47 protein-coding genes and 1 CRISPR repeat array (2 of these 48 cut by a window edge) are annotated in these 57,671 nt (G+C 38.1%); of the genes, 24 read left to right on the top strand and 23 right to left on the bottom strand.

Translation table 11 applies throughout. The features are described from left to right. Positions 1 to 1,927, bottom strand: partial view of a PAS domain-containing protein gene (locus tag HH219_RS10995; protein ID WP_169327465.1) — the beginning only. 2,831 nt of this gene lie to the left of the window's left edge; 1,927 of the gene's 4,758 nt are visible here — the first part of the coding sequence; the start codon lies at positions 1,925 to 1,927; its stop codon lies beyond the left edge, outside the window. Positions 1,928 to 2,353: 426 nt separating this feature from the next. Here HH219_RS10995 and HH219_RS10990 point away from each other — a divergent pair, with 426 nt between their 5' ends. The 3 genes from HH219_RS10990 (at position 2,354) to bfr (HH219_RS10980) (ending at position 3,759) form a co-directional block, all read left to right on the top strand. Beyond that, positions 2,354 to 2,626: a hypothetical protein gene (locus tag HH219_RS10990; RefSeq protein WP_169327464.1), complete on the top strand. Its 273-nt coding sequence runs from the start codon at positions 2,354 to 2,356 to the stop codon at positions 2,624 to 2,626. Positions 2,627 to 2,810: 184 nt separating this feature from the next. Next, complete coding sequence (bfr, locus tag HH219_RS10985) at positions 2,811 to 3,284, top strand: bacterioferritin (protein ID WP_054205002.1); 474 nt, start codon at positions 2,811 to 2,813, stop codon at positions 3,282 to 3,284. A gap of 10 nt (positions 3,285 to 3,294) precedes the next feature. After that, positions 3,295 to 3,759, top strand: coding sequence for a bacterioferritin (gene bfr / locus HH219_RS10980; protein WP_054205003.1), 465 nt, complete (start codon positions 3,295 to 3,297; stop codon positions 3,757 to 3,759). A 66-nt stretch (positions 3,760 to 3,825) separates the two neighbouring features. On the opposite strand, the gene HH219_RS10975 is transcribed toward bfr (HH219_RS10980), so the two are convergent. The 4 genes from HH219_RS10975 to HH219_RS10960 form a co-directional block, all read right to left on the bottom strand. Continuing rightward, on the bottom strand, positions 3,826 to 4,020 hold the full coding sequence (locus tag HH219_RS10975; RefSeq protein WP_054205004.1) for a (2Fe-2S)-binding protein: 195 nt from the start codon (positions 4,018 to 4,020) through the stop codon (positions 3,826 to 3,828). A 471-nt stretch (positions 4,021 to 4,491) separates the two neighbouring features. After that, positions 4,492 to 5,007: a DUF6436 domain-containing protein gene (locus tag HH219_RS10970; RefSeq protein ID WP_169327463.1), complete on the bottom strand. Its 516-nt coding sequence runs from the start codon at positions 5,005 to 5,007 to the stop codon at positions 4,492 to 4,494. After that, positions 4,991 to 6,457 (bottom strand): methyl-accepting chemotaxis protein, encoded by a 1,467-nt coding sequence (locus HH219_RS10965; RefSeq protein ID WP_169327462.1) that lies wholly within the window; start codon positions 6,455 to 6,457, stop codon positions 4,991 to 4,993. The genes HH219_RS10970 and HH219_RS10965 overlap by 17 nt, the downstream gene beginning before the upstream one ends. 97 nt (positions 6,458 to 6,554) lie before the next feature. Beyond that, positions 6,555 to 7,109, bottom strand: a complete 555-nt coding sequence (locus tag HH219_RS10960) for an isochorismatase family protein (RefSeq protein ID WP_169327461.1) — start codon at positions 7,107 to 7,109, stop codon at positions 6,555 to 6,557. A 147-nt stretch (positions 7,110 to 7,256) separates the two neighbouring features. Here HH219_RS10960 and HH219_RS10955 point away from each other — a divergent pair, with 147 nt between their 5' ends. Then, positions 7,257 to 11,798 carry an EAL domain-containing protein gene (locus tag HH219_RS10955; RefSeq protein WP_169327460.1) on the top strand — a complete coding sequence of 1,514 codons (4,542 nt, stop codon included), beginning with the start codon at positions 7,257 to 7,259 and terminating at the stop codon, positions 11,796 to 11,798. Between the two features lie 302 nt (positions 11,799 to 12,100). On the opposite strand, the gene HH219_RS10950 is transcribed toward HH219_RS10955, so the two are convergent. Together HH219_RS10950 and HH219_RS10945 are read right to left on the bottom strand one after the other, a co-directional pair. After that, complete coding sequence (locus HH219_RS10950) at positions 12,101 to 14,518, bottom strand: ATP-binding protein (RefSeq protein ID WP_349251616.1); 2,418 nt, start codon at positions 14,516 to 14,518, stop codon at positions 12,101 to 12,103. A gap of 442 nt (positions 14,519 to 14,960) precedes the next feature. Beyond that, positions 14,961 to 15,848, bottom strand: a complete 888-nt coding sequence (locus HH219_RS10945) for a cation diffusion facilitator family transporter (protein ID WP_054205008.1) — start codon at positions 15,846 to 15,848, stop codon at positions 14,961 to 14,963. Between the two features lie 240 nt (positions 15,849 to 16,088). Here HH219_RS10945 and HH219_RS10940 point away from each other — a divergent pair, with 240 nt between their 5' ends. Next, positions 16,089 to 17,504, top strand: a complete 1,416-nt coding sequence (locus HH219_RS10940; RefSeq protein ID WP_349251615.1) for a diguanylate cyclase — start codon at positions 16,089 to 16,091, stop codon at positions 17,502 to 17,504. 866 nt (positions 17,505 to 18,370) lie between these two features. Further along, a CRISPR array of direct repeats spans positions 18,371 to 18,818; the repeat unit is 28 nt; unit sequence TTTCTAAGCTGCCTGTGCGGCAGTGAAC. Between the two features lie 309 nt (positions 18,819 to 19,127). Here HH219_RS10940 and HH219_RS10935 read toward each other — a convergent pair. After that, positions 19,128 to 20,333 (bottom strand): hypothetical protein, encoded by a 1,206-nt coding sequence (locus tag HH219_RS10935; RefSeq protein ID WP_169327458.1) that lies wholly within the window; start codon positions 20,331 to 20,333, stop codon positions 19,128 to 19,130. A gap of 74 nt (positions 20,334 to 20,407) precedes the next feature. Here HH219_RS10935 and HH219_RS10930 point away from each other — a divergent pair, with 74 nt between their 5' ends. From HH219_RS10930 to HH219_RS10895, 8 genes are all read left to right on the top strand, one after another. Beyond that, the gene (locus HH219_RS10930; RefSeq protein ID WP_169327457.1) at positions 20,408 to 21,361 is read left to right on the top strand and encodes a slipin family protein; all 954 of its coding nucleotides are present in this window, start codon (positions 20,408 to 20,410) and stop codon (positions 21,359 to 21,361) included. Between the two features lie 18 nt (positions 21,362 to 21,379). Further along, positions 21,380 to 21,832: an NfeD family protein gene (locus HH219_RS10925; protein WP_169327456.1), complete on the top strand. Its 453-nt coding sequence runs from the start codon at positions 21,380 to 21,382 to the stop codon at positions 21,830 to 21,832. 314 nt (positions 21,833 to 22,146) lie between these two features. Next, positions 22,147 to 22,821 (top strand): ABC transporter ATP-binding protein, encoded by a 675-nt coding sequence (locus HH219_RS10920; protein WP_169327455.1) that lies wholly within the window; start codon positions 22,147 to 22,149, stop codon positions 22,819 to 22,821. Beyond that, a complete protein-coding gene (locus tag HH219_RS10915; protein ID WP_169327454.1) occupies positions 22,815 to 23,786 on the top strand; it encodes an HlyD family efflux transporter periplasmic adaptor subunit in 972 nt (323 codons plus the stop codon). The genes HH219_RS10920 and HH219_RS10915 overlap by 7 nt, the downstream gene beginning before the upstream one ends. Beyond that, the gene (locus HH219_RS10910) at positions 23,776 to 24,945 is read left to right on the top strand and encodes an HlyD family efflux transporter periplasmic adaptor subunit (protein WP_054205023.1); all 1,170 of its coding nucleotides are present in this window, start codon (positions 23,776 to 23,778) and stop codon (positions 24,943 to 24,945) included. Before HH219_RS10915 ends, HH219_RS10910 begins: the two co-directional genes overlap by 11 nt. Then, the gene (locus HH219_RS10905) at positions 24,942 to 26,141 is read left to right on the top strand and encodes an efflux RND transporter periplasmic adaptor subunit (RefSeq protein WP_054205024.1); all 1,200 of its coding nucleotides are present in this window, start codon (positions 24,942 to 24,944) and stop codon (positions 26,139 to 26,141) included. Before HH219_RS10910 ends, HH219_RS10905 begins: the two co-directional genes overlap by 4 nt. Beyond that, positions 26,138 to 27,373, top strand: a complete 1,236-nt coding sequence (locus HH219_RS10900; RefSeq protein ID WP_169327453.1) for an ABC transporter permease — start codon at positions 26,138 to 26,140, stop codon at positions 27,371 to 27,373. Before HH219_RS10905 ends, HH219_RS10900 begins: the two co-directional genes overlap by 4 nt. An 84-nt stretch (positions 27,374 to 27,457) precedes the next feature. Beyond that, entirely contained in the window at positions 27,458 to 28,303 is an 846-nt protein-coding gene (locus HH219_RS10895; protein WP_054205026.1) for a patatin family protein, read from the top strand. A gap of 137 nt (positions 28,304 to 28,440) precedes the next feature. On the opposite strand, the gene HH219_RS10890 is transcribed toward HH219_RS10895, so the two are convergent. After that, positions 28,441 to 30,066 (bottom strand): methyl-accepting chemotaxis protein, encoded by a 1,626-nt coding sequence (locus tag HH219_RS10890; RefSeq protein WP_169327452.1) that lies wholly within the window; start codon positions 30,064 to 30,066, stop codon positions 28,441 to 28,443. Between the two features lie 466 nt (positions 30,067 to 30,532). Here HH219_RS10890 and HH219_RS10885 point away from each other — a divergent pair, with 466 nt between their 5' ends. Together HH219_RS10885 and HH219_RS10880 are read left to right on the top strand one after the other, a co-directional pair. Continuing rightward, a complete protein-coding gene (locus HH219_RS10885) occupies positions 30,533 to 31,339 on the top strand; it encodes a transporter substrate-binding domain-containing protein (protein ID WP_169327451.1) in 807 nt (268 codons plus the stop codon). An 11-nt stretch (positions 31,340 to 31,350) separates the two neighbouring features. Continuing rightward, complete coding sequence (locus HH219_RS10880) at positions 31,351 to 31,821, top strand: DM13 domain-containing protein (RefSeq protein ID WP_054205029.1); 471 nt, start codon at positions 31,351 to 31,353, stop codon at positions 31,819 to 31,821. Between the two features lie 11 nt (positions 31,822 to 31,832). Here the strand turns inward: HH219_RS10880 and HH219_RS10875 are convergent, their stop codons facing one another. From HH219_RS10875 to ahpC, 3 genes are all read right to left on the bottom strand, one after another. Next, complete coding sequence (locus tag HH219_RS10875) at positions 31,833 to 32,237, bottom strand: GFA family protein (protein WP_054453980.1); 405 nt, start codon at positions 32,235 to 32,237, stop codon at positions 31,833 to 31,835. 129 nt (positions 32,238 to 32,366) lie between these two features. Beyond that, positions 32,367 to 33,938 (bottom strand): alkyl hydroperoxide reductase subunit F, encoded by a 1,572-nt coding sequence (ahpF, locus tag HH219_RS10870; RefSeq protein ID WP_169327450.1) that lies wholly within the window; start codon positions 33,936 to 33,938, stop codon positions 32,367 to 32,369. Between the two features lie 109 nt (positions 33,939 to 34,047). After that, positions 34,048 to 34,617: an alkyl hydroperoxide reductase subunit C gene (gene ahpC, locus HH219_RS10865; protein WP_054205032.1), complete on the bottom strand. Its 570-nt coding sequence runs from the start codon at positions 34,615 to 34,617 to the stop codon at positions 34,048 to 34,050. Positions 34,618 to 34,868: 251 nt separating this feature from the next. Here ahpC and HH219_RS10860 point away from each other — a divergent pair, with 251 nt between their 5' ends. The 7 genes from HH219_RS10860 to HH219_RS10830 all read left to right on the top strand — a co-directional run bounded on the left by HH219_RS10860 (position 34,869) and on the right by HH219_RS10830 (position 40,012). Beyond that, entirely contained in the window at positions 34,869 to 35,288 is a 420-nt protein-coding gene (locus HH219_RS10860; protein ID WP_054205033.1) for a DUF3429 domain-containing protein, read from the top strand. A gap of 56 nt (positions 35,289 to 35,344) precedes the next feature. Further along, positions 35,345 to 35,695, top strand: coding sequence for a hypothetical protein (locus tag HH219_RS10855; RefSeq protein WP_054205034.1), 351 nt, complete (start codon positions 35,345 to 35,347; stop codon positions 35,693 to 35,695). Between the two features lie 77 nt (positions 35,696 to 35,772). Then, positions 35,773 to 36,621 carry a GGDEF domain-containing protein gene (locus HH219_RS10850; RefSeq protein ID WP_169327449.1) on the top strand — a complete coding sequence of 283 codons (849 nt, stop codon included), beginning with the start codon at positions 35,773 to 35,775 and terminating at the stop codon, positions 36,619 to 36,621. Positions 36,622 to 36,664: 43 nt separating this feature from the next. After that, positions 36,665 to 37,474 (top strand): class I SAM-dependent methyltransferase, encoded by an 810-nt coding sequence (locus HH219_RS10845; protein WP_054453976.1) that lies wholly within the window; start codon positions 36,665 to 36,667, stop codon positions 37,472 to 37,474. Beyond that, entirely contained in the window at positions 37,471 to 38,466 is a 996-nt protein-coding gene (locus HH219_RS10840) for a Gfo/Idh/MocA family oxidoreductase (protein ID WP_169327448.1), read from the top strand. Before HH219_RS10845 ends, HH219_RS10840 begins: the two co-directional genes overlap by 4 nt. Before the next feature lie 196 nt (positions 38,467 to 38,662). Next, the gene (locus HH219_RS10835; protein WP_054205070.1) at positions 38,663 to 39,541 is read left to right on the top strand and encodes a DMT family transporter; all 879 of its coding nucleotides are present in this window, start codon (positions 38,663 to 38,665) and stop codon (positions 39,539 to 39,541) included. Positions 39,542 to 39,631: 90 nt separating this feature from the next. After that, positions 39,632 to 40,012 (top strand): hypothetical protein, encoded by a 381-nt coding sequence (locus HH219_RS10830; RefSeq protein ID WP_169327447.1) that lies wholly within the window; start codon positions 39,632 to 39,634, stop codon positions 40,010 to 40,012. 213 nt (positions 40,013 to 40,225) lie between these two features. Here HH219_RS10830 and HH219_RS10825 read toward each other — a convergent pair whose 3' ends face one another. Further along, a complete protein-coding gene (locus HH219_RS10825) occupies positions 40,226 to 41,092 on the bottom strand; it encodes a sensor domain-containing diguanylate cyclase (protein ID WP_054205039.1) in 867 nt (288 codons plus the stop codon). 524 nt (positions 41,093 to 41,616) lie between these two features. Beyond that, the gene (locus tag HH219_RS10820; protein WP_249118504.1) at positions 41,617 to 43,863 is read right to left on the bottom strand and encodes a DUF5916 domain-containing protein; all 2,247 of its coding nucleotides are present in this window, start codon (positions 43,861 to 43,863) and stop codon (positions 41,617 to 41,619) included. A gap of 155 nt (positions 43,864 to 44,018) precedes the next feature. On the opposite strand from HH219_RS10820, the gene HH219_RS10815 reads away from it, so the two are divergent. After that, positions 44,019 to 46,070, top strand: coding sequence for a winged helix-turn-helix domain-containing protein (locus HH219_RS10815; protein WP_169327446.1), 2,052 nt, complete (start codon positions 44,019 to 44,021; stop codon positions 46,068 to 46,070). Positions 46,071 to 46,092: 22 nt separating this feature from the next. On the opposite strand, the gene HH219_RS10810 is transcribed toward HH219_RS10815, so the two are convergent. The 5 genes from HH219_RS10810 to HH219_RS10790 all read right to left on the bottom strand — a co-directional run bounded on the left by HH219_RS10810 (position 46,093) and on the right by HH219_RS10790 (position 52,044). Then, complete coding sequence (locus HH219_RS10810) at positions 46,093 to 47,397, bottom strand: AarF/ABC1/UbiB kinase family protein (protein ID WP_169327445.1); 1,305 nt, start codon at positions 47,395 to 47,397, stop codon at positions 46,093 to 46,095. 101 nt (positions 47,398 to 47,498) lie between these two features. After that, a complete protein-coding gene (locus HH219_RS10805; RefSeq protein WP_054453966.1) occupies positions 47,499 to 47,918 on the bottom strand; it encodes a hypothetical protein in 420 nt (139 codons plus the stop codon). Between the two features lie 15 nt (positions 47,919 to 47,933). After that, the gene (locus HH219_RS10800; protein WP_169327444.1) at positions 47,934 to 49,004 is read right to left on the bottom strand and encodes a lipocalin-like domain-containing protein; all 1,071 of its coding nucleotides are present in this window, start codon (positions 49,002 to 49,004) and stop codon (positions 47,934 to 47,936) included. A 3-nt stretch (positions 49,005 to 49,007) separates the two neighbouring features. Then, positions 49,008 to 51,407: an FtsX-like permease family protein gene (locus HH219_RS10795; RefSeq protein ID WP_169327443.1), complete on the bottom strand. Its 2,400-nt coding sequence runs from the start codon at positions 51,405 to 51,407 to the stop codon at positions 49,008 to 49,010. Then, the gene (locus HH219_RS10790) at positions 51,391 to 52,044 is read right to left on the bottom strand and encodes an ABC transporter ATP-binding protein (protein WP_054453960.1); all 654 of its coding nucleotides are present in this window, start codon (positions 52,042 to 52,044) and stop codon (positions 51,391 to 51,393) included. Before HH219_RS10790 ends, HH219_RS10795 begins: the two co-directional genes overlap by 17 nt. 520 nt (positions 52,045 to 52,564) lie before the next feature. Between HH219_RS10790 and HH219_RS10785 the strand changes: the two genes are divergently transcribed. Further along, the gene (locus HH219_RS10785; protein WP_169327442.1) at positions 52,565 to 53,518 is read left to right on the top strand and encodes a hypothetical protein; all 954 of its coding nucleotides are present in this window, start codon (positions 52,565 to 52,567) and stop codon (positions 53,516 to 53,518) included. 277 nt (positions 53,519 to 53,795) lie between these two features. On the opposite strand, the gene HH219_RS10780 is transcribed toward HH219_RS10785, so the two are convergent. The 4 genes from HH219_RS10780 to HH219_RS10765 all read right to left on the bottom strand — a co-directional run. Further along, complete coding sequence (locus HH219_RS10780; RefSeq protein ID WP_054205048.1) at positions 53,796 to 54,803, bottom strand: RDD family protein; 1,008 nt, start codon at positions 54,801 to 54,803, stop codon at positions 53,796 to 53,798. A 243-nt stretch (positions 54,804 to 55,046) separates the two neighbouring features. Then, complete coding sequence (locus HH219_RS10775) at positions 55,047 to 55,823, bottom strand: SDR family oxidoreductase (RefSeq protein ID WP_169327441.1); 777 nt, start codon at positions 55,821 to 55,823, stop codon at positions 55,047 to 55,049. Positions 55,824 to 55,891: 68 nt separating this feature from the next. Then, positions 55,892 to 56,263, bottom strand: a complete 372-nt coding sequence (locus tag HH219_RS10770; RefSeq protein ID WP_054205050.1) for a MerR family transcriptional regulator — start codon at positions 56,261 to 56,263, stop codon at positions 55,892 to 55,894. A 161-nt stretch (positions 56,264 to 56,424) separates the two neighbouring features. Next, a protein-coding gene (locus HH219_RS10765) for an ATP-binding protein (RefSeq protein WP_169327440.1) crosses the window boundary here: on the bottom strand, positions 56,425 to 57,671 show its 3' portion. 778 nt of this gene lie beyond the right edge of the window; only the last 1,247 of its 2,025 coding nucleotides appear in the window; its start codon lies off the right edge, out of view; its stop codon occupies positions 56,425 to 56,427.

Below are 57,671 nucleotides of genomic sequence, written 5' to 3'. Positions count from 1 at the left end.
GTTTACATCGATAAACAATGCCTGGAATATTGCCCACCAAAGACGCAAATCTATCGCGACTTTGCTGAAGTTGATATTCAGTTTCCTTGTGCGCCGTAATATCTAAGTGAGTGCCAATCATACGTTTTGGTGTGCCGTCGCTATTCCATTCAACAACACGGCCTGTATCTAAAATCCAAACCCATTGACCATTTTTGTGCTTCATACGTGATTCGGCAACATAGTTGTCAGATTGACCACAAAAGTGCTCAGTTAGTTTTTTCTCTGATACGATAGCATCATCTGGGTGAACATTATCTAGCCAAGTATTAATCGTCGTTGGTTCAAGCTCTTTTAAATCATAACCAATTATTTCAGCCCAACGATTGTTAAAGTAAACCTTACTTGTATCAATGTACCAATCCCATACACCCACTGCGGTACTATCAAGGACTAACTCTAGTTGTGTTTTATGCTGCTCTAACTCCATTTCTTGAAGTTTTAAGCTTGTGATATCAGTACGAATAGCGATATAACTTTGCGGTTTGCCTTGTTCATTTAAAAATGGCGCTATTGTTGTATCTAACCAATATAACGCGCCACTTTTATTACGGTTACAGATCTGCGCATGCCAAACATTACCCTTTTCCAACGTGTTGTACATATTTTCAAAGAAACTTCTTGAGTGAGTTCCTGAATTCAATATTCGATGATTTTGGCCCAGTAATTCAGCTTCTTCATAGCCACTTATTTCGCAAAACTTTTTATTAACAAAAGAAATAGTCCCTTTTATATCTGTCACGGCCACAATCGCATGCTCATCTAATGCACTTTTTTGTTCCGCTAATTCTTTTAAGGCAAGCTGTAATGCAGAACTTTGCTCTTGTAATCGTGTTTGATGCTGCGCCTTTACCGTTATCAGTTGCTCTAAATCAATGGATAATTGGTTTAATTCACTAGAGTCATTGAGGATCGGAATATTTTCTCTAAGTCCCTGCGTAACTTGCGTTGTTGCATTCGCCAGTACTATTAATGGGTTTGATAGGCGTCGACCAAACCACCATGAAAGCATCAAAATAACCAGTAATGCAAAACCATTTAACCATACTGCAAGCTTTTTATATTCAGTAGCACCTTCAAGCATCACTGCAGCGGGTTTTTCTACCACGAGTTGCCAACCTGTGGCGTTTAAAAAGTCTAAATCACTTAAAATGGCGTAATATTTTGCACCATCCGTTTTGGTATAACTAAACACCTCGTCTAATGGTTGCTCATCAGTCAAATTTTCAGTAAAGCTCAGCCCGCCATCAGTATCAGTGTTTTGAACCAATTCATCATTTTTAATAATATAAAATGTAAGCTTTTCGTTTATATCATGTATATGCGCTAAGTTTTTAAGTAGGCCTTGGAAGTTAACGTCAACAAGAACAATCGATTTTAAACGTTGATCCCCTTCACCCATTGGCAAAGCAATAAAGTGATTATGGGCTTTTTCACCTAACACAGACACAAACACACTCGGTTTACCTTGTTCAATTTGAGCCAACATAGGAATGAGTTGATCTTGATGCAAATGAGAAAATAAACCATCTGTGACAGGGATTGGGGTATTAATAGGGTTTGCGAGTATATGAATTTGATTTACAAAATCATAGCGCCCTACAAATTCGTTAACTAATAATTGTTTATGAAGTGGGCTGTGACGTAATTGTTCGTTTAATAAATATAAATCTTTTATATGATCTGCAAACCAAATATCTGCAAATTGTTTACCAATACTACTTAGCTCTCTGAGCTCTATGCGAGCACTTTTATCCAGAGAATTAGTAACGTGTATAAAGCTGAACCACGAAAGCAAACATAAAGGTGCTAAAGAGATTATAATAAAAGTAACAATCAACTTACTTCGGATTGACTGCACTTTACTATCTAACACACTTTTTTTCATTGCTTTCCCTATCCCAACCTTCGGTTTTAACTCAACTTTTATTGTTAATATATTAAGGCATTAAATACTACAAGACGCAAGCTTATACGTGTCATGAATAGGCTTAATATACAAAAACTCATTAATTATTTTTACTTTAGCTGGGCGATACAGGCAAAATACTTACAAGCTATGATTGCTATAAAGAGCAAGCTAACAACGCAGGGGTATGTAACTTTAAGTATAAATTTAACATTGGTGGCTTGGGTATACGAACACTGTGGTCGTTAATGGCATTAACGCCTGTATTTTTTACTATCAACGATCTTTACTTTTTGGCACAAAAGGTACACTAAGCACTTTTGATGGACTAAATACCCCGCAAACTTTATTTTTCCGATAATCGCTTTTACACTTATTAATCAACAAGTGTAAAAGGACTGCACGATGAAGTTTGTATTGTCTATTTTAATAATAAACCACCTCTGTTTTTTGGGCTTTGAATACGCAATAACTTCAATGCTAAATGATCAAATAAGCTCATCAAGCGCATCGAGCTACGCTAAACTTTATGTCATTTTAGTTTTTCCTGTTCAATTATTACTAGAACTTACATTTTTTATCGCCATGCTCTATCAAGCCTTCATTGTTTTTAAGTGGCGAGCAAATGGCACATTATGGATTGGGTTTATAGCGACTTTTTTAATGGCCATCTTTTAGCGTGTCACTGTTGGCCTCACTTAAAAGAGAAATGCAAATACAAAACTGTTCATAAACCAACCATTAACGCAAATTTAAACGAGAATCAAACTCAATATTAACCATATGATTTAAAAGGAAAATACTTGCATTTATGTCGATATAGACTAAACTTGTCACAATTATGATTTAAAGGTACGCCATTATGAAAGGTAATCAAAAAGTTATCGACAGCTTCAATAGGTTGTTAGCAAATGAACTTGCTGCAATCGATCAGTATTTTATCCACTCTCGTATGTATGATGATTGGGGCCTAGATAAACTTTATGTACGCCTGAATCACGAAATGGAAGAAGAGAAAGACCACGCTGATTGGCTAATCAAACGTATTTTGTTCCTAGAGGGTGTACCAAATATGACTAAACGTCGTGATCTTATTATTGGTCATGATGTAAAATCTATGATGCAAAATGATCTAACACTTGAACTCGAAGTAGTTGCCTGTGTTAAAGATGTTATTGCAACATGTGAAGAAGAAAAAGATTACCAATCACGTGAAATACTTGAAAAGCTATTGTTTGATACTGAAGAAGATCACGTTTACTGGCTTGAACAACAACTTGGTTTGATTGATAAAATTGGTAGCCAAAACTATCACCAATCACAAATGGGCGAATAGGAGCTAAAATATGAAAGGTGATAAAGACGTTCTTATTGCATTAAATAAGATACTAGCCAATGAGCTTGTGGCAATAAATCAGTATTTTTTACATGCACGTATGTTTAAAGATTTTGGTTTTAGTGTGCTGGACAAAGCAGACTACAAAACTTCAATTCAAAAAATGAAAAATGCAGACCGTTTAATTGAGCGTATCTTATTTTTAGAAGGCTTACCAAATCTACAGGATTTAGGTCGTTTACGTATTGGTGAAAATAGCGAAGAAATGATTGCAGCCAATATGAGTTTTGAACTTGATTCACTTGTTGATTTAAAAGAAGCGATTAAACTTGCTGAAAGTAAAAAAGATTATATTAGCCGCGAAGCGCTAGATAATATTTTAACTGAACAAGAAGAGCAAATTGACTGGTTAGAAACACAACAGCTGCTGATTAAGAGCGCAGGCATTGAAAACTACTTACAGTCGCAGATGTAACATTATCTGACACTAAAAAAAGCAGCCTTGGCTGCTTTTTTTATATGTACTTTAATCGAAACAATATTAAGCAACTTGGTCGGTGATATCAGCTATTTGAATCAATTTGCGATTGAGAATTTTTTTTGTACAACCACAGCATTTTCCACATTGGCTGCCAACGTTCAGCTCTTTACTTAGCTCTCGCATCGTAGTCGCGCCTTCGTCAATTGCTTGTTCAATTTTTTTATCTGTCACACCATGACATAAACAGATATACATGAATACAAACCACTCTCAATAACATTTAGTAAATACATATTAATCTAAACGAAAATAGTTATCAATATTTATTTGTACAATTTTTTTACTATTTATTGCTTCTTTTGCAAGGTGTTGATTTTTAAAAGCAGACGATATTTAGTCTCCATTAATGATAGGAAATTTATAATGTTCTACTAATTCTGATGTGACTGCTACAAGGGCGCTAACAACATGCTAATAGCTAACTTCTTCACTTTAACGACAAGAGCGAGCCTACTAAAAATATCAATAACGATTAAGTTGTGATTTATAATTACCGCAAATAGCGATTGTAATGAGTAACAGCGATCTTCAAAGACTATTAGAGGATAAGACTTATAAAGTTCAACACAAAAAATTATGGTTCTACGCAAATATTTATACGCAAAGGCCCTATCTACAGTGACTAGTGTGCATTAACGCTAACTCTTCTGTAATTTTGATTACACGTTAACTAATACAGTAACAGCCCTTTGCATCTGAAATAACTAATTCACTATTAAAACCTGCGAGTAAGTTTGATATCACTAACTCAACAAAGCTATCAGATGCAGAGCATGCGAGCCCTTCTGAGAGTGGTCCTGCATAAACTAATGCGCCATATGCATCAATTAGCACCGCAGCAGGCGTATTAGGGATCACATCTTTTATTGTTGAGTTATATGAATGTACAACAACATCCAGATCACTACTAGCAAGGTTCTTTAGTTGCTGGATATGTGTTTTAGAACGTTTAGTACACCCACATTGAGGATCAACAAAAAGCGCCAGCGTGGCCTTTGATAAATCGTCACTTTCAGTTAGGTTTTTAAATTCAATTAACCAACCTGACCGTTGCAGCTTACGCTTAGGATCAAACTCTTGTAACCCCGATAATTGAAAGTAGCCTAACATCAATATTACGCATAACAGCCAGATAGTAATGGCTATGGCAAGCCTTTTATCTAATTTACTTAAATTTTGCAATACTTTGCTCTAAAATATCGATGCTCTCATCAATCATTTTCACTTTGGTAGCAAGCTGCTCAATTATTTCTGTATCTTCTATCTGATACTTTCGTAAGTTCTCAGCACCAGAGGCTATTCGAGTCGTATTAGCAACTTGTTCTGCAACAACTTGAGCTACTGAATCAGTGCTTGTAGCAACCGTATTTACCTGCTCTATCATTCCCAATATGTTCTCTTTCATGGTACGGCTGATTTGCGTCAACTGCTCAACAACATCCATACATTGAGTCATTGACTGAGTTGAGCTGCGACTATTATCGACTAAATCATTTAACGTTTTTGCTATTTTATCTGTGGTCGCTTTACTATTGTTTGCAAGTGAACGTACTTCATCTGCTACAACTGCAAAACCTCGCCCTTGTTCGCCAGCTCTTGCAGCTTCAATTGCCGCATTAAGTGCTAAAAGGTTTGTTTGTTCTGCGATACCCGATATTTCATTTAATAAGGTAGATATTACGTCACATGCGGCTACTAAATGATTTATTTGTTGTTCCGTATGATTTAAATGTTCTAACAATTCATGGCTTTTATTGTCTGTTTCCTCTACATCTTTAAATACACTACTTGCTGCGTATGTAATTGAATCAACCTGTTCTTTTAATGTTTCACTTTCTTTTTCAACTAAGGTGAACCCTTGAGCAACTTCCAATCCAGACTCTGCAATATCATCTGTTTGCTGGCTTCGTACACTCGCTGCACGAGCGAGATCATTTTGAACAGCAACTAACTGTTGTGAGTTATTTTGTAAAGATACCGATTGAATCTTCACATGCTCAATAACATGTGAAACTGTATCTAATAGTGTATTAAATCCCTTCACAGCTTCACTTTTAATATCATCACCACGAATAGATAACTGAATATGGACAGGATCAATCATTATTTTTTCAGTTGCGTGGCTCAATGACAAACCTCCGCGACGTTCTAATTGCAGTGTTTTTGCAATATATCCTGCAACAAACGCCTCTACAATCGCATAGGATGCATGAATTAGCACGGTTGTGAATGCAAGTCTATCAGGGTCAAACACATAAAAACCGCTATTCTGGGTTTGTAAAAAATAAAATGATATATGATGGACAGCAACAAAGAGTAATGCAGTAATAAATACTCGCCACTGCATAAACATAATCAGTACGGCCATTAGAATAAATATTTCAAAATGTATCTCAATCAAGCCAAAGCTTTGTTGAATATGCAAAAAAGAAAACATCATTATAGCGGCAGCCACAACATGTGCTGTAAAAGGGTGTTTTGGTTGAGTTTTAAGTAACCAAAGAGGAAATAGTAAAAGGGGTAATCCGACTAAAAATGCAGGTAGCAACGTGTCAAAATACCAGCCTAGTGCTAATGATTCGACAAATAAAAAACAGAAAATCAACGTAAACAAACGATTAACACTAGACATAAAAATCCCTAAAAAGAACATACCTGACATACAGAAAAAACCATACTTAATGAGTATAAGCGGTTAAACCTAAAGTACAATATCCTGTTTTTTCGAATTACTTCACTATTTTAAGGATCTTTTTAAAAAGTGGCGTTGCTGCAACTTCTGTCCACTGAAAAATAACACTCTCAGCACAACTGATCACAGCCCCTGCTTGGCGCAATTGTTCTACAGCCAAATCGCGATGTAAATCATTTCGTGAGCTCACACCGTCTAATAGTATAAAAATATCAAAACCATGCGCGATTAAATCCAAACACGTTTGCAATACGCATACATGAGCCTCCATACCTACTACAATAATTTGTGGGCGATTACATTTTTTCATTAAAGGAATGAAATTAGGCTCCAAACACGCACTAAAATGACTTTTATCAAAATAGTTACCATTGGGTGCGAGTGCTTTTAATTGTTGTTCGGTATCACCTAGACCTTGTTTATATTGTTGTGTAAACACGATAGGAATCGAATGCAATTGTGCTGCCTGTATTAATTGGCTGGTAACGTCTACCACAGTTTGATAATGCAACATTGCGGGGCGCAGTTTTTCTTGAATATCCACTACTAAGAGAACACTTTGAGACGCTTGTACATTGTAGAAATGACGCATAATACACTCCTTATTTTATTAGGGCCAAACTTAATCATAACCCTTTTATCATTTATCGCTAATTCTTTAATTAAACTATAAATTCTTATGCTATATTTAGCATTCTACTAACATAATTTTAGCTTCATTATTGGGATAGTCTTATAAGTGCGTTTGCATATTGTTGTTTTCATTTTATTCGCCTTACTCTGCATTTTGTACAGCACTACTTCACATGCTCAAAATTATGCGCTACAACTGCAACGTCTCTCCCCTGATGAGGGTTTATCTCAAGGTTACGTCACCAACACATTACAAGATCATCTTGGCTTTGTTTGGATTGGTACAAAACAAGGACTCAACCGTTTCGATGGATATCAGGTAAAAACATTCACGGGTGAGCAAGGGTTAGACCAAGCATCGATTTTATTCCTATTTGCCACCGAAAGTGATGAGATTTTTGTCTCAACAGAATATTCAGGGGCTTTTCTTATTAACCCGGTAACACTCGTCACCAGAAAGGTTTATTCAGGAAAACTAAGTGAAGAAGATAAACGTTACTCTCCTATTAATGCGGTTAAACAAAGAGGGACTCTTTTTTATTACGCAATCAATGACCACGTTTATACGTTTGATAGTAAACACAGCACCTTCACACATACATTTTCAATAAATAAACCTGAACACCTTGTTCGTGCATTAACTATTCATAATAACTTTATTTACATAGCAACTAGCAATGGCTTGTATTCTAAATCTTTGATTGATGATCACATCACCAAAATCCCACTGCTGAGCAAAGACAAACTAAATGAAGATAATAATAATATAAAGTTCTTACATGTAGACTCTCAATTAGGTTTGATGGTTGGTACTGTTGAAGGCTTTTATAGCATTTCTCTCGATAAAAATAGCCAGTTCGACTTTGCAAATATAAAAACGCTAATACCGCATCACAATATTTGGGATTATATAAATACACCCTTTGGTGAGTTTGTTGTCACTCAAGATGGCTTATATCAATATGACCGTCACACTAATCAAAGCTTATTTATACTGCGGTTCGATCAAAGTAAATTTAACATGACCGATAATACTATTTTAGATGTCATGGTAGATAAAACAGGATTAATGTGGCTTGCATCTCGCTCACAAGGTGTTTTTACGTGGTCAACGTTTGCTCGTCGTTTTAATAACATCGAAATTACAAGTCGAGATAAATTACATAGTAATGTCGTATTATCTGTTTTTCAAGATGACACTAATGCACTTTGGCTAGGTACTAATAACGGTTTAACACGCATTAATGAAAAAGCGGGTATTACCAAAACTTACCTAGCAACAGCAGATACAAAAGCATTTTATGGACAATATAGCGTATATGGTATTGCTCCTGCCGAGCTAAACGAACCAAACAGATTTTTATGGCTATTGCTTTATAATGGCCTAGCTTTGTTTGATAAACAAACAGAACAACTGCTTCCAACTCCAATGCAAGGGATCACCCAGAATATTTTGACCGAAGGACCAACATATGGTTACTACCAAATTCAAACAGATACATTTGCATTTTTTAGCGAAAAAGATTTTTATATTTACGATGGTAAAACAGGTAACACACGCCCCATTAGGGGCCTCAAGGAGCAACTTGATCCTATTAACGTGCATAGATTTTTAAAACCTCTTAATACCTATCCTGATGATCATCTTATAAGCGTCTCTGGTGCACTTTATCGTTATAATGAAAAGCGTGAAAGGTTAACTTTACTCTACGAAGTTAAAAATTATAATCCGCTTTCCTATATTACGATTGATGATTGGGTACTGGACTATAACAATATCCTTTGGCTTGCTTCTTCTCAAGAAGGCTTAATAGGCTTAGATGCTAATACCTATGAAGAAAAATACAGAGTCAATCTCGCCAGCGGTCTAAAAACAAAATCGATCTTCGCTTTACAGATAGATCCTTTTGGTTTTTTATGGGTAAGTAGTCAAAATGGCTTGTACCGACTCAATTTAAGTTCAATGCAAATTGATACTTACACTGTTAGTGATGGTTTAACCGTTAATGAATTCAATGTTGATTCACATACTCAGTTAAGTGACGGGAGACTGGCATTTGGCACAACGTTAGGGTTGTTAACTTTAGCCCCGCAAGATTTTTTATCTGTACCAAGTGACCAACAAAATATTACAACCGAAATTACTGATATATCATTATTTTCTCGTCCACTCGACTACCACCCATTAAAATATAGTGAACAACCTCTTCAGTTAAACTCCGAAGATATGGGTTTAGAAGTCAGTTTTTCGAATTTTAATTTTCAGCATATAGATAAAACACACTATAAAGTGTCTTTACAAGGCCCAAGCCCTTTTAGTTATGAAAAAATAAAAAATAATAATGTTTTTTTTACTAAGCTCCCTCCTGGCGATTATCAATTATCCATTGCCGCATACCATATACATGGTTCTGGAATGGGTAAAACCCGAACTCTGGATTTTAGTATTGCATACGCACCGTGGCGCTCTCCTCTTGCAATCAGCCTTTATTTTATTATTGGACTCTTTATATTATTTATTATTTTTTGGCAATATAGATCACGGCAACAAACGATAAAACTAGCTCACGATAAAATACTCGACTCGCAACAGCAAACTGAGCTTGCGTTATCTAGCAGTAAAAGTGGCGTGTGGGAAGTAAACTTTTTAACGCGCAGCGCCACTCAGCACCGAGTAAAGCACGAGCTAGGGTATGAAACCCTGCCCCATACACACAGTTTTGAACAATTTACTGCGTTAATTCACCCTGATGACAAGCGCCAGTTAAGCTTGGATTGGGCTGCATTCCTAGAACAAAAAAATCAGCAACAATGGCAAGCGACATACCGTTTAAAGCACGCATTAGGCCACTGGCTGTGGTATCAAGATATTGGGGAAGTCATTGAAACCGATGAAAATAAAAAACCAATTCGTGTATCGGGTATATATACAAATATCACAGAAAGTCGTGCAACAGCGCAGCAAGCAGCGGTTTTAGGTGAAGCGTTTAGTCAAATAAATGATTGGTTGTTAATCTTAGATCATCAATTACTCCCCTTTTCTGTTAATAACAGTTTTGCAGATGCTTTTTCTGTTGACTCAAGCCCCGCCACTTTAAATTTAAAAGGGTTTTTAGCTGCGTTAGGCAAACAACAATACGCCGATTACATTAAGATACTAAATTCACTAAAACCCCGACAAAACTGGCGTGGTGATGCATACATAAAAACCAGAACAAACCCATCGCACCCAATTCACATTAGTATTACTGCTGTTGCTAAAGACAGTGACTTCGTCAGTTATTATGTCGTGGTTATATCTGATCTAACTGAGCAAAAAAGAGCAGAAAACGAACTTAGGTACTTAGCTAATTACGATCCATTAACTAAGCTCCCTAACCGCACACTGATGTATCAAAAAATCAATCGGGCAATAAAAGATGCCGATAAGCGTCAAACTTTATCAGCATTGTTATTTATAGATTTAGACAAGTTTAAACCTGTAAATGACTCATTTGGTCACGCGGTAGGCGATCAGCTACTATGCGATATTACGCAAAGAGTCAATGCGATGTTAGATAGCTATGGAGTTTTAGGCCGTCAAAGTGGTGATGAATTTTTGCTCTTAGTAAATAACCTCAACTCACCTCAGGCACTTAGCGCACAAGTCAAAGCACTTACTATCGAGCTCGCTAAAAGGGTTGTTATTGATGATTTTGCCATTAACATATCAGCAAGTATCGGTGTTGCTCTTTATCCCTTTGATGCAAAAACCGCAGATCAATTGATCCGACATGCTGACATCGCAATGATGCATGCTAAACAATCTGGGCGTAATGGGTTTAAGTTTTTTACTGAGCAAATGAATGACCAAATTACACAAAAACTCTTGTTAGAAAATGCATTAAAGGATGCATTTAAAGATGATCTACTTTTCAATAACTATCAGCCAATCGTGAATGTAAAAAGTAAAAAAATCAAAGGTGTGGAGCTACTGATGCGCTGGCAACATGAAGGCCAGTTTATCTCCCCTGCAAAATTTATCCCTATTGCAGAAGAAACAGGCCTAATTGATGTACTGACCGAACAAGCACTTTCCCGTGCACTTAAAGAGTTAGCGCCTTTGTTACGTGCTAACCCACGTTTTTATTTATCTCTGAATTTATCGCCAGTACATATACTAAAATCCAACTTAACAGAGCGCTTATTGTTCATTCTCACTCAACACCATATAAAACCTGTACAACTGCGTTTAGAAATTACTGAAAACACGCTACTTGATGATAAAAATAAAGCAGCAAAGCAGCTACAAACACTCAGAAATGCAGGATTTAAACTATTACTCGATGATTTTGGTACTGGTTATTCGTCTTTGACCTACTTAAATCAATTTCCAATCGACGTGATAAAAATCGATCAAAGTTTTGTTCGTAAAATCGGTCAAGACAGTGGTAATGAATCAATATTAAAGACCATTCATACACTTGCTGAAAACCTTAACCTTTATTGTATTGCTGAAGGCGTTGAGACAATCGAACAAATACGCTTTTTAAACCGCATTGGTTGTTATGATTTACAAGGGTATTATTTTGCACGGCCAATTACCGCTGATAAGCTATTAAGTGATGACTACATTAATAACGTGATTGATAAACTACAAAGCATTTAAAAAAGAAGCGAATGCTTCTGAAATAAAATAGCCTCAAACTTAAGGTTTACAACTAGAGCGTGTTGACCTTTGTGGATTGAAATTCGTTCAATCTAGGGGCGATTTTATCGCGGCGCGAGGTTTGTAACCTAGCGGGCTCGATAACTGCTCCTGCGTTATCGCCTATTTATGGGGAACAACCACACGACATAGGCGCTGCCTTGCCTAAATACCAAATAGACTGCTGCAAAATCAATCACGAAAGGTCAACACGCCCTAGTATTAATAACGTCTAATCGCGGTTAGTAAATTACCGAAAATGATCATGATTTTAGCTTTCCGACCCATTTATTTAAACACTTATAAAGCAATATTCTATCAACTGGCTTAGCAATAAAATCATTCATGCCTACCTGTAAACACCGTTTTTGATCATCTTCAAACGCATTTGCTGTAATAGCAATAATAATTACATCAGCATACTTTTCAGGGTGAGTTCGTATCGCACGCGTACACTGAAAACCGTCCATATTAGGCATCTGACAGTCCATTAAAATAATGTCAGCTTTCATGGTCTCTAAACACACAAGTGCTTTTTCGCCATCGCTCGCTATATGTAATGAGCACCCAGTGTCTCCAACCATTTTTGAAATAACCATCTGATTAATTGGATTATCTTCAACAAGCAGTACATTAAAATCAGATAAATCAGGCACAGGTTGTTCATTATTAACTGGCTCAGATAATTGCGCGACTTTCACCGGCACAGCGATTGTAAAGCAACTTCCCTCACCTTCTTTGCTTTTTAGTTTTAAATTGCCGCCCATTAATTCTACGATTCGCTTACAAATAGCCAGCCCCAGCCCTGTGCCACCATATTGCCGTGTGGTTGATATATCGGCCTGCGTAAACTCTTTAAATAGCTGACTTTGTTGCTTTGCCGAAATACCAATTCCCGTATCACTAATTGACAACGATAACGTGCCGTCAAAATATGAAACTGACATTTCAATTTTACCGCTTTTAGTAAATTTACCTGCATTATTAAGCACGTTGTTCACAATTTGACTTAACCTCAGAGGATCGAGATCCATAACTTGAGGTACATTGGCAGCAATCTCTAATGTAAAAGCAACGCCTTTTTGCAGTCCTGTATTGGTAAATACTAATGTCAGTTGATTTAACAATTGATGTAAATCGACTGATCTTGTATCGAGTTTCAGTGCGCCAGCTTCAATTTTAGAAAAATCTAAAATATCATTTAGGATCAGTAAAAGATTGTTTGCGCTTTGTTGAATCATTTGAAGGTGCTCACTACCTTCTTGGTTTATTGCTTTATTTTTAAGTAATATATCTGTTAGGCCAATAATACCATTAAGTGGTGTGCGTATTTCATGGCTCATATTTGCTAAAAATTGCGATTTAGCCTGACTTGCTTTATTCGCCAGCGCAACCGCTTTAATCAACTCATCTGTTTTTTCGTTTACTTGAAATTCCAAGCTCACATTAAAGTTTTTTAAACGCTGATTTAGTGCTTCATTTTCATTATTTACTTGCTCTAAATCTCTAAAATTTGACGTCAAATTAAATTCAAGTGTTGCAAATTGACGCTGCAAACTAAACACTTCAAGCCATGAATTATAAGAATTATCGATGGTTGTTGCCGTTGCCGTGGGCTCAAACTCATCTATTTGGGCTGATAACTGCTTTATTGGCCTGACTAACCAACGGCTCAATTGAGTTATAAAAATGCTGATCAAAGCAATCACAACTAATGCTAAAAATAAAGACTGCATCCATGCGCTTGCTGCAACTAAATTTGCATATTTTCGCTTCAATAATGTTGCAACATACCAGCCTTGCTGCTCCGATAGATAAGATTGCACATAATACTGCTCTCCATCAAGTTCTGTTACCATCACACCACGTTCGTCGCCACGTAAAGCATCTAGTTGTATTGAGCTTAATTGGGTCAATACCGGATAGTGATCCCCTAATGTGCTAAATACAACTTGTTTACTCGCATCTAAAACAATCAACTCACCGTCGTTTTCAAATATTATGGGTCTAAAGCGAAAGAAAAAATCAAAAACAAGTGAGCCTTCAACAATACCTTGAAACTCGCTATTTTTGTAAATAGGAGCAGACACACCAACAATAGGCACATTGCCTAATCCCCTACTTTTAAATATATTTGAAATATACCCTTTAGGTGAGTCTTTGCCTTTTATATAGTAATCACGATCGGCAATGGAGGGCGCATCATCTTTTAAGCTTTCTTTTAAACTCATTGGATTAAAAATACGTGCGATAGCCTTATTATCACTCACAATAGAAGAACGTAAGTTTGGATACAGCCCCATTAAATGGTTTAGCGCAACCTCCTCATCCATGCCTTGCTCAATTGCTTTTGCGGTAAGCACTACGCCTCGACGATAGTCATTCAGATACAAATCGATTTTGGCCGCAATATCTTTCGATTTTTCTCCTAATTGCGATTTAACTTCATATTCAATACGCGCATAGTGGTTATTCGTAAGCACGATAGTTGTTAAAATCACCACCAATATAATAAGTAAGCTAACGATATAATTAAGAATTTTGTACAGGGATAGGTCGCGGGTTTGCCAAGATTTTTTTAAAAAGAAGAAGCTAAGTAAATCAATCACACTTAAAACAATGGCAGCATTTAAAAAATATTTAACTAAAGCTGTGGCAATTTCTAAGGCAGGGAGCTTCACAAAAAAATAGCCAAAAACAGCTAAAAGGGGTGTACCTATTAGTAACCAGTATACAAGGCCCCTAACAAATAAAGGTTTAGCGCTGCGACAACAAAAAAAGTAAAGCCATATTACCTCGCCAGTAAAGACAAGTGATGGCCAACAGTGCCCCCAACGATAAAATATAAATGCGGCACTAAATACACATGTGAGCAAGGCATAACGTAAGCCAAAGCACAATAATGTAAGAACAACAAAAAATTGACCAAATAAAAATTCAGAGCTGTCTAAAAACCAAAAAGGTAATAAGTTAACAGCCCCTGCTAGTAAACCCAGTACTATTGAACAACTAAAAGCAAAATATCGTTGCTGAAAAATCGGCAAAGGCTTAACCTATCAAAGATCCATACTAATAAAAGTAAAAGAAAAAACCCGTTTTGCCAAGCAAATAAGTTCATTTAATTTAGTGCGTACAACCATTACTTTCAATTTGCAGTACACTGGTAACCACATTAAATTGTTGCGCAAGCAATTGCTCCACCTTTAATCGGCATGCCTCGTCGTGTTTTTCTTTTGTACAATGTTGTTTTAAGACGACGTGCGCACCAACAACAAGCTCTTTTTCGCGCCTAATGACAGTTACATTGTGTACATTTTCAACGTGCTCAACTTTGCTTATCGCACTTTCAATATCGCCTACATCAGGCAATTTAGCCTTATTGAGCCATAACCCTTTAACACAGCTAATAATCACTTTTACACCGGTAAACATCACAAACAAAGCGATTAACATGCTTGAAAGTATATCAATCACTGTCCAGCCAGTCAGGTAAATCAATACGCCGGCAATAAAAGTAGACACCGTCGAAATTAAATCAAAGAACGAATGTAAGAAAACGGCATAAACATTAATACTTGCTTTGCGTCCTTTATATAAAACCCACGCAGCAGCGCCATGAAAAAGAAAGCCCGTTGCGGCTATTACAGACATCAAATAACTATTTACAGGTGCGCCTTGGCCCTCATGATGATGTAAAAAACGCTCCCCCCCTTCAAACAAAATAACCATGCTAATTGCTAAATAAAGACACCCATTTAACAAGCCACCACTTAACTCTGCTTTTTGATATCCATCATTATAGTTTTTTGCTAAATGAATAGCTAAACTCGAGGCAATAAGCGCGATAAATAACGAACTATTATGTACAAATAAGTGCCCTGCATCAGCCATAACAGCGAGAGAATTAGCATAGTAAGCCCCTATAACTTGAATGACCATAAAAGAACATGTGATAGCTAATGCTATTAGTAATCGACGTCTGGAAGCTTTGTGAGTTGTAATATCGGTCATGAAAAGCGGTTTTTACCTATGCTTAATGGTGCTAAATGTCATCATTTTTAAAGATGCAGGAAAGAGTAATGATATACAATATCAATTGTAATACTTCCTATGACTAAACGCACTAAAAACTTAGTACTAACCCACAGCAATCTCGCAGCAATTTAAGTAACTATCTATTTAAACAAAAAAGTACCATTCTCATTCAATTCACGTTAAGCTAAAAGTGTTAACAAGACGTTAGGGAAACCAGTGAACAACGCTTCTACAGGTACAATAGATTCAGTAAAAGACATATGGCATGCACTCCAGGCTTTGCCCATAACAATAGCGTTATTTGATCAGCGCACTGATTCTGTTTTTGCCAACCCATCAGCGCAAACACTACTAGGGATCCCCGCTTTAGTTACCTCTGCACATGATGCCTTATCCCATTTACATATTTTTGAGACACTAGATACCAGCTTACCTTCAAACGTTAAGCCACCAATCCATCTCGAAAACGGACAAAATATAAATGTTCGTTACAGCTATATTGCACAAAACCTTATCGCACTTATTTTTGAAGTGCAGCATGAACCTGATAATCAAGCCGATTTTGATGAGGTCATCGCGAAAATATCAGCTCAATTAATTGATATTCAAACTGAAAACCTAGATCAACAAATTGAAAGTGCTTTAGAGGCCATAGGCACATTCTGTCATGCTGATCGCAGCTACCTGTTTCAATTTAGTAACGATGGCAAAGAAATGAGTAATACCCATGAATGGGTTAATAGCAACATCAATCCCTTTAAAGATGAATTACAAAATATTCCACAAAACTCATTGCCTTACTTTTTTAAAACTATGAACGAAAAACACGTATTTAACGTGCCTAACGTAAGCCTGTTACCCGTTCAGGCGGCCGCAGAAAGAGAAGAGTTTGAATCTGAAGGCATTAAATCGGTTTTATGCATTGGCCTACGGTCAGACAATACACTCTTTGGCTTTATAGGCTGTGATTGCGTTAGCAAAGCACATAATTGGACTAATACTGATTTAATACGCATAAAGTTAGTAGGCGAAATAATTGCAAATGCACTTAAAAATGTTGTTTATAAACAACGTTTAGAACAAACCCAACATCAGCTGTTAATTGCAAACCAAGAACTTAAACTTCAAGCAAACATCGATAGCCTGACCGGCATAGCCAACCGACGCTGTTTTGATCAAACTTTAACGAATGAAATACAAAGAGCAACACGCACCTTGCAGCCCGTCAGTTTAATCATCTGCGATATAGATTACTTTAAGTTATACAACGATAATAACGGCCACCAAAAAGGTGACGACGTATTAAGGCAAGTAGCCCAAGCACTGCAAGCACAATGTAAACGCCAAGGTGATTTAGCAACCCGTTATGGCGGTGAAGAATTCGCCATTATTCTCCCGAGTATTGATACAGAGCACTGCCTACAGTTTGCCGACTTATTACAGCAAAGAATACATGAGTTGAATATCCCGCACTTATACTCTGACATTTCACCACAACTCACTTTAAGTATTGGTTGTCATACCTGCTTTGTAAGTAAAGAAACAACGCCAGAAACCATGATTGGCGCCGCAGACAAAGCACTCTACAACGCCAAAAATGCAGGCCGAAACCAAGTTCAGCAGATAGGTTGAATCAAAATTAAATCATCAACAATGATATGAATTCACAACCTAAACCATGTATATTGCGGGTCGTGCTTTAGCGCGAAAATAAAGACCAAAAGTAACAATCGCGGCTAAAGCTCGCTCCTACCAGCAATTTCCCCCCCATCGTAGGAACAGACTTCAGCCGTGATGGTTTGCCCGTAGGCGGGAGTTTACCTCGCGCTTTAAAATTGTCGTGCTTTAGCGCGATAAACCCCGAATAATCACACTAAGCTAACGATTTATATCCATCCAAGGGCTTGGTTACATCGGTCACTCATCGCCTAAATACCAGTACCGTAGGTCGTGCTTTAGCGCGAAAATAAAGACCAAAAGTAACAATCACGGCTAAAGCTCGCTCCTACCAGCAATTTCCCCCCCATCGTAGGAACAGGCTTCAGCCGTGATGGTTTGCCCGTAGGCGGGAGTTTACCTCGCGCTTTAAAATTGTCGTGCTTTAGCGCGATAAACCCCGAATAATCACACTAAGCTAACGATTTATAATCCATCCATGGAGCTTGGTTACATCGGTCACTCATCACCTAAGTTACCCGTATCGTAGGTCGTGCTTTAGCGCGAAAATAAAGACCAAAAGTAACAATCGCGGCTAAAGCTCGCTCCTACCAGCAATTTCCCCCCCCATCGTAGGAACAGGCTTCAGCCGTGATGGTTTGCCCGTAGGCGGGAGTTTACCTCGCGCTTTAAAATTGTCCTGCTTTAGTGCGATAAACCCCGAATAATCACACTAAGCTAACGATTTATAATCCATCCATGGAGCTTGGTTACATCGGTCATCCATGACCTCACTTCCTCAGGCTGCACTGTTTATTCGGTAAATCGTTTCGGTCCATCGTCACCTAAGCTGCCTGTGCGGCAGTGAACATTGATAACGCCAGCAGTAGCAAAGCCCTGACTTTCTAAGCTGCCTGTGCGGCAGTGAACAAAGGCTACCACGGCCACGGCGATGATTTACTTTTCTAAGCTGCCTGTGCGGCAGTGAACCAGTATTTAATTTTGTAGAAGATTATGTAAACTTTCTAAGCTGCCTGTGCGGCAGTGAACATTTTTTTAACGGTGCTTTCTATCGTAAAAAATTTCTAAGCTGCCTGTGCGGCAGTGAACTTAGAAGTATTATCAGCAGTATCACCTGTATTTTTCTAAGCTGCCTGTGCGGCAGTGAACGTCATCAAAGATTTCATTAAAAAAACCTTCATTTTCTAAGCTGCCTGTGCGGCAGTGAACAGACCGTTGAACGTTGATGTTGCTAACTTTTATTTCTAAGCTGCCTGTGCGGATTAAAATTTTTAGTCGCTTCATAGCCTTTAAGCGAATTGTTGTAGTGTAAAAAATCGGGGTAAAACCTTAAATAATCTTGAATAATATTAGAGGCACTTGAGCGGCTAATAGCAAAGTGCTTTTGCAGGTGGTTGGTTGTTAACCGCCCTTCCCAATGAACGATTAGTTCTATAAAGTGAAAACGGCGTTGGCAAATATAATCGAATTGTGGTGTCATGCATTCCCTGCACTGTTTTTATTGTTGTTAATTCAACTTATCAGAAAAATTATTGATTACAAGCAGAATTCCTTTTCTGCCGAATGGTTTGTTTTAAATCAAAAATTAAACATGCTTTCTAGCGCATCGTCAAAAGACATAGGCATATGGCGTTTATTATTAATTCGTTCATCGAGTTCTTCTTTGAGTAATTTTACTGTGGTGCAGTATCCTAAACGCTCGGATATTTCTTCACACTCATTATTTAAAGCAGCGATATGATTAGTAAAATTATGTTTAATTTGCGCTTTACTACGACCATTAAATTTACGCCATACGAGTGAATGCGGATCATTGCCTTCTTTTTGCTGGCGGTGCAGTTTATTTAACTCAACTATTTTATTTTGCAGTAGCGGAATTAAGTTAGCTTTAGTTTCTTCATCGAAGTCTACGTCGTCATCAAAATGAGTTATGTATAACTGCAATAAGGTAAAGCCATCTTTTGCTTTACGGGCCTGCCCTAGTTGCTGCATAAGCTCGTGTTTTTCAGCCTTTTTGGTTGGATCAGGCTCTTTATCCGGGTGAAGTTTTGCTGCTAAACGTTTATACATTTTATTAAGTTGCGAGCTTTTAAATAGCTTTTCTAATTTTGCATCCGTCTTTTGTTGTTTAATTTCATCGCGGTCAAATCGTTCGAATTGATCAAAAAAATCATCCCAGTCTTCATCTTGTTCTGCATGTGCATTGCCTGGATTAAATGCATCGTCATCACTTTCTTCATCTTCACCAAAGCCTTGTTCATCAAGATGCTGATAAAGTTTTTGGGGATCAACGGCAACTTCTCTCAAGTCTTCATCTGTTAACTCTAAACCGGGGAAATCTTGCTGGAGCATAGTTCGTAAAAGGTTCAACTGGGATGAATCAATTGCATTAACTGTATCGTGATTGTGCTTGCTTAAATGCGATTGAAAAATTTGCGTTACTTTTTCAATTTCTAATTCACCAATAAATGGATGCCCTGATAAATAACCTAAATCTTCGTTTATCCAATCTACAAGCTCATTGCGCTGCTCAATCGTCAGGCTTTTACGCTGAATAAATTTACTCAGATGAATAATTTGCTCTGCCATCATACGGGCTTGGTGGTGCTCGTGAGGCTCCACTTGCTCTTTAAACTGATTGAATAGCGTACTTTTTTTAATCTCAAAGTTTGCGTTACGCTTGGTGTGCTTATCTATTCGCTGCCATAAACGTTCTAATTCTGATGCAGGTTTCGCTGTCGCTTGCTGTTTTACATTTTGTAAAAAAGTTGTGTTTGTTTTCATTAAAGCTCGTATCTCACCATATTTACCCGCATAATCATTGCTCTAGTCTAATAAAAAATCTAAGGAGAGTATACATGGATCCTATTGCACAAATTTTCAATATGATTTTTACTGTTGAAGCGTTTTTACTCATTTTTGTATTAGTGCTGCTTAAAAGCAGTGTTAAGTTTGTACCACAAAACCGTGCTTGGTTAATCGAACGTTTTGGTAAATATCAATCAACTAAAGAAGCCGGCTTAAACTTTATTATCCCGTTTATTGATCGTATTGCCGCAGATCGCAGCTTAAAAGAACAAGCACAAGATGTGCCTTCTCAATCAGCTATCACTAAAGACAACATTTCATTGATTGTTGATGGTGTTTTATACTTTAGGGTACTTGACCCATACCGCGCCACTTACGGTGTTGACGATTATGTATTTGCTGTTACTCAACTTTCGCAAACAACCATGCGTTCAGAGCTTGGTAAAATGGAACTTGATAAAACCTTTGAAGAACGTGATGTACTCAATACCAATATCGTAAGCGCAATAAACCAAGCGGCTGAGCCGTGGGGTATTCAAGTATTACGTTACGAGATTAAAGACATTGTGCCACCGCAATCTGTAATGGAAGCGATGGAAGCGCAAATGAAGGCTGAACGTGTTAAACGTGCACAGATTTTAGAGTCAGAAGGTGATCGCCAAGCTAACATCAATGTTGCCGAAGGTAAAAAGCAAGCCCAAGTATTAGCTGCCGAAGCTGAAAAAGCAGAACAAATACTGCGCGCTGAAGGTGAAGCTAAAGCGATTATTGCCGTTGCGGAAGCACAAGCTGATGCATTACGTAAAGTCGGTGAAGCTGCTGATACTGAACAAGGGCAAAAAGCGATTCAATTAGATCTTGCGTCAAAAGCAATTGCCGCTAAACAAGCTATTGCTAAAGAATCGTCAGTTGTTTTATTACCAGATAACGGGACTGATGCCAGCTCAATGGTGGCACAAGCAATGTCGATTATTAATACGTTAAATACTAAACAAAAAAGTTAAACGACCAAGGGGATAATCATGGATCTCATTACTAATAATTTACCTGAAGTGCTGATGATTTTAGGCATTGCAGCTCTCATTATTGAGGTTGCTGTATTAGGAATGTCGACTTTTATATTATTATTTTTAGGCATGTCGTTGTTTGCAACCGGTTTGATGATGAATTTTTCAATATTGGATAATTCATTAACGACTGCATTGTGGAGTAATACCCTTGTAACAGCGGCACTGGCTGCTTTACTGTGGAAACCTCTTAAGCGTATGCAAGACAATGTAGACACTAAAGAAGTTAAAAGTGATTTTGCTGAGCTCGATTTTATACTCAATAGCCATGTTGATGAGCAGGGTCTTAGTACACATTCATACTCTGGGATCAGCTGGAAGCTAAAAAGTCACCAACCACTATCCGCTGGTACGCATGTTAAAGTAGTAAAAAAAGAAGTTGGTGTAATGTGGGTTGAAACGCTTTAATTATCTCAATAAAAATCAAATAACGTGAAGCTATTTCACGTTATTTTCCTCTCATGTCTTATATATTTTTTGTAACAAAAAACATTTCTTTTTATTTCAAAAATCAAAGCAATTAAGTGCTTTAATCCATCAAAAATCAATTAAACCTACTCAGAGTTAATATAATAAACATAAAAAGATACAAATTTGTTAACCGGATTTTATCTTTAACGGTAGCTTAATTTTATTCAATAAAGCAAAAAATCTTTTGCTTGTTCCTGTTACCTTTTCCCGTTAGTTTAATTAGCCATAATTATAAAAATAAAAGTCAGCATATGATCAGGGTCGAAAATCTTTGCCGTACTTATGGTGCAGGTGAAACGCAAGTAATTGCATTAGATAACGTATCGTTACATATTAAAGAAGGTGAATTTGTCGCGGTGATGGGCGCATCCGGCTCAGGAAAGTCTACTTTAATGAATATTCTAGGGTGTCTCGACACGCCAACTTCTGGTAATTATTTACTTTCTGATGAAAGTATAAAGGAGGTACATGACGAGAGCCTTTCTGCTATTCGCAATAAGAAAATTGGCTTTATATTTCAAACCTTTCACTTGTTAACACGACTAAGCGCACAAGAAAATGTTGCCCTACCACTGCGCTATACCGATATGCCAAAACAACAAGCCAGTGATCGCGCAATGGCGATGCTTGATAAGGTTGGTTTACAAAATAGAGCGCATCATAAACCATTTGAAATGTCAGGGGGGCAACGTCAGCGCGTTGCCATCGCCAGAGCATTAGTGAATAACCCGCAAGTAATTTTTGCAGATGAACCTACCGGTAACCTCGATAGCAAAACATCCCATGAAATAATGGAGTTACTGTGCTCGCTCCACCAGCAAGGACACACCTTAGTCATGGTGACACATGAAGAAGATATTGCAGCTTACGCTAAACGCGTAATTCGAATGAAAGATGGTGTAGTGATTGAGGACAGCGAATGTTAAAAAATAAATTGATTAAAACCAGCCTTATCTTACTTTTTAGTAGTTTGTCATTTTCAACTTTTGCCCAAAGCTTATTGCTCAGTGGTGAACTAAAAGCCAGTGAAAATCAAATATTCTACGCTCCCAAGTCAGATACATGGCGTGTGCAAGTCCAATGGATGATGGAGGAAGGCGAAATAGCGAAAAAAGGTGATACCGTTGTAGTATTTGATAGCGGCACAATTGCAACTGAAATAGAGCAAGATGAAGTTAACCTTGAAGCCGCACAAGAAGAGCTTATTAGGATCACCACCAGTAATAAAGAAAATCAAATTGAAGCTGAGTTTAACTTTAAGCGCTCTGAGCTTTTATTAGAACGTGCGCGAATTGATGCTGCTATTCCTCAAATTAATTTAAGTACTTATGACTATCAAAAAAATCAACTTGAATTTGAAAAAGCTTTAATTAATAAACAAAAAGCATCTGAAGAACTGTTGCAAGTAAAAACAGAGAATAACGTCACTTATAACAAACAATTACTAACCATTGAACAATTAAAAACTAATCTTGAATATAACAAAAATCAGCTTGCTAGTATGAGTATTCAAGCTCTGCGAACGGGGCCCGTATTATATGCCAACCACCCGTGGAATGGCGAAAAAGCGTTTGTAGGTATGACTGCGCAACCGGGTTGGAAAATTGCCGAAATACCAGCCATGAGTGAGCTTTATATTGAAGCATGGGTACATGAAATTGATTACCATCAGTTAAAGCTCGGACAACAGGCACAGTTACTATTTGACGCCTATTTACAACAGCCACTAAGCGCTACGCTAAGCGAAGTCTCAACTCAACCAGAAGAACGCTTACAATGGGGAAAAGACGCTTATTTTAGAACTCGTTTTAATTTTAGTGCTGTTGCATTAAATCTGTTGCCAGGTATGAGCGCAAAGTTAACTATAGGAGCAGATCTAGATGAGGAATAAAGCCTTATTAGTATGTACAGTAATCATGTTTGTGTGTGTATTAAGCGCATGCAATGACGAGAGCCAACAAACCCATGTTGTTAAGAGCAGTGATATTGCTATTACCGTCAATGCTAACGGCGAGTTGGAATCTTCAACAACAGCAATCATTGCCCCGCCGTCTGTCGCCCGTATGTGGCAATACCAAATTAAAACGATGAAACCTGAAAATACACACGTTAAGCAAGGTGAGGTCATTGTCTCGTTCGACGACAAACAAGTTCGAGATAAACTAATTGAAAAACAATCAGAGTTACTTCGGGCAAAAAAACAGCTAGAAAATGCCCAAAATAAAGAACTCATCAAAGAACAAGAGTTAACACTCTCCGTGGCTGAGATGAAAATGAATTACGATAAAGCTAAACGCAAAGCAGATATTGTCGATCATTCTCGTTCTGAAGTTGACCGTAAAAAATCACAAATTGATTTTACAATTGCAAACAATGATTTAACCCTTGCTAAAAGTAAACAAACCTTTCAACAACAAAGCAAAGAGTTAAATCTAAAAATGGCAAAGAGCAAGGTTGCTCGGCTACAGAGCGAAGTGGACGGTTATTTACAAGATATTGATCGTCTTAAAGTAAAAGCCCCGATAGATGGCCTAGTAATTTACAAAACCAATTACCAAGGTGAAAAATCATCCATAGGTGAAAGCGTACAATTTGGCCAACCGGTTATGGAACTTGCTGTGCTGGAGAATATGCAAGTAAAAGCACAAATCGATGAGCCCGATAGCGGTAAAATAACGCCCGGGCAAACGGTTAAAATTACCATTGATGGTAGTACTGAGTTAGTTGTTTCAGGAAAGGTAAAAAGCTTAGGCCGTGTGTTTAGAGAAAAATCATACCAAGATAAACGCCGTATTGTAGATGCAATTATCAGTATTGATAATCTTGATATTAGCGCAATTAGACCAGGCCTAACAGCACGCTTAGAGATAACCACCGCATTACTTGCGCAGGCTTTAAGTATCCCTTTAGCTAGCTTACAGTATGATTTACAAGGACCCTTTGTTGAGACTACGGAGAATAATAAACAATTGATAGAGATTAGTCATTTCACTGATAATCTCGCCGTGATTAAAAGCGGTTTACAACAAGGTGATGAGGTGAAATTATGAAAATCCGTTTTGTATTGAGCTTAATTACCACTGCGCTTATATTAAGTGGTTGTTCTAAAGAAAATAAAGTTCAAAATGCCCTGACTTATACCGTCAGCACACATAGCTTTAAAACCGAAGTTGAAGCTAAGGGCCATTTAGTTGCTGCAAACGAAACCCTTATAGTTGCCCCTGCATCAAGTCAAGGACCGCAAACTTTAGCGTGGTTAATGCCTGAGTATAGCCAAGTCAAAAAAGGCGAAGTGATTGCGCGTTTTGATGGGGAGAAAATGCGCCGTCAAAGTCAAAAAATTACAAATCAAACCGCCATGGCTGATGAAGACTTAACGCAAAAGTCAGGCGCAATAGAAAAAGATAAAACAATTTTAAATCATGACATTGTATTGGTTAGTGAAGAAAAACAGTTTGCCGAAGACTATTCAATCGAAGATGAACGCATTATCTCCAAGCTAGAGATCTTAGAGTCACAACAAAATGTTGAGTTTTTAAATGCAAAACATAATTACTATGACTGGCAGGTCGAACGCTTTGAACAAGGCGCAACTGGCGAATTAATGCTGTTAAAAATGAGAAAAGATCAACATCAACAAAAATTAGCATCTTTAAATACTAACTTATCACAACTTGAAATAGTTGCCCCCCATGATGGCTTACTAACCCATGACACTAATTGGCGTGGTGAAAAACCCCGAGCTGGTGAAACGCTATGGCCAGGGCAAAAGATTGCAGCGTTACCCGATGTCAGCCAAATGCAACTAATCCTTTATGTATCTGAGCGTGAGGCCATTGATTTAGCAGTGGGTCAAACTCTAACATTTAAGCTTATCGCTTTACCTGATCAACAATTTAGCGGTGAATTAATTGAAGTGTCTCCTTTTCCAAAGTCTATTAAACGTGGCGATCCACAAAAATATTACGAATTAAAAGCAAATATTAATGAACAAAGCGCTGCATTACGACCAGGTTTGAAACTCAACGCACATATTTTGGTTACCCCAGAAAGCGAACGCTTAATAGTACCAAAACAAAGCGTATTTACTGAACAAAATGCCCATTATGTTTACACCGAAGTACACAATGAGTTTATTAAAACCACTGTAAAATTAGGCAAACATAATTTAAGCCACGTTGAAATAGTTGAAGGTGTCGCCTCTGGTAATGTGATCTCCTTAATTAATATGAAGGACGCCCAATGAAATATTTGAGTTTATTTATCGACACCACGTTAGAGCTTGCGCAGCATAAATTACGTACCTTGCTGACTCTATTAGGAATGATTTTTGGTGTGGGTGCCGTTATTGCGATGCTCAATATTGGTGAAGGTGCAGAGCAAGAAGCAATGAAAATGATTGACTCCATGGGCTTGTATAACTTAATTGTTAATGCAAAAGAATTTGATGAAAAGGAATTAAAAGAACAACGTAAACACTCTGCAGGTTTGAACCTTCGAGATGCTCAAGTCGCTCATGCGTCACTGCCTTTCATCACTGATTATGCGGCGCAAAAAACAATTGAGACATACCATATTTTTAGTCAATACAATAAAAGCGATGCGTCCGCTGTTGGTGTTAGTGCAAACTTTTTTGAATTATCACACTTCCAAATTTTTTCCGGTCGTGTTTTAAATCAAAACGATCAACAACAGTTTGCGCAAGTGGCTATGTTAGGCGCAAATACCGCCAAACAACTTTTTCCATTAGGTGACGCCCTTGGGCAACAAATTAAAATCAATCACCTCTGGTTTAAAGTCATTGGCATTTTACAATCCCCCTATTTAAAAAAGAAAGAGTTTCAAGGTGTGAAACTAGGCAATGAGCAAAATCAAGTGTTTATCCCTCTAAGCACGGCGCTACACCGCTTTGAAAGCGGTTTACTCGATAGTGAAGTAACCAGCTTAAAACTGGCGATTGATAAGTCTGTAGACCCCATTATCGCAGCCCAAGCATTAGAACATCTGCTGCAAAATCGTCACAGTGATATTGATGATTTTGAATTAGTCATTCCAGCCGCTTTATTAGCACAGCAAAAACAAACCCAACAAATATTTAATATCGTTATGTCGTGCGTTGCAGGTATTTCATTGCTCGTTGGAGGGATTGGTATTATGAATATTATGCTGGCAACTGTACTTGAGCGTACCAAAGAAATTGGTTTATTACGTGCTATCGGCGCGACACAAAAAGATATCCGCATACAATTTATTGCCGAAAGCTTCACTATTTCTATTTTGGGTGGTTTATTAGGCGTTGTCTTTGGTATTGGTTTATCTGAAATTATTTCAATCTATTCTCAGTGGGCTGTATCTTGGTCCATGACCGCTATTGTATTGTCTTTTAGTATTTGTGCATTAGTAGGGCTTATATTTGGCGTATACCCTGCAATTAAAGCGTCACAGCTTGATCCTATCGAAGCCCTACAAAGTGATTAATTACTGCAGGTAAACTCACATTCTCCCTCGCGAATTAACAATGAAATTGTTAGCATAGCGTTATTCTAAAAAGAGAGTAACGCTATGAATCATTCATCTCATGCTTTAGTTGTTGAAGGTGGCGCTATGCGTGGGATATTTGCCACGGGTGTACTTGATGCTTTTTTGACTGCCCAATATCAACCTTTTAACCGCTGTTTTGGTGTGTCTGCAGGCGCAACCAACATCGCCGCTTATTTGTGTAAACAACCCAAACGAAATCACAAAGTAATTACCGATTACTCTTGCAGGCCTGAGTTTATAAATTTATCACGATTTATTCGTGGCGGGCACTTGTTCGATTTAGATTGGTTATGGCAACAGACTATTAAAGATATTCGCCTTGATTTAACAACGTTTCATAATCAATCATGCGATTTTTATATTGTCGCCACTGCAATTGAAAATGGCGAAGCCCAGTATTTAAAAGCCACAGCTAAACAATTAGAACAGCAACTAAAAGCATCATGCGCTATTCCAATTGCCTATCGAGATTTTCCGTCTATTGGTGGATTAAAGATGACCGACGGTGGAGTTGCCGATTCAATTCCTATTCGTAAAGCGTATGAAATGGGTGCTAATGAAGTAACCGTGATACTTTCTCAACCGCTTGGCTATCGAAAAAAACCAAATAAAACACCTTGGCTTACAAAACATATTTACAAAGATTACCCTGCTCTTATTCGCGCTACGTTAGCACGCACTGAAAACTACAATGCCAGTATCGACTTTATTCACAACCCACCAGCTAACTGTAAAATAAACATCATTGCACCACCTAAAAACTTTAAAGTTGGTCGTACAACCACTAACACAAAGAAATTAGCTGATGGTTATTTGATGGGCTTTAATGCTGGTCAAAATTACTTAAGCCGTATTTTAGTCACTTAAAAACTAAACTCTTTGTTAGCAACAAAATATGAGGAATATTATCAATTAAGTGACATTCTAAGTAGTTTTAGTACCAAATACACAACCGTGTACTTGGTACTTTATCGAGGTAATATTAGATTTTAAGTTTAGGCCTACTATATTTTAAATTCATTTACTTGCTGCTGTAACGTCGCAGCCAACATTGCTAACTCCTGAGATGCTTGCGCATTTTGCTGTGAACTTTCACTAACAGACAAAATACTTGCGCTGAACTCATTAATATTACTACTTAGCTCATGCGCAACCATTTTTTGCTCTTCTGTCGCTGTTGACACTTGGGTATTCATATCTGCAATTTGAGTGACCTCTTGATTTATCTCACTTAATACTTGAGACGAATACTGCGCATGGTCAACACTTTCTTGGGCACTGCTTTCAGCATTTCCCATCGACGCAGCAGCTTGTTGCGCCATTTCCTGTAATTTAGTGATCATTTCATTGATACTTGCTGTTGCCTTTTGGGTGTTATGGGCAAGCTGCCTTACTTCATCCGCAACAACAGCAAAGCCTCGTCCTGAATCCCCCGCTCGTGCAGCTTCAATTGCTGCGTTAAGGGCTAATAAATTAGTTTGTTCTGCAACGCCTTGAATCATCATAACAACTTGATTAATATCGTTTGTTTGCGTATTTAATTCATTTATAAGTTGAGTATTATCATTGACTAAATGTGACAACGTTTTTATTGATTCTATGTTATCTGCAACTGCTTGTTGTCCTTGTTGTGCTTTAGTGTCTGCGTTTGTAGCTTTATCAGATGTTGCAAGTGCATTTTGAGCCACCTGCTCAATCGCACTACTCATTTGCGTGATCGCGGTTGCTATCATCGCTGATTGTTGCTCTTGCTCTGTTGCTGTCGTCGCTACTTGATCGCTAATCGAGTTCATTTGTTCAGCAGCAGACGATAAAGTCATTGTCGCGCCCGAAACGTCCGTTACTAACGTATGAATTCTTGCCACCATGTTATTAAAATGTGTTGCTGTTTCAGCAATTTCATCTTCACCCTGAACATTAGCTCGTAATCTCAGATCTGCATCATTTGCAATTTCAGATATTGTGTTACGTAATGACATAAGTGGATTATGAATTGATCGGTATATAAAATAGGCAATCGTCAATAAAATCAATACAAGTAATACAACTGACACTTCCATTATTAAGCTCGTCACTTCATAGCTGTCATTTGCTTGCTCTTTGAAGCTATTGGCCTCGTGTAATTGTAATTCTATTAAGGCTTGATAACTTGTACTCAAAGGGTCAAATACATAATAGAGATCACTCACAAATTGTTGCTGAGACACAGATTGAAATTCTTCGTTTGTAATACTATCGAGTAGGTTTTTCAGGTGTGCTTGAACAGGCAAAAGTTTGTTTTCTACGACACTCACTAAGCGCCGCTCTTCATCCGTTAAGTTAGTACTAAGATATGCTTGCCATTCGCTATCTGCAGTATTTTTTGCATCGTTCACTGCACTCAAAAAGTCAGGCTTTGGAATATTTCCTGCTCTATACTTATGAAATAAGTCAACAATATTCACAGCATAATTATCTGACACATTCTTTATTTGCTTAAGTGGAACTACCCTGTCTTCGTATAAATCATCTATTCCTACAACTAAACTTCCCATTGTATTTATAGAAAATACAGCCGTTAAAATAAATATCAGTACTGGCAGTATTGCCAGTACTCCTAATCGGGTTCGTACTGAGTAATTATTAAGCATAGCGTTCCAAATTTACTTCTATTATTAGAAAAGTATAATACTAATTTTAAAACACACTGGTTTTTTTGCTAATTAAATTATAATAAATTCATCACTAGGGCGTGTTGACCTTTCGTGATTGATTTTGCAGCAGACTGTTTGGTATTTAGACAAGGCAGCGCCTATGCAGTGTGGTTGTTCCCCATAAATAGGCGATAACGCAGTATAAATGCCAAACATGCGCTGCCCAAAGGGTTCTTCCTAGGGGCGATTAACTCTTTGTTACTCGATTTTTACTTATTCTCACATGGATGTGAGCCAGTAGAATAACGCAGGAGCAGTTATCGAGCCCGCTAGGTTACAAACCTCGCGCCGCGATTAAATCCCCCCTAGATTGAACAAATTTCAATCCATAAAGATCAACACGCCCTAAACCTACGAATATTTTGCTATAGTATGTTAACTATTATTGACTTACGACTGAACTATGGCTTTCTCATCTTTATTACGCTATACGCTTTATTTATTGTTATTGCTCCCTTTCACCGCGCAAGCTAATAATGCAGTTGTTAATCTTCATTTAGCCCGACCGAGTATTGTAGAATCACCCACAAATCAATACATTCATGCTTTACTAACACAAAGCTTTGCTAAGGTAGGCAAAGAAGTTAACTTTATTTACTCAATTAAGCCCATGAATAAAAAAAGGATCACTGGAGAGCTTTATAAGCCCGGTGGAATTAATTTAGCCTGGTTATCTATAGAGCCTAGCGCACACAATGATCTACTTCACACATCCTCCCCCTTGTATAAAGGGATACATGGCAAACGCCTATTGATGATTAATAAAAACCAGCAGGCAATCTTCAAAAGAATTTCGTCGCTTAATCAATTAAAGCCGCTCGTAGGGTTACAAAAACAAAGCTGGTCCGACTATAAAGTACTCAAACGAAGTGGCTTAACCGTCAATGGTGAACTAAGTTATAAAAGCATGATAAAAGCATTAGACACAAACCTTGGTGATTATTTCCCTCGCTCTGTGTCCGCAATTGAAGCCGAACTTGCAAAACAAAAACATGTAGATTTAATGATTGAACCAACAATTATGTTGCAATACCCCAGTCATTATTACTTTTATACACACAATAGAAATAAAGATTTATTAATATTACTTGAATCAGGCTTAACTCAGTTACAACAAAGTGGTGAGTTTGAGTTGCTTTATCAACGCTTTTTTGGCGAAAAGGAAAAACGCTTAAATTTATCATCAAGGAAAGTATTTAACTTAGAATAAAAGGCTTAGTTATGGTTACTACTTTGATACGTACGCTTTCCTATCTCGTTGTTTTTATATTAGGTTTTGGTTCTGGTATGTATGCTCTACCCATTATCACGGCGCCGACCTCTCCTAGTAAACTGGAACTAGCAACACATGCTCAAAAGGCAATTTATAGCGGTGAATTTAAAGAAGACCTTGAAGGATCTGATGCATTGCATTTTGGTACGGGCGAAGTTCGTTTAACTAAGCGGATGATTTCGTTTGCGGGCAAGTTAAGTCCCGGACCTGACTACCAGCTTTACCTTGCTAATAAATTTATTGATAATGAAACTGAATTTTTAGCACACAAGGGAAGCTTCACACGGGTAGGCAGCGTCAAAACATTTGATGGTTTTATGGTCAAAGTGCCACAAGGTATTAATATTGCTGACTTTAATACCGTTATTATTTGGTGCGAAAGCTTCAATGAATTTATTACAGCTACGCAATATCAATAAGCTGCTAAAAATTAGCGGCTTGGTTCAAAGCCGTCGTAGTGAGGTAATTGTGCATCAAACTCCTCCCAATTAGCTTTAGAACTACAAAAATTGTGGCTAATAGGGCGCTGTGTTATGTCACTATCGAGAATACCTAAGCGTAGTCTTAGACGCGTTATATCGGCTAAGTTTTCACTGTAAACAGGTGAGCCACATTTACTACAAAAATACCGATTTCGACCCGGTTTAAACTCAAACATGCTCAGAGAGTCTTGCCCTTTAGTAATGGTAAAATCGCTTCGCGCTACAAACCCATTAGTTGCATATGCTGTTCCGCTTGATTTTCGACACAAAGAGCAATGACAATGAATAATGCTGCTGATAGGGCCATCGATTTTAATCGCTATTTTTTTACACAAGCAACTTCCTTTGTACATTTACTTTCTCCTATATTTTTTAAAAAATATAACATAAGTAATTATTTTAAAGTACAAAAAAAGCCGCCTTTGGAGAGGGCGGCTTTGGAAAATAGCAGTCATGGGTGGAAACTGCTAAATCAAGAGCTTTTATGCCACAGCAGCGTCGTTATCACTGTGGCGAATTAAATAATCAAACGCGCCAAGACTCGCGGTTGCACCGCTGCCCATCGCGATGATTATTTGTTTAAAAGGTGTCGTGGTTACATCACCGGCACCAAACACACCGGGTAAAGATGTTGATCCCTTTGCGTCGATTTCTATCTCACCAAATCGTGTTAGCGACACATCACTGTTTTTAAGCCACTCTGTATTTGGTATAAGCCCTATTTGCACAAAAATACCTGCAAGACTTACCATTTTGCTCTCACCCGATTCGCGATCAGTGTAGCTAAGCCCCGTTACACGCTTGCCGTCACCTAGCACCGCAGTAGTTTGTGCATTTTTTATAATCGTAATATTCTTTAAACTATTCGCTTTTCGTATGAGTACTTCATCAGCACGTAATGTGTTGGCAAACTCTAAAACTGTGACATGTTCAACGATATTCGCTAAATCAATAGCCGCTTCAATACCTGAGTTACCACCACCGATCACCGCAACCGATTTTCCTTTAAATAACGGTCCATCACAGTGCGGGCAATAGGCAACACCATGTCCACGATACTGACTCTCCCCAGGCACATTCATTTCACGCCAACGCGCACCGGTTGCAAGTACTAAGGATTTAGCACTTAACACTGCGCCATTTTCTAAAGTGATGTCATAGCCATTGTTATAACTTAGCCCTACAGCACGTTGATTATTCATTACATCCACATTATATTCTTTAACGTGTTCTTCAAGTTGGGCAACAAGTTTGGGGCCTTCTGTTGCTTTGATCGATATAAAATTCTCTATACTTAATGTATCCGCCACTTGACCACCAAAACGTTCAGCAACAATACCGGTATTCAAGCCTTTTCGCGCGGCATAGATGGCTGCGGATGCACCTGCAGGGCCACCACCGACCACTAATACATCAAATTGATCTTTTTCGTTCAGCGATTGAGCTTGACGAACGCCTGCCTTACTATCAACTTTATTTAAAATCGTACTAAGCGTCATTGCCCCTTGACTAAATAGTTGTCCATTTAAGTACACTGCGGGCACGGCGAGGATATTTCGTTGCTCCACTTCGTCTTGAAATAACGCACCGTCTACCATAGTGGCGGTGATCAGAGGATTAAGAGCTGCCATTAAATTAAGTGCTTGCACGACTTGCGGGCATGTCTGGCAACTCAATGAAATATATACTTCAAAATTCAGTGGTTCACTCAACGAGCTTATCTGCGCACGCTGCTCATCAGAGACCTTACTGGGATGACCACCACTGTGAAGTAAAGCCAGCACTAAACTTGTAAACTCATGCCCCATAGGTACACCCGCAAAGGTTATTTGGGTTTCTTTTATGGGTGAGTACACTGTCATTGAAGGACGACGTACATCGTTATCTGGGTTGTTTCGTACTAAAAATTGATTACTTAATGATGCGATGTCATTCGCTAGGTTTTCTAATTCTGTTGACTTTTTGCTGTCATCCAAAGCGATAAGCAGCTCAACAGGATCTGTTATAGATTCAAAGTGGCTTTTTAATTGATTTTTTATGTTTGTGTCTAACATGGCTTAGCCTTCGTTTTCAGCAAAAGGGTGCCCATCATCACGCTAATGTGCTTAATAAAGTTGTGATGATGGGCGTTTTGGAACACATTAATTATGTGCAACCATATATTTAGATTTTGCCAACTAAATCAAGAGACGGCGCAAGAGTCTCTTCACCTGGCTGCCATGATGCAGGACAAACTTCGCCATCATGTGTTGCAATATATTGCGCTGCTTGTACTTTGCGTACAAGTTCTTTTGCACTGCGGCCAATGCCTAAATCATGAGTTTCGATGATTTTTATTTCACCTTCAGGGTTCATTACAAACGTACCACGTAACGCCAAACCTTCTTCTTCAATCATCACACCAAAACTGCGTGTAATACGCCCTGTTGGATCGCCAATCATTGGATAAGTGATTTTGCCGATAGTGTCTGACGTATCGTGCCACGCTTTGTGCGTAAAATGTGTATCTGTAGAAACAGAGTAAACTTCAACACCCATTTCTTGTAATTGTGCGTAATGATCTGCTACATCGCCTAATTCTGTTGGGCATACAAATGTAAAATCAGCCGGGTAAAAGAAGAAAATTGACCATTTACCTAATACATCTTTCTCGCTTAGTTCAACAAAATCACCATTGTGATAAGCCGTAGCGTTGAATGGTTGTAGTTTTGTATTAATCAATGAAGTGCTCATAGTATTCCTCATGGGTATTTAAATAAAAAATAACAACACACTGTGTGTTGGCTTGAGACATACAATAGAGCGTTTGCTTAAATTAATAAAATTGATTGTTTGGATTGATGTAATCGAATATACAGATTGAACTTCCTGCTTATAACGATCGTATACGGGACATGGGCATGCTTTTAAGTTAGCGTTTTTCAATTTCTAAATGGTACAATGGTGTGTTAAATTTGTATTAATAACTCCGTGTAAGGTAAGCCATGAACAAATTCGTTAATCATATTCAGTTAGGTTATTTAGGCCTCGTGCCATTTTTAGGCTGTGTTGGATGGCCTTTACTCGTTGGTAGTAACCAATTTAACATGCAATTTTTTACCTTTTATAGTATTGCAATATTAGCGTTTATGGCGGGGAATTTATGGCATGCAGGAAATCAACGTTACAGCGATGCTTTAAAAGCCGTGATACCCGTTATACCACTTGGGTTTTTAGCTTTTGTACCACAAACAGTCACTTTAATATGGTTAGCTGTTAGTTTTTGGCTAGTGTTCTTTTTTGAGAAGTCGAACCCACAATGGCAAACCTACCATGCAGATTATCAAAAAATGCGTTTTGTGTTAACTTCTGTGGTTTTTGTCTGTCACACTTTTGTGATCGGAATAAGTTTATATCCTAACTAACTCGCCCTTTAAAGCGGTTTCATGTACCATCCGCGCACTGCTTTTTAGGATAACTTATGATAGATAAACTTCGTCAACAGCTTGATCAACTCGGTGAAAACTACGTTGAAAAAAATGCCAATTTCAAAATTAAAGTAATCCCTTTCTTTTGTGCCATACACATAAAAAAAGACCATAAGAGTGAAGGCCGACTATCATTTTATTCTAATCAATGGCTTGAAATTGCTTTAGTGGTAATGTTTTTACTGTTTGGTTTGATGATTTTTGATACAGAATCAGGTTTTACAGACGGGCCAATCCAAATTGCGTTTGCTGTATTAATCACTTTTAACTTGATCATAAAACAAATTGCTATTGAAGGCTTAAAAACCCGACTCGCTTTATGCCCTATTAGAGAAAAACCATAATATTTGCTAAAGAGGCTTCGCGAAACAGACATTTTAGTACTATATATAAGGTATAAAAATAACTTTTTTGGCTTTAAATGAAGCATATCAATTGGCTTATCTGTATTTGGGTTGTGGTGTTCATTTGCACATATTTTTTACTTTCTCATGAGCAATCACAATTCGACACGATTGAAGAGTTATTCTGGGCGGGTATCTCTGTTTCACTCACATTACAAGTTTACTGTTACTTAGGTAATAGGATTCTAATAGGTGCATGGATTTTATATTGCTCAGGGCTGATATTTGATTTACTAGATGACTTGTTAGATGCGCAGATGTTTCCTTTTCTAGTCTTTGATACCACGTTCAAGCATGTTGGTTTCCTATTAACATGCGCAGGATTGTTTTCGTTAATCACAGAAAAACGCGCAACAATAAAAAAGCTCAATATTGAAATTCAAACCCGTCAAACTTTGCAAGAACAATTGGAATTTGAAGCAAGTCACGACAAACTTACCGCCTTGGGTAACCGACGCGCTTGCTTTGCACGCTTTGATGAACTTAAAGAACACTTTCATCTCATCTATTACTTTGATTTAGATAACTTTAAGTTTGCTAATGATAATTATGGTCATCAATGTGGTGATGAAATTTTAGTTGATTTTGCACAACGCCTTAGTAAGCACTTTACTAAACAAAATTGCTTTCGCCTTGGTGGCGACGAGTTTATCGCTTTTTGTGATGATAAAAACCCTAACATCGATGAACTAAGAATATACTTAACGGCCTTTATGCAACAATATCAAGTTGGTGTGAGTATTGGCTTTGCAGAGCTAAATAACGACGATAATCCCGATCACCTCCTGCATATAGCAGATCAAAATATGTATCGAGATAAAACCAGTAAATCAATGCGTCAGCGCTGTCGAGAAAACGAAAGCTAACTTTGTTATACTGGCGCAATCTTGTGTTAAGAAACCATAATTCATGTATTTAAACCCTAACTGGCGTATTCTCACTGTAGGTGATGGTGACCTTTCTTTTTCACATGCGTTATATCGTGCAATTAAACCTAAGAAACTCATTGCCTCAACTTATGATGATGAGCATACAATTAAAACCAAATACACTGACAATGCATTCAGTGACCTTACTGATAATAAAGTAACCGTATTAACTCATTTTGATGTAACGAATAAAGATACATGGCGTCGTTTGAATAATGACACGTTTGACGTCATTATTTTTCAATTTCCGCTGATCCCAGCATTTGCAGGAAAAACTGCTTTTGTTGAAAACACTCAAAAAAATAGCCTAAACACATTAAACCGTGCGTTGTTACACCAATTTATTAAATACGCTTGCGAACTTGCTCTGGATAAATCAGGGCCGATGCTTTGCTATATTACCTCTAAAGATGTGAAGCCCTACTTACATTGGAATATTGAGGGCAGCTTAGTTGCTGGGCTAGATGCGAGTTACTTAGGTAAAATACCTTTTGATATTTCCAAATTCCCTGGCTATAAAATTCGCAATGTTGATAGAGATAAACACGTTAAAGATACCAGTGGTATCACTTATATTTTTAGCCCAAAAAGCAATGCAGATCTTAAGTCAATACTGACCTACCCTGACTACTTAACAGATAATCACTGTGCGCTATGTCGAGCGGGCCCTTTTCATGGCAACGAAGATCACCAAAAACATATCAATGCAAAAAAACATCAGCAAATGCTAGCTTTAGAGCATGAATGGAAAAACTGGTTAACTCATTTTAATAACAAGGAAGAGCTATGAACTTTGTCATCGTCGGAACCAATTTTATCAGCGATACGCTACTGAGAGCGGCACAAACCCTACCTGAATTTAACTTATATGGTGTATGCTCAAGAGCAACAAGCAGCGGTGAAGCATTTTTAATAAAGCATAACCACCATAATGCAAAAGTGTTTACCACTATAGAGCAAGTTTGTAATGATGAAAATGTCGATGTAGTTTATATAGCTGCGCCAAATAGCCTGCATAAATCCTATGCCATTAGCTGCTTAGAAGCGCAGAAGCACGTACTTGGCGAAAAACCTTCTGCGGCGAATAGTCATGAGTTAAAAGAGATTATTTGCGCCGCTAAAAAACACAACCGCCTCTATATGGAAGCAATGATGACGACGCATCTGCCTAATTTTGAAATCATTAAAAATGCTTTACACAAAATTGGCACCCCTCGTAAATACATTGGTCAATACAGTCAATATTCGTCTCGTTACGATAGGTATAAAAGTGGTGAACGCCCAAATACATTTTTACCTGAATTCGCCAACGGCGCGCTTGTCGATTTAGGTATTTATCCGCTGTATATTTTAATTGCACTGTGGGGCGCACCCAAGAGTGTACAAGCTAGTGGGATATTATTGGAGACTGGTGTTGATGGCGCTGGCGATCTATTACTCAATTACGATGATAGACAAGCGGTGATCAGTTACTCAAAAATCTCCCAAGGAGATAACTTCACCGAAATTCAAGGTGAAAAAGGCAGGCTCCGTATAGAGGCAGTATCACAGCTTAAGCGTGTTCAATTTATAGCGAATGACGGTACTGTTGAGGAACTATCAAAACCATTTGATACACACTTTATGCGCTATGAAGTTGCCCACTTTATTAAAACGGTTAATTCGCAGTTGTGTGAGTCACAAATTAATACGCATCAATTATCGCTCGATGTAATGACCGTGCTCGATAATGCACGTAAGCAATTAGGTGTGAGCTACCCAAATGATAAATCAAAAGTGTAATCTAATCGGTTATCTTTTAAAGAGTTTATTGTTTGCTAGCGGTTTAAATTAACGCCGGGGCTAGCAGTACTGTGCCCCTTTCCTAGCCTCATTAATTACCGCCAAAACGGTCACCATTTTTAATCGCAAAACCTTACTACCACTAGTAAAAAAAGGTAAAATGACTAAAACATTACTCTTTGGTTTAAGGATTGCAATGCCGCGTACAATCTCCCCTTTTTTTCTCGCTATTATTTGTGTATTACTGGCAATGGTCACTTTGCAATCTGGTATTTCTATTGCTAAAAACCTTTTTCCTATTATTGGCCCAGAAGGCACTACAGCCCTGCGCCTCGGTTTTTCTGCCATCATTTTATGCTTAGTGTTTAAACCATGGAAAGCATTTCCTCGTCTAGGTCAACGCCTTCCTATTGTTATTTATGGTTTAAGTTTAGGCGGGATGAACATACTATTTTTTCATGCTATAGAGCGTATTCCGCTTGGAATTGGTGTCGCATTGGAATTTACAGGGCCTTTAGCTGTCGCGCTATTATCATCAAGACGAAAACGCGACCTGTTTTGGGTTGGCTGTGCTATTGCCGGGATTTTTATGCTTCTTCCTGATATGACCGGTGAAGAAAGCCTTGATCCTATAGGTGTTTTACTCGCTCTTGGTGCAGGAGCATGTTGGGCGGGTTATATTTTATTTGGTAAAAAAACAGGTAATCAAGGCTCTGGAGGCATGACAGTAGCACTTGGAATGAGTGTAGCCGCCATTGTATTAGTCCCCTATGGTGCAATATCACAAGGTGCTGCATTACTCACCTGGGAAGTGATACCGTTAGGTTTGTTAGTCGCAGTGATGTCGAGCGCCTTGCCTTATACGCTTGAGATGGTGGCATTACGTAACATGCCTGCACAGGGTTTTAGTATTATGATGAGTTTAGAGCCTGCAATTGCTGCAATGGCTGGGTTTATGATTTTAAGTGAACTCTTAAGCATTTGGCAATGGTTAGCTATTTTACTTGTCATTATTGCATCTGTGGGTAGCTCATTATCCGTTAAGCAAGAACCTGCACCTAAAGAGCAAGTATGATTGGCTAATCTGATACTATAATTTCTACTAATAGCACGATAATCTATCTGGAACAGGCACATACGACCAATTACATACAAGGATGTTAAAATGTTGAACTGGTTAAAAAACACATTATCCAAGAGTATCTGGCACACATTAGCTATGATAATCATAATGCTTGTTGCAGGCCCTGAAATCATGATTAGTATGGAGTTAATGGCTATAGTTGAAGTGTTAGGCGCTTCAACATTCGTTGCAATGTATTTTAGCGGGTTAAAATTATTTATTTGTAATTGTTGGGATAAGTTTAAGACATTTGAATCCCATTCTTTTTTCTTTATCCCGTCATTTGATGCTTTAAAACAAATGCCCTCTCTTTTTATTCACGCAATACCCGAGCGCACTATTGTAATTGCCTATCTCTGTGTTCTTATTGGCTGCACATTATGCCTTTATATTAATATTGCTTTCCCAACAACCACAGGCTAACCATATAAAAAGGCTCTAAGTGAGCCTTGATTAGGGTCTGTTGACCTTTGCGGATTAAAATTTGTTCAACCGCGAGGCGATTTGATCGCGGCGCAAGGTTTGGAATCGAGTGCGCTAAGTAAAAACCGAGCAAAGCGTGTGCGTCCTGCTCACGCCCCTTACCTAAATACCAGACAGGCTGCTGAAAATTCAACCTTAAAAGGTCAACAGACCCTAATAAACAATACGGTTTCCCCCTGCATTTTTAGCTCGATACATCGCCTGATCCGCATATTGAATTAGCTGCATATCGCTCGTTCCATTCTCAGGGTAGCTTGCAATGCCAATACTACTTGATAGATCTAAAATTAAGCTTTCAATTTTAAATGGGTGCTTACATTGCACACAGATTTTTTCAGCAATATTATAAATATACTCCCGTTCACTTATACCATTGAGTAACACTACAAATTCGTCACCGCCTAGGCGTCCAACGGTGTCAGAGCTTCTAACACAACTCAATAATCGCTGCGAAATACTTTGTAATAACTTATCGCCAATGAGGTGGCCATGGGTATCATTAACATCCTTAAAACCGTCTATATCAATAAATAACAACGATAACTCTACTGCGCTGCGATCGGCCTTTGTTAAGGCATGTTGGATACGATCAAGTAATAACATTCTATTTGGCAGCCCTGTAAGTTGGTCGTGCCCGACCATATATTGAAGCTGCTTTTCAAACTCTTTACGCTCAGTAATATCATGCGCAACTGCAATTCTAACTTGGTGTAGCTCAGACCATCTAACAGACCACAGTATATGTAATACTTGCCCATCTTTACGCACCCAGCGATTTTCAAATCGTGGCCTTGACTCCCCCGATAATAAAACTTCAACCGTGTCGTGGGTGATATCATGATCATCTTTATAAACAAAATCAATCATTGGCTTACCTATCACTTCACTTGGAAGGTAACCAAAGATATTTTCAAATGCAGCACTAACAAAAACAAAATGACCTTTTTTATCAACAACACAGACTGCATCTAGCATCAACTCGAGTACATCTGTTAGACAAAATAATTCATTATTTTTCATTCAGCCATTTTTCCTGTTTAGAATTCGTAGTTTGGTCTACCGTAATCCATGTAGTAAGCAATGCGAAGCTAAGCTTATTTATAGTTTATTATAGAGTAAATTACATATCTTAAACGTACTTTTACTGTTTAACCTCATAATAAGAATCGAATTATAAAATAATGATATGTTGCTCTATATACCCAAGCCACCTCAATATGCAGAATTCAGCGTTTCACAGGGGCTTAATATCAAGGCGTTACTTTGCAATAATGGCCGTCCCTTTTAATAAGTAACAACGATGAGAGTGAGCACCTGTGAAACGCCCAACGGGTTGGCTTAATAGCGATTTATACAGCGTTATTGATTTTAACAATAGAACCACTATTATTTGCAATCAATGCCTTGCCTAAATCGCTTTTAATTCCAACCTCAAGGTGCAGAATTCAGCGTTGCATAGCAACTTAATATCAAGGCATTACTTTGCACCCTTTAAGAAGTAGCAACGATGAGATAAAGTGCCTGTGAAACGCCCAAACGGTTGGTTAAAATAAATAACGCACTTTAAAGGTAAACTGGTCTTGATCGCGTTCTTGCCATAACGTATTTAAGTTACGTAACCATTTATGGGAGCCTACATCATCATCGAAGCTCGCACCACCTCGGTTGTATACTAAATAAATATCAGAATACGCACCTAACTTATAACGTAGCTTTATTTGACTTGTAAAGCGTTGATCAGTAAAGCTATTGTCTATACCTACTTGTTTATTTAGCTGGTTTTGTGAAATATCGTATACTGAATCTGTTTTAGCATCTAAAATAACCCATTGGAAAATAACGCTTAATTCCAAATTATCGGTAATTAAACCGGCTGCATTCAAATAACTAACATAAAATTTACGGTCAAACTGCGTAACTTGACCTGGGTTGGTACCAATCACTAACCCGTCACCAATTCGGTAAAATTGGTTGAATTTAACGCTCCAGTTATGATGCGGCATCCATGTCATATCAACGGCGTATTGCTGTGCTAGTCCATCAATACCTTCTTCGTCTAACTGAAAGCTGGCAGCCCAACTAAACTCCCCAGTATAAGGACTACCATAAAAGAGTCGGCTACTAAGTGTGCTGTTACTTTGATAAAGCCCTACACCACGACCAATTAAATCATCCCACCCTGATGTAAAGTACTTAAGTGATGCACTGGCCGTAGCACCATTATCTAAAATAAATGATGCTGTATAAGCTTGTAATGCAGGGAGCTTTAAACCGTTATCGGTACTTTGATAACTGGTATCAATGCTGTGTTTCACTTGGTTTATAAAACCGTCAGAGTAATTAACCGCATGATTATAATTAAGTTCAGTTACTCGCCAGTTATTACGCTGTTTATAACCTAAATCATTATTTTCAAATTGATCATCAAGGCGTAAATAGTCACCTGCAAGGCTTACATTTGGATTAAACTGGTATTTAACATTAGCGCTTAAGCCATAACCTTGTTGATCAATTTCTTGAGTACCATAATCAACTTTACCTTGTTGAATATCTGAAAATAACAGCGCACTTTGTAAAGACCACGTTTCACTTTGATATTGGCTGTCAAATGCCGCTGTTTTTGCTTCACGTGCTAACCAAGGTCGCTCTGTTTGTGTCACAAGCAGCCCTGATTGCCAGTTATCTTGGCGAAAACGTGCTCGACCCACATAAAATTCTTTGCCTGCATCTGATTCTAAATCGTCTTCATGTACCGCAAAACCTGCAAATTGCCAATGCTCCCCTTGGTGGACAAAACGCCCGGCAACATCAATCGGTGTTATCTGCTCTGTCCCATCATCACTACCCGCACCAATACGACGCGTATGAATAAGCCGCGTATTTTGCTCTGCTGTTACATTTAGCACACCAATATCTTGAGTGAAAAACGCTCGTTTATCTGTCGTTAGAGTTTCAACTGTGGAATAGTTAACTACCAACTCATCGCTATCTACTTGACCAAAATCAGGGTTAACCGCCACACTCAATTTTTGATGATGATCGGGTTTGTAAATTAAATCAAAGCCGATATCGATATTATTGTCGTCAGCAATAAAGTTTTGCTCAGACGTTATGTAAGGCACAAATGACCACTGCTGAGAAGTAGGGATCTGGGCCAGTACTTTCGGCATATTTAAATAAAAATCACTCTTACCCGTAGTCTGCTGTTGCGACCCATAGATATGGTTTTTCGCTAATTCATATAATTGTAAAGACACCCCCACGCTCGCCAAATCTTGTTCATCACGGTTTGGCCTAAATGAAACCGTTTGCCAAGGGATAAAAATTTCATTCGTCCAGTAATCAGGGTACTCATAAAAAGCTGACTGCCATACGCCATCCCAATCGAAGTCAGTGGTTAATTGCGGTGTTAATACAGCATCTTGAATACCTCCACCTAATGTGGCCGAAAACTGATAGGCGCCACTGCCATCCCCTGAAAAATCTATCACAAAACGGTTAAAATCAGCTTGCATAAAGCCATCTTGTAGGTTGTATTGCTTTTTACGGTCGCCTTCTTTTTGAAAGTTTTTAAAACCAATATAAATGCCCTCTTCAGTGGTGAATACGAGTCCCTGTACTTTGTTTTGAGTTACTTCCAGTGTGGCGGGGACTACTTTAAAGAAGTCATGATAAGCCGTCGCGTTGTGCCATTGAACCTCGTTCAACTGACCATCTATTTTTATATCTTTTGCGATCACAGACTGGCTCACCAACAAGGCGGCCGACACACTTACTAACGTTTTCATCATTGCATCTACTTTGTGTAATTATTTTCTTTATAAGAACAAAAATACGTGCATAAAAATCTGATTTTTTTCTGAATAAAGATGACTAGTCCCTTATCTTTATTGACTTTTATCTGAATAGCGGTATGTTTAGGTGGATTCAAACTGGTAACAAAAAAATGCAGTCAATAGATATAAATAACAACCAAGATCCAACAGCCGAGAAAGTAACTATCTATTATTTTGATGACTTTGCTTTTGACGCACAGCACGATGAACTTAAAAATATTGCAAGCAATCTTGTACAGAAACTAGAGCCTCAAGTTGCGCATTTATTGCGGTTGTTTTTAGCCAGCCCAGATCAAGTGATCTCAAAAGAGCTGATCCAACAAAGCTTATGGCCTAACACGGTGGTTGAGCAAAACAGTTTGTATCAAATATTAACTAAATTACGCCGGGTCTTAAATGACTCAACCAAGTCTCCTAAGTGTATTAAAACTGTGCCTAAAAAAGGCTATCGGTTTATTGCCAATGTAAGCACTGAGCTGCCAAAACCACTTGCAGATATAATTCCAACAACTAAAAATGAAAAATCTTTAAACCACCCCCCAACTCGATGGATGTGGTTACTCCCTGTAATAATTGTGTGTTTTAGTGCCTATGCATTTTTTAATAGCGATGAACCCGAAATAAAAGCACCACTTTATCATCTCGAAGATGTCAGTTACGCATTAGGGTTAGAGTTTGATGTAGACGCTCACCCACATGCAGATTTGCTCGCCTACATTAAAGATATAAAAACACTCACGATTAGTAATAAGCAAGGTACTGTGTTATTTCAGCAGCCAAGCACCTATCGTGCTGCAAAGCCTAGTTGGCAAAAAGAAGGAAAATTGCTGGCCTATTGGCAATACCGAGAGGATCAATGCGATTTAAAAATAATCACCCCGCAAGGTGCTATTGCACACAATGGCCCAGCCATCTCGTGTGAATTAGCACAAAAACCTGTTTGGAAAAACAGTAAAGAACTTATTTTAACCATTAAACAACACGGTACTTTAGTCCCGTATTTATATCGATTAACTAATAATGCTCTTATTCCTTTGCCTTTAAAGTTACCTCAAAACAGCATCTATAAAGGCGCTTTAAATGCATGGAATGACAAAACATATTATTTATTAAATCATAAAGACCACACTAGCAGTTTGATTGAGCTAAGCGGTCGTACTGTACTCAACTGGGATTTTCCAATTTGGCTCGCAACGTTTGATCCACAACAACAAACAATTGTCAGTAACGATGTCAGTCAGCGTCACGGCTTAATAGCAACACGACTAGATAAAACACACTACCCAATATTTAGCACCGCGCAGGGCCTATTTAGCAGTATCTCAATTGATCATGCTGGTGATATGTATACTGCCATTGAGAGCTGGCAGGTAAATATTCGTGATAAAGACAATTTACCTATTTTTTCAACATCAAGCATTGACTACTTACCCGTAAGTAACGCTTTAGGCGAAACTGCCTTTATGTCGCGACGCAGCGGTATTTGTGAAGTCTATTTACACAGTGAAAATAACGTCACGCGCTTATCGCAACATAAAGGCTATGAGTATGTGCAATTTTTAGAATGGCGACCTGATCTATCCATGCTAGTTTCAAACCGTGATATGGATATTGCTCTGTACGATCGCCAAGGTATGGTACAACAATTTACCAGCGCACTTGATCAGTCAATTAAAAATTTAGGATGGTATAACGCGGACACACTCTATGCATTTGATGGTAAAACGGTGCATTTATATAATCTGCAAGGTCGCTTACTTTCATCTATTAGTCTTGACGCACAACTTGCTTACTATAATGTTTATAATTCAAGCTGGCTCATCCTTAAAAATAATCAGTTGTTCAATTTAACTGAGCTGACTAATAACATGTTCTTTGGTAATAAATTGACTGATAAACAGCTCGCAAACAGCGTTACTTTAACCAATAAACAAGTTAATCAATTTCATAATATACGCATAAAGAACAATAACTTGTATTGGCAATCATCATGGTCAAAGCGCGATCATATTTGGCAATTGAATTTAGCCACTCAACAGATAACTAAAGTGGCCAAAGGCAATTTGATTTGGCATTTTGATATAAACGCCAATGAGGAGCTCACTATTGCTAAAATGGAAGCGCTAGAGGGCGATATTAAACGCTTAACCACCGTTAATTAACTGATCTTGCAGTTAAAAGGACTTAGCGATACACCTGAAATAACTGCTTTACATTTACTTTAGCCTGTAACTTAGCGGCAATTAAATACAACCCAGCTAATTTTCGGTGTATAAAGAGCGCATCAACCGGCGGGGTATGCCACTGCTGTGCATCTGTACTCATTGCCATACCTGCATTTTTCAAACGCATTGCAAGATCACTACTGCCAAAATCATATGCCTGCTCACTTCGTAGTGGCTCACACGCTAACATAAACAAATCAAGTACGTTGTTTTTATAGCTATCAACAATGTCATCTTGAAAATAACCAATAGCCACTGCTGCACTAAAAGCACTCTGGCGATCATTATTACTGGCAGCACTTAAAAGCGCACGATACCCATCGCTGAGCTTATCAGGTACTTCTCGAGTTGCCCCAAAATCAAGTAGCACGATGCGCTCTGAGGCTATTTGATACTGAAAATTAGCGAAGTTAGGATCTGTTTGCATCAGTTTAAAATCAAACAACTCATGGAAAAATAGCGAAATAAAATCACTCGCAATATGGTCGCGTTGAGCTTGAGTCAAACTGTCTAACTCCTCAATCGGCTGTGCCTCAACATACTCCATTGCTAAAATTTGTTTTGTACTGTACTGCTCATATAAAGCAGGCACAATATAGCGTGGTTCGTTCGCTAATAACGAGCCAAAACGTTGCAAATAACTGCCTTCTAGCTGGTAATCCGCCTCAGCGAGTAGCTGCTTTTTGGCTTCTGCCACTAAGGGTTTAATATCAAGGTCTTTAGGCAGTAAACGCGATAGAGTAAGCAAGGTCATCACATTATCAACGTCACTTTGTACGCTTTGTGCAATTCCTGGGTATTGAATTTTTACAGCCAGCTTATTTCCTTGCTCAGTAACCGCATGATGAACTTGACCAATTGACGCTGCTGCAAACGGCCGTAATTCAATATGAGAAAGGGTATCAATCCAATTATCGCCCCACTGCGTTTTTAAAACGCCAATCAGCTGCTTATGCGGCATAGGGTTAGCATCGGCTCTGAGCATCGCCAATAATTTCGCTAATTCTGGGCTCAGTAAATCACCGGCATCCATTGATAATAGCTGCCCCAACTTCATTGCAGCACCACGTAAATGTGCCAGCTGTTTAGCTAAATGCTCAATGTTCTTAGGTTGAAGCAACAAGTTTTTATTATTCCATGACTCGCCTTTGAGCGCGCCCTTTGCACCGGACACCAGCATATTACCAGCCACTTTTCCTGCCATTGAACCTAGTTTTGCAAACCGTGAAAATCGTGATGTGGGAATTGCACGCTCTTTAGTCATTATAAGTCCTAAAATTTTGAAGTCCTACGTTATTAATACACAAGCTTATCCTGTCGAAACACATTTAAAATTCCGAAAAATTAAAGCTCAGTGACTTAAGATCACGTTGATGTAGAAGGTAAAACATCTTTGTTTTTACTGGATAAATAAAATACCCACACAAAAAATATCATAAAAATTAAATCATTAAGCCCATAGATACTATAAAAAACACCAGCTAGAATATCCTCTGAGTAAACGGCCTTTACGCTGTTTTCACTATGCCACAGAATCCAAATAACAACATAAATCAGCTTTTCGACAGCAAAAACAGCCGAAATCCACTTCGCGCTTGAATTACTCAAACCAATGCAAAGATACGCAAGCCCCCACATTACAATCATGAGAAGCCCAAAATTAGACATCACTACGGGATCCGCACTATTAATTGCCGTATTTGTAAAACCACGTGAAAATACCACAACACTGAAATTCATCAGTGCTGCTAATATAAATCCCCTTTTAATTAATGTATTTTCCATATTTTCCTCTTTCGTTTAATAGCCAGTGAGTTCGGCATAGCCTTTGCCATTAAAGCCGCCAGTCGCTTTAACTCGTCCTTCCCAATATTCTATTGATAATTGATTTCGAGAGTCCTTTGTAATGCTTTCAATAATGATGGCTTCGCTATTAGCTAATTGGACTTGCCATTTACTTGGGTAATCTCGATTACCCAAACTCACAGTATTAACCACTGTCAATGTAATATCTTGTTGAGGAATTTGAGTTACCTTGCCATTGGCCGAAATTTTACTCCCACTGCAATAATCATAACCTTGATCATCACCACGAATGCAAAACAGCATTAAGCCTTTTTTGTCACCTGATTGACTGTCAACAAGGCTAAACCAATCCCAGCCGCGCTGTTGTTTATCTAGTAAACTGGCAGACCATTCTCTGTCATACCATGCATTTCCCGTGACGTTGTAATGATTGCCCGCAAAAGTTAGCTTGCCAGTTACATTCAAAAATGGGTAACTATAATAATACGATGCATGACCACCTTGCGTTTTTTGGCTGTAACCATTATCACCATGCAAAGTAAGTGGGCTTTGCGCTAATGTCAGTTCAACAGCATAACCCTCTTGCTCAGCTGATAAAGTTAAAGGCAAAAATGTGTTCTCATTACTTTTTAACTGCCAGTTATCAATTGAAGCATTAAACGGCGAGCTTGTTACACTCGCCTGACCTACTCGAGCAAAACGTTCAAAAGCAACATGCTCTTGCTTGTTCTGCATAGCAAAATGAGCAAAGTAAAGGTTATTATCCCACCACTGTGAATTAGCCTTGCTTGGCATTAACGTACGAAATAATGTCCATTGCACACCAAATGTTTCATTGTTTGCTGTTTTTAAATTAGCAGTGAGATACCACCACTCAATGCCCTGCTTGTTATGAATACCGTGGTCCTGAGGAAAACTAAGGATTTCACTTGGTTTAACAGGTTCCCCTATCGACACTTGTAATGCAGAGCCCATCTCTGTTTTCTTACTTTTTTGCTGTTCAGCTGGTTGGCATGCACATAAAATACATAAAACAAATACACTCAATAGTCTATTTTTTAGCATGCCTTAGTGCTCCTGCGATTCTTGTTTTATTATTCGTCGAATAGGTAAGTAAGCACATACAACTGATACGCCTACAAGCGTTAAACAGGTCAATAATAAATGCATAAAATCAACGCTAAAATGAATCGTCCACCCAAAGGCTATCGGCATGACAAATGCCAGTAAAGCATACCCAAGAGCAAACCCTAAGGGGATCGCAAATAGAGTTGTAACAAGCACGACCCCACTAGTTTGCAGAAGTTTCATACCAAGTAACTGGTATTTTGTAACGCCCAAATGCCGTAAAATAGTAAGCTGTTTTAACTGATTAGTGCTTAAACTTAATAAGCTGGTACATAAGCTCAATAATGCAATCGCTAAAATAAAACTATTGAGTGCCTTAGTGACAACAAACGTGTCTTCAAATAATGTTTTGGCATAGCGCTTAAACTGCTTGTTGTCTAAAATCTGTGTACTATCTTGGTTAAAATCTTCAATTAAACGTTCACTAAACGCCGCAACGGTGGTGCCGACTTTTAACCGAATTGAATAGCCAAAATAGTCACTGTTTAACGCCGTACTCTTGTGTCTTTTCTCTTGCGTTAACAAAGAAATAGCAGGATTACCATAATCATAGAAAAAGCCCGTTATACGACAGGTGAAACGTGTAGCGTTTTGCTTAAATACAACCTTATTACCCAACGAAAAACCAAACTTAATTTTACTTTGCTCATTGGCTAAACAGCCCTCATTACTAAAGTCATCCTCAGTTACGAGCTTTGCTGAGGTAAGTGAAATATGCTGATAGTGCTGAGAACCTTCACCAAAACTTGCCAACTTAGCAGGAATTTGATCAACGTTGCCCTCACTTTGCATGTAAATACTCAGCAATTTAACGCCTGACTCGCTACTCAACGTGTCCCTTAATGTGCTATCAAGTGATGTTGAACGTAAATAAATGTCTGCGCTGAGTTGTTTTTCAAGATGGGCGTTTAAAGTATTACTAAAGCTTTTTACCATAATTTGCATGCCAATAGCGCTACCGAGTGCGACTAAAATAGCAACAACTGCAATATGTAAATCTTTTAAGTAATAGCGAGTATCACAATGTAGCCACTGATCTAATGGGTTGCGTATATGAATTGGTAAACATGCAAGAGCAGATAATACTTTGGGAACCATTAATATAAACAAAACAAGAATAGTAAAACACACGAGTAAGGCTTGTAGTTCAGTGCTCGCGTAATTTAATAACCAAATCAACACCACGCACGTACACACTAATAAAGTATAAAAAAGCTGCTCGCCTTTCACTGTTATCTGTTTTGCTTGCGCTAATAATATAACAACCAAGCCTATGATATTTAGTGAAAAACCCAAAAGCACATTAAACCACTGCCAATTAATCACTAGTGCTTTATCCAGCTGATACAAGCCAACTAAGGTGCTGTTAATATCAAGCACAAGTGCATTGGCTATAACATATCCACCCGCGGTACCAAGTAAAGCTGTACATAAACTCAAAGCCATTAGCTCGATCAGTAAGCTAATTTGAATACCTCGCGTGCTACAGCCTAATAAATGTAACTGCTGGAGTAATTTTCTTCGTGCAGATAACGTCAACTTTATCGCGTTAAAACTTAAAAAAGCCGCCACAATATAGCCAAGCATTGCCAGGGCCGTTAAATTAAAAAAGAATGCCTGCGATAAAATATCAAACTCTTGTTGTTGCACATCTATAAGCTCAGCGCGCCCTGCAATTAACAACTGTATTTGCGCTTGTTGCTGCTGCGTTAAATTCGATAATTCAATAAAACTAAGCTGCCCTTTGGCATCTAATAAATAATCGGCGTTCGCAAGATCTGTAATTGCCCATAAACCAATATCATCGGCAAAATATATATTTGGTTGGTGGCGCTCATTTTGGAATATAAAAGGGAGACGTTCACCTGTTGTGGTCGTGAGACGATCTTTAAATTGGGAATCAACAAGTAGCGATGATAATGCAAAAGGCCCACCAGCCTGCCCGCTGCTAATCTCTGTTTGTTGATATGGTTTGCTGTTTAACCACAATAACGTATCAACACCTTGAATCCCTAATGTGCCTTCACTTGTTGCTATCCTACCTCGTAGTACTGGCTGTGCGGTTGTAATCCCTTTTTGACGAAGCTTAAGCCATATATCCCCGTTAATATATACCTTGCCTGCCAGTGGCTTAATTAGATGTGAAACAGGATTATTAATAAGTGCAGAGGAATTATCATAGCGGTTTTTTGCTTCTTGGTTTAGCCCTGCGATTGCGGTTAATAGTGCACTCCCTAAACTAAAGCCTATAAAAAACAAGGCTATTAACCATGGGTGACGACGATAAAACGCAATATGGGTGGCTAAAATAAGTTTTATTTCGTTATACAAAGCAACCATCTCTTAGTACTTTTACTTCATCAAAGTAGCTCGTTAATTCTTCAGAGTGAGTTACCATAACTAAGTTGATTTTTCTCCTGCGGCATAACTGGGTGAGTAACTTAACAACTTGATGTGAGCGTGTTTGATCTAAGTTGCCAGTGGGTTCATCGGCTAAAATTATTTGCGGTTTGTTAAGCAGCGCTCTTGCAATGCCGACTCGTTGTTGCTCTCCACCAGATAGCTGGTGCACTAAAGAGTCAAGTTTACCATCTAAACCTAACTCATTAACTAAAGTATCAAACCCTTCAACATCTTGATGTGGAAAATTAAGTTTATGCTGAAATAAAATATTTTGCTTCACATTTAAGCACTCAAGAAGTTGATAATGCTGAAATATTAATCCGATTTTTCGCCTATACAAGGTCAGCTCGTGTTCGTTCATCGATGATAGAAGATGCCCATTAACACTAACGACCCCGCTGTGCGCCTTAATTAAACCCGCTAAGATATGTAATAAGGTTGTTTTACCCGAGCCACTATCCCCAAGTAAAGCCAGCTGTTGCGAATTATCAATCGATAAATTAAGGTTATTTATAATACGCTGCTTGTTACTACCATCAGTGCGACTAAAGCACAGATCTTTAATTTCAATCACGATAACTCCTTGTTTATAAATAGCACATTAACGTAATGAGGCTCATAAAACCACCAAAAACCTCAACCTTAATAATCCCTCTTTTTAAACGTTAACCTCAATACGTTATACCAAAAGGTTTAACTCAAGTCCGCTTTGCCTTTTGAAAAGGGCTTTATTAGCAAGTAATCAACACCTGTTCAGACCAGTTAACTAAGTTAATGAAACCATTCATGTTACGTAAATATAATAGGCATTTCACTGTGAAAACAACCTAGTTAAAACGGCGTATTTTTAAATAAATAACTAGCAATAGTGGAGGGTTTACTGCTATAAATACCATACTTTAATTGCATCAATATACACATATACAATCATAAAGGACTTGGTTTGACGCAGTATTTACTTATACCTAATTAAAATTAGGCAACTTGTTGGACAATACATGATTCTTAATAACCGTTCTAAAAGTGCATATAGCTTACACACACCATTTACTTTTAATCTATTAAGCAAATTTGTATTACTACTGGTATGCTGCATGAGCCTTCCAAGTAAAGCGACAACGTTAATGTCTGGCGAGTTGTCTCGGCATTTAAAAGCAACTAACTATGGCGCTAAAGCGGATAACCGCTGGGCAATGCCCGATGCAAAAGAACAAGAAATATTTTATGCTGTTTTCAAGTCATTTTTTGCACAAAATTATCCACTTGCAAGTGAGTTAGCAAAAGACATCGGCTATCGGGTTATAGAGTTTAAAGATACGAAAACCGATAAAAAATATTACTTACTACAAGAAATAGCACAGCTACCTAGCCCTGACTTCAAAGGCGGCGGTACTTTTGTGTACAATCCAAATGGGCTCAATGCCACCTTGCAGGCACCTCATCCTAAAAGAGATACATTTACTGGCACTCAATCAATCGATGCATTTTTATACACTCAAGCAAAGTTATTAATGCTTGCTGGCACCCGAAGAGACAGCAGCCACACATTAAGTACTTGTACAAATGGTAAATACCAAGCAAGCGATGTGGCGCATCAAACAGATTCTTTCTTTAATATTGCGCACAAGTACATATCTGATTACGATGACAGTTCAGTATTTATTCAATATCACGGCTTTGGTAAAACCACGCTAGCCAAGTTGCAAAATCAATGTAATACCGATAATCCACTGATGCTTAATTTGAGCGAAAGTGTCAGATACGCGACCGCTGAGAATGAACATAGCCTGCTACATGAGCTAAAAAGAAACGTTGAAAAAGAGGGTAAAATCAAAGCCTGTGTTTACGGTAATGATACAAAAAGCTTAGGTGGTACGTGGAATGTACAGGCACGTTATACTAACGGTTCAAGTAATACATGCTCTTCAAGCTCTGTCGCATCTTCAAAGCGTTTTATTCACCTTGAACAAAGTTACTCTGTCAGAAAGTACCACAGGAATGAAATGCAAATTCATTTAAAAGCAGCGCTTGAGGCCTATTTAAAATAACAGTAAATTAAGCTAATTAAACGCTCATTGTTTAAATTAAAACAATGAGCAATCACAGGCTGAACTAGGCAAATCACACCCTTTTTTTGATATGCAGCTCGATGTACCGCGAAGTATTTCATTTACTGTCCTATAAAAATAATAGCGATTAAAAGCCTGCTAAACGTCCCTCAAAATACAACCTAACACAATAGCCCACACAACTCACTGACATCAATGACGACCACTTAACCCTACTCAAATACTCCCAAGGTGAGTACTTGTTGAGGTATATATATTAATCACTGACTATTTTAGTTATCGTTTCAACATTAACTTGTTGATTTAAGTCACCTCTAATAACTACTGTTGCAGATATTTTATCTTGAATGGCTTGCCTGTTTGGATCCCAAAAAATTTGTAAAAAGCCTAAAAGCCCAGTTGCAAAACCAGCTCCATATCCGCCATAACGGCCAAATGAATCCCATAAACTTAGGTAGTCTCCATTAAGTGCCACAACTCGAATATTACACAGCTTTTTACCGGGGGTTTGCCCTCTCCATAACAAGGAAAATAACGTAAAATAAACAGCCGCCCACCCAAAACCTAATCCTAAATCTTCAATTATTCCTTTACCCCATTGCAAAATACTTGTTGATGACTGAGTTTTTTGCGAAGTCAGTACAGGCGGTGTTTTAATTTCTTTATCGAGCTCTTTAGCAGGTCTTTCAACCATAGCCCATAATACAACTCGCGTAATAACAGTGTACTCTTGCTCTGCGATTTCTTGTAATTTAGGAACATCTGCTATTAATTGCTCAAGTGCGCTTTGTTGACACAAAAAATCACAATTTTTTTCATTTTCGGTCTGCTCTAAATAATTCAAAACTTGTTGTTTTTCACCTGACTTTAAAACTATGTCTTGATCTTTATTCACCTTATTAACAACTCTATCTCCTTCAACGTAGTCAATCCCCTCCGAGAGCAATACCAATGAACAAGTAAACAATGCGCTTGCTGCGAGTATCTTTAATACTCTGCGCCAAAATGAAGACATATTCGGTAGATATTTTCCTGCAGTTCCTTTATAAAAAGCCATTGCAGCAACAAATGCAATTAATGCAGCGCTGAGTTTAGCCGCTAAGAATATAAGCGCCACATCAATAATTATTGCCACAGCTCTACGCGTAGGGCTTGCCAAAGGTAAACCCAGCAATGCCTGATCAATTTTAAACGCAAACGGTGTTACGATCTCCCTCGTTTCGGTACTTGATAATTCTAATTCAACTATTTCTTTTGCTTTCATAAGCTGTCGCCTTTTATTATTTTTATTACAGCTAAAGCGCCGCACATTAATGTACTTCACATTTATAATAATTTTACCACGTTCAATTAGTAAAAAGAGACTTGTTTATTTACATCTCGAAGTGCAATCTAACAACATCCTTTAATTTAACTGCGTTGAGCTTAAAAACAAAAAACTCAATTTATTACACGCAGCTTAAAAAGTGATCGTCCTTAAACTTATCAGCCTAAGGACAATATCCCGCTAAATACTTTTCATCGCATTCTCATATATTTTTAGCACAACACTCCTTGGGAGTATTCGGTTGAGGAATACATAGAATTTATTTTCAAATAATGGAATTTCCCTGATTTTACCTTTAAATAATGCCTTTAACCCCAGCTTCGCTACTTTATTTGCGCTAATTCGATACTTAGCGCTAAATGCGCCTTTATTATTTTTTGAAGTATCTGCGCCATCAAAAACAAAAAAGTTAGTATCAGTCCTCCCTGGAGATAAACACGTAACAGTGACATTATCAGCACGTACTTCCAGCGCTATTGCTTCACTAAAACTGGCTACATACGCTTTTGTTGCACAATACGCTGCCATATAAGCCTGTGGCTGATAAGCTCCCGTGGACGCAACATTGAGTATATGTCCACGGCCATGTTGCGTCATATGTTCGGCAAAATAGTGTGTAAGGGTTGTTAACGCAGATATATTTACAGCTATCATGGCGTTAATATCACTCACTTTAAGCGCTAAGTGTTTACCATATAAGCCAAAGCCTGCATTATTAATCGCTATATCAATGACAAGTTTTTGTTTTTCTAGCTCCTCAAGCATTGCTTTTACATCATTGTCATTAGCAAGATCAGCAACAAGTGTTAAGCGTACACTCGGTAAGATGCGCGCTATTGACGTTAATTTATCTGCACTTCTGCCATGTAAAATAAGACTATATCCCAGAGCTGATAGTTCTTTAGCGAAAGCCAAACCGATTCCTGAGGTGGCACCACTTACAAAAGCTATTTTCATATTCATTCACCTTTTTTGATTAAGGTGAAATTCTAAAGTCTCCTCTATAGGGGAGAGTCAACGGCTTTTTAAGAGTCCTCTAATAAACATTGGTTATAACGGGCTACGCGAGCTTCCAAGTCAGTCAAACCAACCAGTTTTAACTCAATTTCTTGGATATGCTTAATATGGATCTCTCGTTTTTTATCGATTTCATTTCGTAAAAGATCAATAGGAATAAGCCCATGCTGTGCTTTTTCTGTGGCGAGCGCCGTTAACTCTTTTAAAGTAAAGCCGTAGGTTTTAGCCAACTTAATCATCGTTAATATTTCAATGTAGCTATCATCATAAACACGGTATTTACCGCTTCTTTGTGGGCGTTTTATGAGTGCTATTTCTTCATAAAAACGAATTGTTTTAACGCTAACACCTGATTTTTCTGATAATTTCCCTATAAACATATTATGTTCTCAATTTTACGTGTGGTGGTATTGTATTTTTCTTTCTATATAAACCAATGCGTTAAGACCTAATCACCTTTCAGTATTAACATTTTTCAATCTACAGGCGGTTTAATCGCTCCTAGATTGAACGAACTTCAATCCACAAAGGTCAACACGCCCTAGGCAATTAATTTAGCTTTGCTTGCTATAGCGGTCACAACAGCATCTTCAATAGAGTGCAATTTAAATGGTTTTGAGATAAACATATCCATACCTGCTTCTTTACAAGCGACTTTATCTGTTGACGACGTATTTGCTGTCAAAGCCACAATTAAGGTACTTTCGTGGTTACAAATATTGTCAGCGCGCAAAATTTTAGTGGCTTCTAAACCATCAAGCTGTGGCATCACACAATCCATAAAAATAAGATCATATTTCCTTTGCTTGCATTTTAAAATTGCATCTTCCCCGTCCACCGCAAAATCAGCCTTAATAGCTAATTTTTCCAAAGATGCATCGAGTACAAACCTGTTTATTTGGTTATCATCAACAACCAAGACGGATAGATTGGTAGCGTCTATATCAACATTCAAACGTTGATTAATCTCAATTTGGGCTTCTCCGACAGCAAGTGGAATATCAATAATAAACGTAGTGCCACTATTAAATTCGCTATTTACACTGATAGTCCCATTCATGTAATCAATGAGTTCTTTAACAATAGCTAATCCTAATCCCGTACCGCCTTTACTTCTTTTTGCATCAACTTCTTGAGTAAAAGGTGAAAATAACGAATCCAGAAAAGGTTTTGTCATCCCTCTACCAGTATCACTTATCTCTATATGCAATGCATACTTGTCATCTAGGTCGCTAACATCAGCACTAAATTTCACTTCGCCTTTTTCAGTAAATTTTAAAGAATTACTTAATAAGTTTGAAACAATTTGGCTTAGTCTCGCATTGTCACAATAAGCCCAGCAATCATCAGGAATTGTTATGCATGTTTGAAAATTGACTTTATTATCTTTAAATAAAGGAATGTACAACGACCCAAGATCTACAAATATCGTTTTTAATAAAAAATGGTTTGGTTCAAGCTTCAGCTCTCCATGATTTATTTTTGAAAAATCAAGAACCTCATTAATTATACTGAGTAATATATCGGCGCTTCTCAGTGCTACTTTGAGCTTTTCAACTCTTTTCTCTTCACGATGCTCATCTAAAAGCGTTGTAAGCATGCCTGTAATGCCATTAAGTGGCGTTCTCAATTCATGGCTTATTTTTGCAAGTAGCATACTTCTGTCTTCTAACATTCGCTCAGCTTCGGCTTTTTTATTCTTTAGCTCTTCGCGAAGCATGACTGATTCGGTAATATCTTGTAAGGTGCCGAACAACCTTATACAACAACCATTTGTAAATTCAGCCT

The organism is Pseudoalteromonas sp. NEC-BIFX-2020_015, from assembly GCF_012952265.1.
Lineage (GTDB): Bacteria > Pseudomonadota > Gammaproteobacteria > Enterobacterales > Alteromonadaceae > Pseudoalteromonas > Pseudoalteromonas neustonica.
The sequence above is the reverse complement of the archived record's forward strand: the minus strand, read 5'-3'. Positions and strand labels throughout refer to the sequence as shown.

Coding starts and splice junctions, on each gene's coding strand:
- bfr (WP_054205003.1), top strand. CDS start 3,295: ATGAAAGGTGATAAAGACGTTCTTATTGCATTAAATAAGATACTAGCC.
- HH219_RS10960 (WP_169327461.1), bottom strand. CDS start 7,109: ATGCGTCATTTCTACAATGTACAAGCGTCTCAAAGTGTTCTCTTAGTA.
- HH219_RS10965 (WP_169327462.1), bottom strand. CDS start 6,457: ATGTCTAGTGTTAATCGTTTGTTTACGTTGATTTTCTGTTTTTTATTT.
- HH219_RS10785 (WP_169327442.1), top strand. CDS start 52,565: ATGAGCCTTCCAAGTAAAGCGACAACGTTAATGTCTGGCGAGTTGTCT.
- HH219_RS10810 (WP_169327445.1), bottom strand. CDS start 47,397: ATGACTAAAGAGCGTGCAATTCCCACATCACGATTTTCACGGTTTGCA.
- HH219_RS10885 (WP_169327451.1), top strand. CDS start 30,533: ATGGCTTTCTCATCTTTATTACGCTATACGCTTTATTTATTGTTATTG.
- HH219_RS10795 (WP_169327443.1), bottom strand. CDS start 51,407: ATGGTTGCTTTGTATAACGAAATAAAACTTATTTTAGCCACCCATATT.
- HH219_RS10800 (WP_169327444.1), bottom strand. CDS start 49,004: ATGCTAAAAAATAGACTATTGAGTGTATTTGTTTTATGTATTTTATGT.
- HH219_RS10975 (WP_054205004.1), bottom strand. CDS start 4,020: ATGTATATCTGTTTATGTCATGGTGTGACAGATAAAAAAATTGAACAA.
- ahpF (WP_169327450.1), bottom strand. CDS start 33,938: ATGTTAGACACAAACATAAAAAATCAATTAAAAAGCCACTTTGAATCT.
- HH219_RS10855 (WP_054205034.1), top strand. CDS start 35,345: ATGATAGATAAACTTCGTCAACAGCTTGATCAACTCGGTGAAAACTAC.
- HH219_RS10860 (WP_054205033.1), top strand. CDS start 34,869: ATGAACAAATTCGTTAATCATATTCAGTTAGGTTATTTAGGCCTCGTG.
- HH219_RS10880 (WP_054205029.1), top strand. CDS start 31,351: ATGGTTACTACTTTGATACGTACGCTTTCCTATCTCGTTGTTTTTATA.
- HH219_RS10805 (WP_054453966.1), bottom strand. CDS start 47,918: ATGGAAAATACATTAATTAAAAGGGGATTTATATTAGCAGCACTGATG.
- HH219_RS10890 (WP_169327452.1), bottom strand. CDS start 30,066: ATGCTTAATAATTACTCAGTACGAACCCGATTAGGAGTACTGGCAATA.
- HH219_RS10915 (WP_169327454.1), top strand. CDS start 22,815: ATGTTAAAAAATAAATTGATTAAAACCAGCCTTATCTTACTTTTTAGT.
- HH219_RS10910 (WP_054205023.1), top strand. CDS start 23,776: ATGAGGAATAAAGCCTTATTAGTATGTACAGTAATCATGTTTGTGTGT.
- HH219_RS10930 (WP_169327457.1), top strand. CDS start 20,408: ATGGATCCTATTGCACAAATTTTCAATATGATTTTTACTGTTGAAGCG.
- HH219_RS10850 (WP_169327449.1), top strand. CDS start 35,773: ATGAAGCATATCAATTGGCTTATCTGTATTTGGGTTGTGGTGTTCATT.
- HH219_RS10825 (WP_054205039.1), bottom strand. CDS start 41,092: ATGAAAAATAATGAATTATTTTGTCTAACAGATGTACTCGAGTTGATG.
- HH219_RS10875 (WP_054453980.1), bottom strand. CDS start 32,237: ATGTACAAAGGAAGTTGCTTGTGTAAAAAAATAGCGATTAAAATCGAT.
- HH219_RS10780 (WP_054205048.1), bottom strand. CDS start 54,803: ATGAAAGCAAAAGAAATAGTTGAATTAGAATTATCAAGTACCGAAACG.
- HH219_RS10775 (WP_169327441.1), bottom strand. CDS start 55,823: ATGAAAATAGCTTTTGTAAGTGGTGCCACCTCAGGAATCGGTTTGGCT.
- HH219_RS10925 (WP_169327456.1), top strand. CDS start 21,380: ATGGATCTCATTACTAATAATTTACCTGAAGTGCTGATGATTTTAGGC.
- HH219_RS10945 (WP_054205008.1), bottom strand. CDS start 15,848: ATGACCGATATTACAACTCACAAAGCTTCCAGACGTCGATTACTAATA.
- HH219_RS10895 (WP_054205026.1), top strand. CDS start 27,458: ATGAATCATTCATCTCATGCTTTAGTTGTTGAAGGTGGCGCTATGCGT.
- HH219_RS10935 (WP_169327458.1), bottom strand. CDS start 20,333: ATGAAAACAAACACAACTTTTTTACAAAATGTAAAACAGCAAGCGACA.
- HH219_RS10900 (WP_169327453.1), top strand. CDS start 26,138: ATGAAATATTTGAGTTTATTTATCGACACCACGTTAGAGCTTGCGCAG.
- bfr (WP_054205002.1), top strand. CDS start 2,811: ATGAAAGGTAATCAAAAAGTTATCGACAGCTTCAATAGGTTGTTAGCA.
- HH219_RS10835 (WP_054205070.1), top strand. CDS start 38,663: ATGCCGCGTACAATCTCCCCTTTTTTTCTCGCTATTATTTGTGTATTA.
- HH219_RS10830 (WP_169327447.1), top strand. CDS start 39,632: ATGTTGAACTGGTTAAAAAACACATTATCCAAGAGTATCTGGCACACA.
- HH219_RS10905 (WP_054205024.1), top strand. CDS start 24,942: ATGAAAATCCGTTTTGTATTGAGCTTAATTACCACTGCGCTTATATTA.
- HH219_RS10840 (WP_169327448.1), top strand. CDS start 37,471: ATGAACTTTGTCATCGTCGGAACCAATTTTATCAGCGATACGCTACTG.
- HH219_RS10815 (WP_169327446.1), top strand. CDS start 44,019: ATGCAGTCAATAGATATAAATAACAACCAAGATCCAACAGCCGAGAAA.
- HH219_RS10820 (WP_249118504.1), bottom strand. CDS start 43,863: ATGATGAAAACGTTAGTAAGTGTGTCGGCCGCCTTGTTGGTGAGCCAG.
- HH219_RS10770 (WP_054205050.1), bottom strand. CDS start 56,263: ATGTTTATAGGGAAATTATCAGAAAAATCAGGTGTTAGCGTTAAAACA.
- HH219_RS10845 (WP_054453976.1), top strand. CDS start 36,665: ATGTATTTAAACCCTAACTGGCGTATTCTCACTGTAGGTGATGGTGAC.
- HH219_RS10990 (WP_169327464.1), top strand. CDS start 2,354: ATGAAGTTTGTATTGTCTATTTTAATAATAAACCACCTCTGTTTTTTG.
- HH219_RS10920 (WP_169327455.1), top strand. CDS start 22,147: ATGATCAGGGTCGAAAATCTTTGCCGTACTTATGGTGCAGGTGAAACG.
- ahpC (WP_054205032.1), bottom strand. CDS start 34,617: ATGAGCACTTCATTGATTAATACAAAACTACAACCATTCAACGCTACG.